Below are 57,671 nucleotides of genomic sequence, written 5' to 3'. Positions count from 1 at the left end.
AGATTGTCTTACGGAGCACTTCAGTTCCGTTTTCAATAATCCCCATATCTGTATACCAATTATCTCGTTCTCCATTAGGCAAAAAGCGGTCCTCGGCTGAATAGATACGGACACTAAAATCTTGATTAATTCTTCCCTTGGATACACTAATCGAATTTATAGGTACAGTTGACCCTGCACTGCTCATCATAAAGCCCTTAAAACCCATGGTTGTTCCTAAGATCGCCCCGATGACTAAAACAACAAATGAAATATGAGAAATAAGTGATCCCCAGTTTCCCAGTCGCCGTTTAATCGCTATAAAACTCCAACCATTGTCTCCTGAATTGATTGTAAGTTTAAATCCATTTCGCTTTAGTACATCTTGAACAGAAATCTTGAGAGGTTCGCTTTCTCCGGCTAATTTCGCTTTAATCTTGCTAAACACGTTTGAAACACTCACAGGCGGCTTAAGGGCGAAGGTTCGATTATAAATTCCCTGAAAACGTTGGATACTGCAAACTACTAAATTGATGCAAAGTAAACCCATTAATAAACGAAACCAAACAGTACTGTAAATTTGTGTAAACCCAAGAGTTTGCCAGATCTCACCTACTTCTTTGGCCTTCCCCGGGTCCAAGTTCGCTTGAGGAAAAACAGTTCCCACTCCTGAAACAAGAGCTACTAAACCTAATAATATCAGCCCTAATTTCATTGAGCTGAACACGCGCCATATATACTCTACAATGCCCTCGCGTTGTTCTTTCACTAAATCGCCCCTTCTCTAGCCATGTCATTTTCATTATTATGGAAAATCAAGCAAATGCTTCATACGTTTTTTATTATACCCCAAAAAATGATGGATATGAAGTTATCACCCCTCGCCATCGTTCCGCTTAATAACACCCTCTAAGAGCAAAGAATGTTTATAATTGATATTAGCTATAAAGGAAAATTCCAGCTTACTACTCATTGTGGACTGAAGAATACCAGAGAACATCTCAATGATTATTTCGGGTGGAATGTCTTTTCTGAACTCATTTTTGACTTGTCCTTCTGTAATGATAGTGGATAGAATCTCCTTGAACCATTCCCCATGAGGTGCCTTCTTCTCACCTTTATCGGGATTATGGTAAAATTTCATATATAAACTTATCAGTAACTGGTTTTCCTCATGAGTTTTTCCTACAGCTTGAAGCATTTGGGATAATTTTTGGGTTGCGTTTAAAGATGATGTCTTTATATCTTCACAAGTTTGTTTAGCATTCTCTATTCTTTCAGCAAGGCAGTATTTTAATATAGCTTCCTTAGATTCAAAGTAATTATAAAAAGTGCCCGTTCCAAGAGCTGCTCTCTCCATTATTTCCGCGACTGTGGTTTCGTTCAGCCCTTTGCTGAAAAATAATTTTAAAGCGATTCCTGCAATCGTCTTTTTGGTCTGAATTTTCTTTCTCTCGCGCCTGCTTAGTTCCTGCAACATTTTTATCCCCCCAGAGATTTAACCCGTTTATGAATGTTCACATACATACAGTATCCACTACAATATGATAAAAAGTGAATTGATTCACTTTATTATATTTGCAGATACAGACATTGTCAATTAAAAATGAATGCATTCATTTTTAATTGACAATGTCTGTATTAACGGGCCTTTCGCCTATTATATGGTTGAAACTTACTTGTAAATTGATCAAGCCCCGCAGACGAACTGCAGGGCTTGATCAATTTGCTTATACTTGTGGTTTTTTCTAAAACTTACGGGTCCGAATGAATTCTGCCAGCTCTTCCAACGCTTTACGCGTAGGAATCTTAGGCAGTTCCTGCAGATGTTTTTTAGCCTTCTCAATATATAAATCCACAAGCTGCATTGACTGATCAATCGCCCCGGTGGATTTAATAAGGTCTATAGTTTCCCCTACTTCATCATCCGTCTTATCCATTTTCTTGAGTAAAGACTTTAACCCGGAAGACTCCTGTGAAGAATTTAGGGCAAGAATCATAGGTAAAGTCATTATGCCCTGACGCAAATCCCCCCCAATTGGTTTCCCGAATTCTGAGGCCTTAGCAGTAATATCTAAAACATCATCGACAATCTGAAAGGCCATTCCAAGAGAGTGACCGTAAGCCCCCAAGGCCCATACTTGTCGTTTAGGGGCTCCCGAAACCAAAGCTCCCAATCTGCAACAGGCAGAGATCAATAAGGCGGTTTTACGTTTAATACGGTAATAGTATTGTTTTAGAGTTTGCTCTACGTCGAAGGAACATTTAATCTGCTGAATCTCTCCTTGGCACATTTCAACACTGATTTCCGCTAAAATGCGTGCCACCTCTGGATGATCAATCTTCGAGATGAGCATCAGTGATTTTGCCAATAGATAATCACCCGTTTCCACCGAAACGACATTGCCCCATTTCGCTTTGACCGTCGCCCGCCCTCTTCTGGTCATTGACGCATCTACGACATCATCATGAACAAGGGAAGACATATGAATAAGTTCTAAAGCCATCGCAACTGGCATTATTTTTTCCAACGGATAGCCATAAAATTTGCCGGCTAAGAGCGTAAATGCAGGGCGTAATCGCTTACCGCCGGCAGCCAATAAATGGACAGCAGAATCTTGGAGAATCGGATAACCCGTCTCCACAAATTTAGTCAGTTCTTTTTCAACCCGTTGTAAATCTGAATTTATCTGATTGAAGAGCCAGAGTTGTTTCAAAACCGATTCACCTGCTCGCACCCTTTTCTTCATAAGATACCATATCTAATGGCAGTTCCGCCAGTGGGTCCTTCGGGATTTCATCCTCGTAGGTCAGAAGTTCTTCCTCTGATTCAGGATTCTCCGCCCCGCTTTGGGATGCGGCTGTATCCTTTTCGGAAGCACGTGGCGCAGTGGTTTGTTCAAAAGCTTTATTAATAATATTGCTGGGTGTATTTATTGTACTTTGGAATTCTTTAGTTAATTCATTAGTTGCTTTACGAATTTCAAAAACAAGTTTACCAATCGATCGAGCGATAACCGGCAGGTCTTCAGGTCCAAACAGAATTAGTACAACAACCAAAATCAAGAGGATCTCACTTAAACCCATGTTTTGCCCCCCTTACTTTAATGCTAGCTCTTTTTCTCTGCTGCGAGCAACAAGATACCCTAGCCAGATGCTCATTTCATAGAGGAGATACATTGGCCCAGCCATGAGGAGTTGGGTCAGTAAATCTGGAGTTGGCGAAACAACAACCGCCAAAATGACAATCGTGAGGATCGCCCAACGTCTTTTGGCAGCTAACATCTGAGGTGTTAATACACCTAATCTAATTAAAACTAACAAGACAATGGGAAGTTGAAAAACTAACCCAAAGGTTAAAAACATCGTCATAAGAAAACCAATGTAGGAGGTCTTGGTCAGCAATGGGGTATACGAAGTTACGGCATCCCCACCTACAAAAAGCAAGAACTTAAGCCCAATCGGCAATACTACGAAAAAACACAACCCAACTCCGCTGAGAAATAGGAGTACTGAGCTGGGAAAAATAAGATATAAGTATTTCCGTTCATTTTGCTTTAAAGCCGGCAGGACGAAACTCCAAATTTGCCAGAATACCAAAGGTAGAGCCAGAACTACCCCAATGAGCATGGAAACTTTGACTTTGACTAACATTGGCTCCAAGGGCGTTGTCGTTATGAACGTAATTTCTTGTAGTTTGATTATCGGATCTGCAAGATAGGCAAAGGCACGATCACTGAAAAACCAGCCGATAACAGTACCTAATAATATTGCATAGGCAGATATAATCAGCACTTTACGTAAGGCTTTCAGATGTTCCAATAAAGGCAAATTCGCCTCACTAAGCTGTCGCTTGCGCCTGCGCATCCTCCTACACTTCCTTCCTGTACACCTTTAGGGATTCGTAGTGCGTATTACGTTGCACAGCTTGGAAACCGGCATCTTCAATACACCGAATAATTTCCTGTAACGGGACACGCGTCTGCACGCCGGCTGCTCGAACCACATTTTCCTCTAACATAGTGCTGCCAAAATCGTTAGCCCCGAAACTCAAGGCAATCTGAGCCATCTTAGCGCCTTGAGTCACCCATGACGCTTGGATATTGGGTACATTATCCAGCATCAAACGTGCTACTGCCAGTGTCCTAAGATATTCTACCCCTGTACTGCTCTCTCCACCCAATAAAGTGTTTGAAGGAGCAAAACTCCAAGGGATAAACGCAGTAAACCCACCCGTTTGGTCCTGGGCTTCCCGAACACGTACCATATGTAAAATTCGTTCTTCAAAGGTTTCGACGTGTCCAAACATCATCGTCGCAGTGGTTTTCATCCCAAGCTTGTGTGCCGTGGTCATGACGTCCATCCATTTTTGCCAACCAATCTTATTAGGGCTAATCAGATGTCGTACACGATCATCCAGGATTTCTGCTCCTCCCCCGGGAATGGAATCCAGCCCTGCGTTTCGAAGGCGAATAATAACTTCCTCAATTGGCAATTCAGATTTATTCGCAAGGTCCCATATTTCAGGAGGGCTAAATGAGTGAATGTGAATGGGATAATGGGCTTTAATATCACGCAACAGGTTTTCGAAGTACTCTAAATTCAAATCAGGATGCAGTCCTCCTTGAATTAAGAGCTGAGTTCCCCCGACTGCAATAGTTTCTTCAATTTTAGCATGTAATTCATCCTGTGACAAAATATATCCTTTAGGATCTCCCTGTTTACAATAAAAAGCACAAAATTTACATTGACAGGAACAAATATTTGTATAGTTAATGTTTCGATCAATAACAAATGTCACCACTTTTTGGGGATGCATCTGACCTCGGAGGAAATTTGCTCCTTGTCCCAAAGAAAGAAGATCGGCATTTTGCAACAATGCAATTCCATCTGCTACGGACAACCGTTCACCAGCCAAACGTTTTTCAATAATTTTCAAGGGTTCCGTTTGCATGCGCTTCTCCTCCTTCCCAGCTTAGCCGGTCTTGCAGACCCGATAGAGAGTATCCCGCTCCACGGCATCTCGCCCTGCCTTTTGAATGAGTTGGATCAAGGCACCCTTACTCAGACTGTGATCCGACCTTTCTCCGGTCATAGAAGTACTTCGGTCTTCAGTAACGGTACCGTCTAAATCATCTACTCCAAAAGTTAATGAAACTTGTGCCAATTTGGGACCTAACATCATCCAAAAAGCTTTAATATGATCAAAATTATCCAGCAGAATCCTCGAAATCGTTAGCATCTTCAGATCTTCATACCCTGTTGTATTTCCGACACCCATAGTTCCTTCCAATTTCGCAGTTTTCGAATAAAAAGGAATTGGGCTAAAGCTTAAAAATTCTTTGGTCTGGTCTTGAAGTGTTCGCAGTTCTAATAAACTCTTAATTAATTCCTCTTGGTTTTTTTTACCGTAGACCATCATTGCGTTAGAGCGGTTTTCATTTTCTTCAAACGAAGCACAGATATCCCTATAATCAATAGGACGATTGACAATGAAATAGGTTTGGTTGCCATTTTTACGTTCGCGTATGAGATTGGCCATATATCCAAGTGTCAAAATCTCTTGACTGTTGATCAGGCGTAAGCCTTCATCAAAGTTCAATCGTTGACCCTCTTCAACTTTGAGGATCAGCTCCCAAAGTTCGCTTTGCGCGTACAACGAGGGCATAACCTACCCCTCCTTTATTTCAGCTCAATAAGATTATATCCAAAACGGAGAAAACAAAAAGCAAGATGCTTAAGTAACCGTTAAGGTTGAAAAAAGCAACTCCGATTTTTGAGAAATCGTCTGCCGAGACAAGACGATGTTGACGAAAAAGCAATACGACAGCCATGGCGACCCCCGCATAATAGAGCCAGCTCAACGACATTACCACTCCGACAGCGATAAAAAGCAGCGGTGCGATGGTATGCAGAAATGCTGAAATCTCTAACCCTCTCTGTAATCCAAAAACCGCCGGAATAGAGTGCAGTCCTTCCTTGCGGTCAAACTCCACATCTTGACAGGCATAAACCACATCAAAACCTGCCACCCAGGTCATGACTCCCAACCCTAAGAGAACAGGCGCCAGAGCCCAATGACCGGTTATCCCGATCCAAGCTCCTGCTGGAGCTAAGCCCAGTGAAATTCCTAATACTAAATGGCAGGCCCAAGTAAACCGTTTAGTATAAGAATATAAAACCAGAAAAAAGACAGCGATCGGCATCAAGTACAGTGCCAGTAAATTAAGTTGATACGCAGAAATACCCAGAAGCAGAAATGACAATACAACATATAGGTAAACCTCATCTACTCTAAGCTGGCCCGCGGGCAGTGCTCTCTGGGCCGTCCGAGGATTACGCGCATCAATATGCCGATCAACCAACCGATTCAAAGACATTGCGGCTGTTCGAGCCCCTACCATAGCCAGCGTTATCCACAAAAGCTTCATAGCAGAAGGAATACCTTCCGCTGCCAAAAAGGCCCCTAAGTAAGCAAAGGGCAGCGCAAAAATTGTATGTTCAAATTTAATCATTTCGAAGAAAACTTTTAGTTTATGCATACTCCACCCCGTTCGTTACGATCCTATCTCAAGAGGTCTATAATCTCCACTCAATTGCATGGCCAAATATCGATGAACTTCACGGAGAGGATAGAGTTCAAGTTGTGATTCCGCCGAAATATCCTCTAAGATATCATTCGCCCGCTGTAGAATTGACTGGACAACGGTAACCTCCATGCTTTCCTTCCAAGCTCCCCATGCTAATCCTATTTCCCACCCAAAAGCCTCCAGCTTTTCTTGCAAAGGAAGTGAGACCCCCGCGAGTTCAGCACTGAGTCGAGCAGCCGTCCCAGTTAAGGAGGCACTCTCCAATTCAATAATTTGAAGCAACTCATCCCCGCTTAGCTTCTTATCTCGAGAAAGCCATCGGGAAATACCACCTTGACTCATTGTTCCCATCACTTGAGCCAGGGGTTCTAAGAAGAGCAATAGCTTCTCACGACAAAGTTCCAGAAAAAACTTTCCATATAACAAGTCTCCAACCAGCACTGGAAATTGTCTCAGTTCTTCAGCAAGATCATCATCATCCTTCATAAGCCTATGAACCTTATTAGCCATAAATATAAATTGAATAATGCCAGCCAACGCTTCTGATTTACGGTTATTATCTGCACACGACCCACTGACAGCTAATACTATAGCGGGATTAACCGTTTGATCCATCTCATTCATTTCTAGGTGTACTAATTCCTCAAAACCAGCTGGCTTAAAATTAATTTCTTCGCGCAAATGCGCCTGAACTGTGTTCAGTTCCCCACGGAAGCTGAAATCTACCGGAACCATCTTATCGCTCCTTGCCTTCCCACTCAGACATTAACCTATTATGTATTCGATATATTTATTCAATCTCCTGCCCTATTTATGCAATATACTCTGATAATATGACATTATTATCGAAAGAATATGTATTTTTTCCTAAAATATAAATAGACCCTGCAACTTTATATTGGTAAGTTACAAGGTCTATCTAGTACCCGTAATAAAGAATAACCTGTCTTCTTCATCCGTACTCAACTTAGTCCGGAGTAAAATAAATATCCCTCCTAAATATTTACCGCTTCCTTTGGATCCTCAACAATACCACGCTTCATTTCTGTTGCTGTCATATGCCCTGCTTCGAAATGGTCGGTTAGATAGTTACAGGCATCCCAGGGATTGACACTGTCCCCGCACGTGAAGACGTCTACCGCCGCGTATCCGAGTTCTGGCCACGTATGGATGGCTAAGTGTGATTCTGAAATAACTACCACACCACTCACCCCTTGAGGACTAAACTTGTGAAATACAACCTCACGAACCTCGGCACCAGCTTCCAAAGCTGCGTTGACCATTAGTGCTTCGACCTTCTCACGATCATTTAAAATGTCGAAGCTACATCCATAAATTTCAGCCAACACATGACGTCCAAGAGAATTTGCCAATTGTGATCTTTGCCCCCTTTTCTACTAAAAAACAGGAAAGATCTGGGCCCGATCTTCATTTTCCTCAGATCATCTCCAAATTTCCATCACGTTAAATTTTAGCATAAAGTACAGTCTTGTCAATAAAATTTTATTTTATATTAAATCATTCTACTCAGGCTCACGTCAATACGTGTCGTTAAAATTCTTTACAATTAAAACCAGACTTAACCATACATATTATATGACAAAAACCTTAACGAAATCCCTTTATGAAGCTAACCAAACTTTAGGATAACCAGCTTAACCAAATTAAATCTATTTATCCTATCATCTCTATTGACTTGCACGTACCAGTTATTCTAAACTTAAAATGACGAGTTATAAAGAGAGGTGAAATTATTTGAGCCTAACCTTAACAGCTGCTGAAGCAGCTAAAATTCTAAAGGTTTCCAAGTATACTCTTTATGAGCTTGTAAAACGGGGAGAGCTACCAGCTCACCACATAGGTCGGCAGCTTCGAATTGACCCTGCCGTCTTAGACCATTACCTAAGAGGAACCTATGGCGCCGGCAATACTTCGCCTGCTGCTATATCTGCATTCCCTCCTGTGTCGCCAACGATTCGCTTCATAGGAAGCCATGATCCGGTCGTTGAACTCCTGTTTGAGTTTCTTAAACATGCTCCCTTCCCTGTAGAATCCTCGCTTTCTTTTAAGGGAAGCATGGATGGACTCATGGCACTTTATCGGCAGGAGGCTGATATCTCTGGGATACATCTCTGGGACGATGTCTCAAAAGATTATAATATTTCCTTCGTCAAACATGTTATCCCCGGTGAATCTGTTTGTATTGTTAATCTGGTTCAACGTGAACAAGGTTTTATTGTAGCGCCCGGTAATCCTTTGAATCTCCAAACTTGGGATGATATCACTGTCGAAGGTCTAAACTTTATTAATCGCCAGAAAGGATCAGGAACCCGCCTTCGTCTTGATGCCTACCTGGGAGCGGCAAAGATTTCTCCCGGCCGAATACTGGGCTATGAAAATGAAGAAAACACACATTCTGGCGTCGCCTGCCACGTTGCCAACGAACAAGCTGATGTCGGAGTCGGAGTGAAAGCTGCCGCCCAACGCCTAGGTCTTGATTTTATCCCTTTATTTCAAGAACGCTATGATCTGGTTTGTTTAGGAATAACCACCAAAACTCCTGTCTGGAAACAACTCATCAGCACTCTGAAATCTCCTGGATTTATCCAAGCTGTTAATCAACAAAATGGGTATGATACTTCTTTGACAGGGAAAATCCTTTTGAATACCTAATTTGCATTTAGCATAGCACTCGAATACGGTTCTCTTCCCTCCTTGGGGGTAAAGGTAACGCCATTGCACGTTCACACAAGTTCTATTCACATGCTCGTTGGATGCTGATGAAGCTTACGCCAACCTCTAAGCCGCGCGAGATATGAACCTCGGCGTAATATACTGCTTCAGCGTCAGCACTCGCTTTACCGTGAACTCCACTTGTGTTCTCTTTGCAATTTCCCCTTATCTTCAGGTCGTTAGGTATTTTTTAGTGGGTTTGCAAGTTGTGGAAGTTGTTTGGAGTGGTCCTAACTTGCATTTCTTGCATGCCTACATAGAATGGGCGCAACAATGTGAAAATCAACTTAAATTAGAGGAGGAAAATATTTAATGAGAAAGAACTTACTTACCCGTTTAAACTTTTTCGCCTTATTTATGATTGTCATCATGGTGACCCTCGCCGGATGCGGAACAACTGCGACACCAAGTCAAACAACACCCCCACCTCAAGCTGAAACTCCAAAACCTGAAAGACCTGATATTATCTTAGCGACTACTACCAGTACACAAGACAGCGGTTTACTTGATGTGCTTGTTCCCGATTTTGAGGAGAAAACCGGCTACAAAATTAAAACGATTGCTGTTGGCACAGGTGCTGCTTTAGCCATGGGGGAAAAAGGAGATGCTGACGTCTTGTTAGTCCATGCTCCCGCCTCAGAAAAAAAATTAGTAGATAATAAAACGGCTATAAACTATCAACTTGTAATGCATAACGATTTTATCATCGTTGGACCGGCAGCGGACCCTGCTAAAGTAAAAGAAACTAAAACTATCTCAGATGCCTTTAAGCGGATTGTTGATAGTTCCTCAATCTTTGTTACCCGTGGGGACGATTCCGGAACCGATAAAATGGAAAAAGGCTTATGGACAAAGCTTAACATCAAACCAGCGGCCGATAAGTACCAATCGACTGGTCAAGGAATGGGACAAACTCTCACAATCACCTCGGAAAAAGCGGGGTATACTCTAACCGATCGGGCAACCTATTTGGCTACCAAGAAAAATCTGCAGCTTGATATTGTTCTAGAGGGCGATGCTTCTCTCTTAAATATTTATCATGTCATGCAAGTTAACCCCGAAAAATTCCCTAAAGTAAATGCAGATGGCGCTAAAGCCTTTGTCGACTATATGATTAATGCTGAAACCCAAGCAACCATTGGCTCCTTTGGTAAAGATACATATGGTCAAGCCCTCTTCTTCGCAGATGCAGGTAAATAAATAGAATCGAGAGGGTACCTCGTAGTTATTCACTTGAATCCCGCCATTAGTGTAAGCATGAAGTTTGAAGCTCGAAGCAGTGGTTTGCAGTCTTAGTCCAGACTCGAACTTCACACATCGAGCTTCGAACTTTAATTTATTCTTACTCGAAAGGGAAATGCAACGTATGGAAAAGATCTGGCAAGGAATTTTAGCAGCCCTGCACCTCCTCCTAACCGGGGATCCTGAGGTGATTGGCATCACGCTCCTCACCCTAAAAATATCAGGTACCGGAACTTTTATCAGCCTGCTTATCGGCATTCCATTTGGCACGCTCCTGGCTCTTAAAACCTTTCCGGGCCGTCGGTTTGTCTTAAGTGTCGTGAATACTGGGATGGGCCTACCCCCAGTGGTCGTAGGACTTTGGGTTTCAATATTCCTCTGGCGCTCAGGACCCTTTGGCTTTTTAAACATTATGTATACCCCAACGGCCATAATTATTGCCCAGGCAATCATCGCCTCTCCCATTGTCGCTGCCTTAACCTGTGCCGCTCTTCAACAAACCAACCCCAAACTCAGGCTGCAAATTCAAGCACTAGGTGCCACTCGTCTGCAGTATATATGGCTGCTTTTAAAAGAAGTCCGCTATTCTCTGCTTGCAGCCATTATCGCCGGGTTTGGGGCTGTTGTCTCCGAGATTGGAGCCTCGATGGCAGTAGGGGGCAATATTCAAGGACAGACCCGTGTTTTAACGACTGCAACCGTCTTGGAAGTCTCTAAAGGCAACTTCGACATTGCTATTGCCTTAAGTATTATCTTGTGCTTGCTGGCTTACGGAGCTACCTTAGGTTTAACCTTACTTCAACAAAAACAGCAAGGAGGGCCTTAGTGTGCTTGAAGCTAAGGAGATAAGCTGGATACAGGACCATAAAACTATTTTGCAACCCCTACATTTTCATTTGTTGCCTGGAGAATGCGTTGGGCTAATCGGTCCCAATGGTTCTGGCAAAAGCAGCTTGTTGAAAATTCTCGCCTTTTTGGAATCTCCAACTTCCGGACAACTCTATTTCCAGGGGCAAGCAGTACCAAAGTCGGTTCCACTTAGGATTAGGCGTAGAATTGCGATAGTCTTTCAAGAATCTCTCTTATTAAACACAGGCGTTTTTAACAATGTTGCCATGGGACTCAAAATTCGAGGTTTCTCCAAAGAAAGGATTCGAGAAAAGGTGGACTATTGGTTGGAACAGTTTGGAGTGATCCATCTTTCTAAACAATCTGCCCGCTCCCTATCCGGTGGAGAGGCCCAACGTGTTAGTCTGGCACGAGCTTTTGCTATAGAGCCTGATATTTTATTTCTGGATGAACCATTTTCAGCCCTGGATGCACCCACCAAAGAAGGACTGCGCATCGATCTGGCCAAGGTTTTCAAGTCTACTCAAACTTCAACTGTCTTAGTTAGCCATGATTTCAAGGACATCGCCCATTTAGCAAATAGAGCCTTGATTCTCCTCAAAGGACAAGTGATGGCTGAAGGCTCTCCTGATAAACTATTAAGGAATAGCCATAAAGAAGAAGTTGACCGTTTCCTGGCGTATTTCTCAACTTAAGCGAACTGATTCCTGTAAACTCCATCATGTACATTAAACATTATTCAATTATAAAGAAAGGATAGGCTGTAACAAATTTTCTCCAGCTTGTTACTACCTATCCTTTATAAAATTTCACTGAATCCATCAGAAAATGCCCTTAATCTTACAGCTCGGATTTTTTCACTTAACAGTTTATTCTCCAATTCCCCTTTGAACTTTAATCAACTCGCTGAGAATGCTGACAGCTATTTCTTCCGGAGTTTCCGCACCAATTTTTAGACCGATAGGAGAATACAACTTTTGTAAGGCTTCTTTGGCTACTCCCTCCTCTTCTAAGTCAGCGAGTAATGATTTAACCCTTTTTCGACTGCCAATCATACCGATATAAGCGGCAGGGTGGTTAATTACTTTCTTCAGACACACCTTGTCATAACGATGCCCTCTGGTAATAATCACGACAAATGTTTGAGGATTTATGTCAATAGTCTCTAAGGCTCTTTCAAAGTCAGCGCATAAAACTTTATCAGCCGTGCTAAATCGTTGGACATTGGCAAAGGAGGGCCGATCATCGACGACAGTCACTTCATACCCTATGATTTTAGCCATTGTTGCAAGCGGGACAGCAATATGTCCTGCGCCTAAAATCAACAATTGTACAACCGTTGTCGGTGGCTCAACCAGTAAGCGATAAGCTGCTTTTAGGGTTGAGCTTTCACACGGATTGAACTCAAAATCTAAACAGATTAAGAATGGCTGACATTTTTTGTTGCCTATCTTGCCTTTCTCAAACTTAATATTATTGAGTTCCTTTTTACCTAGATCGCCCGCAACGTCTCCGTTAGTCTTAATGACGAGCTTATTTCCCAGCCATGACTCTTCCTCCGCTTCGATCACAGTTACAAGTACAGGATTATTATGACTCTCTACAGCTGCAAGATAATCTTTATTGAGATCCACCTTTTCCACGGGGGTATGCGTACCTACATACTCCATGAATAGTTCCATAATACCCCCGCAGACCATCCCCTCCTCCTGGGCCATATCTGCAGTCATATTCAAACTATATGTTTTAGAGTCGTATGTAGCTAGAACATTGAGAGCCTCCCGTTTCGCCTCAGCCTCACCACATCCGCCGCCGATGGTACCAACTGTCATACCATCCGCAAAAACTAACATTTTCGCCCCGGGCTTGCGAGGTGTAGAGCCCAGCACACTGGTTACGGTAATTAGGACAGCATCTAAGTTTCGTTCAAATACTTTTTTCAGTCCAAGATACACTTGTTTATCCATAAGTCTCTCCCTCTGGAACATCTTCACTTCAAAGGCATCTTCATTATATCAGTTTAGCATAGTTGTTGGGAATAGTATAAGAATCTTTACCAATTTCAGAGAATAGAACCGGCTTATTACTTGACCTCCTGCTGAGAATGCGATACCATTTAGTTAAGAACAGATCATTTAGGCCATGGTCCCGCCTTACTCTTTGGCCTTTTCAGCTCACTGAAAAATGTATCATACAAACTCACCTTTAATGATGTATTGGAGGCTATTCCCTTGGAAAAAATAAAAGTACGCGATTCTGTTGGTGCCATTCTTATTCATGACATGACGCAAATTATTCCAGGTGTTATTAGAGGCCCTCGGTTTCGCAAGGGACATGTCATTCGCGAAGAGGATATCCCTGTTCTCTTAAGTATGGGCAAAGAACATATTTACGTCTGGGATCAAAAGCCCGGTCTTATACATGAGAATGAAGCCGCGGAACGACTCGCCCACGCAGTGTCCGGTTCCGGATTAATCCTTGACGAGCCTAAAGAAGGGAAAATCACCTTAATGGCTGCCCATGATGGACTTCTTTACTCTTCTGTGGACGGTATTTTAGCATTGAATACCTTAGATGGGGTTATTCTCTCCACACTTCACAATCATTACCCTCTTAAAAAAGGTGACAAAGTCGCGGGAACCCGTGTTGTTCCACTAATGATAGATGAGAAGGTAGTTCTCGAAGCGGAGGAAATTGCCCAAACATTTACAACTCCTATTTTGGAAGTTAAGCCGCTAAAGCCTGCTAAGGTCGGCATTACGATAACCGGCAGTGAAGTTTTTCACGGGCGAATTCAAGATAAATTCGGTCCTGTACTGCGCTCAAAAGTCGAAAATTGGGGTTCAACCGTCTTAGCGCAAACCTATGCCAGTGATGATGTATCCCTGATACAAGGCAGCATTCGCGATCAACTTGCTAAGGGAGCAGAAATGATCCTAGTCAGCGGCGGTATGTCTGTCGATCCCGATGATGTCACCCCGACAGCCATTAAAGAGATGGGAGCGGAACTGATCACTTATGGTGCGCCTGTTTTACCTGGTGCTATGTTTCTGCTTGCCTATATGGGAGATGTCCCCATTATGGGATTACCTGGATGCGTCATGTATTCTAAGACAACGGCCTTTGATTTAGTCGCTCCAAGATTACTCACGGGAGAGAGATTGACACGCCATGACATTGTCAAACTTGGAAGTGGCGGTCTTTGTCTCGACTGCCCGGTCTGCACATATCCGCGTTGTTCCTTTGGAAAATAATCAGTAAGCATGTCGACAAGCTGAAGTATTTAAGAGCATATAAATAATGTTAACGAAAACTAAGGCTACCGCTAAGCTGCAGGCGCGGAGATAGCCTTAGTTGCATTTATGCGCTATCCAAGGGTAGCTGAACATCCATCTCTGTAGCCAAGACTCGAACAGGGATGTTCGAGGTTAGTATACCGCCATAGATGATAAGATGTCGTGATGGCGAGAAGGAACTTTCCAGAAAATATGCTGAAAAATTATACTTTCTGACCATCGGATAGGAGGGCGCACAATACAAAAAAGCTCGTTGAGGAATTCCCCAACGAGCTTTTTTATATTTCATTTCATTTAATCAGACACTCCCAATTACAGAGCGTTTTTATAGATTTGAATCACTTGTTCAAGTGTCGCAGTACGAGGATTGGTGAATTGACAAGCGTCTAATTTGGCATTGCCAGCCATTAGTTTAAAGTCTTCTTCTTTGACATTCAGTTCTTTCAACCCGGAAGGAATTCCAACATCAGCAGACAATGTAGCAATTGCAGTTAAGCATTTTTCTGCTGCATCCCTGACAGAAAGTCCATCAACATTTTCTCCCATTGCCTCAGCGATCTCTGCAAAACGATCGAGATTTCCGATCATATTAAAGCGTGAGACGTGGGGAAGAAGAATTGCATTACATACCCCATGAGGTAAATTATAGAATCCACCTAGTTGATGGGCCATTGCATGAACATAACCTAAACTAGCATTATTGAAGGCCATACCAGCTAATAATTGGGCATAAGCCATTTTGTCGCGAGCCTCAAAATCATCACCATTTGCCACAGCACGACGCAGATATCTGGGGATTAGTTTAAATGCCATTAAGGCGGCAGAATCGGTCAGTGGTGTGGCGGCTGTAGATACATATGCCTCAACCGCATGAGTGAGCGCATCCATTCCGGTAGCAGCTGTCAAACTAGGAGGTTGTTTCATCATTAACAAGGGATCATTAATCGAGACATTAGGGGTTACATGCCAATCAACGATAGCCATTTTAATATGTCGTGCGGCATCCGTGATAATACAGAATCTCGTCATTTCAGCGGCAGTACCGGCAGTGGTATTAATCGCAATCATTGGAGCCATAGGCAAGGGAGATTTATCTACGCCTTCATAGTCATTAATCTTCCCGCCATTACCTGCAACAAGGCCAATCCCCTTGGCACAGTCATGGGAAGATCCTCCGCCAACTGAGACGATCAGGTCACACCCTTCTTTAGTATAGATGTCAAACCCATCATGTACGTTTTTATCCGTCGGATTTGGTTCAGCACCACCATAAATTACAACTTTGACGCCTTCTTTTTCAATTATGTCAGCAATTTCCTGAGCCATACCTATTTTTTCGAGATAGGCATCGGTCACCAGCAGAACTTTTTTTCCACCCAGTAATTTTGCTTGCTTTCCTGTTTCTTGTGCTGCTCCAGCACCCATAAGGTTAACTGTAGGCATGAAATACCCATAAACTTGATGAACAATTGACATATTCGTTTGCCTCCTTCTTCTTGGCGTTTGTTACGCTTGTCTTTAGAGTATTGCAAGACCCATGCCAATAATCTGAATATTTAATTTTGACAGGACCTGACCATTGATTCTTAAGAGTATTTAAGAGTATTATTAAAAATAGTCCTAATTTTATCCTAAATTAAAACTATTTACTGTTCTAATTTAACTCACTTTGCTCGGAACACAGTTAAATTTTGGAACACTTTTGCTTTCACCCTACAGATTAAACAAATCAATGTTTAAACTAAGAATGGATTAAATTGTTCGAACAATTTAATCCATTCTGTATAGATCTCGATTTATTATAAGGTTTAGACAACTCAATCGGTTCTTTAAACCCTCCTTGGTGATTAAATTAACACAACCATAATTTTGTTCAAGTCGAAAAACTTTATTTAAGGGCATCCCTAGTATATGGCATAAAATTACTCTATTTACCCCTGCATGCCCAACAATTAAAATTGTCCTTTCATTCGATTGGGTAAGTCTCTCAAAGGCTGGTATCACTCTTTTATGGCAGTCAGCAAAGCTTTCTCCGTTGGGTAGGCTGTAATTCACGATATCCTCACCACGTTCTTTGAATTCTTCAGGATACCTAGCTTTAATTTCGGCAAAGGATTTTCCCTCCCAATCGCCCATATGCAATTCCCGCAACTCCGCACAAGTAGTAGGAATGATAGGGTGGACAGAGGCAATGATCTCCGCAGTTTGTTGGGCTCTTAATAAATCACTGCAATATATGTTATCTATAGGTACTCGGCTAAATATTTTCTTCAATAGGACGGCTTGTTCACGGCCAAGGGTACTTAAGGGCAGATCAGACTGTCCAATATAGCGTTTCTCCTTTTCTAGTCCGATATCCCCGTGTCTGACTAAATAAATAAGCTTTCTAACCATGCTTTTTTATGCTCATTTTAGTTTACCGTTCTGATTCGACTCCCGCTGAACCTTAATCAGCTCACTAAGAATGCTTACGGCTAATTCTTCCGGAGTTTCCGCCCCAATTTTTAGACCGATTGGTGAATACAGCCTTTGTAAGGCTTCACCGGAAATCCCTTCTTCCTCTAATTCTGCAAGCAAGGCTTTAACTCTCTTCCGGCTGCCGATCATGCCAATATAGGAAGCTGACTGATTAATTACTTTGCACAGACACATTTTGTCATAACGATGCCCACGAGTAATAATGACGACAAAAGTTTGCGGATTGATCGTTATTTCATCTAAGGCACCTTCAAAATCATCGCATATGATTCTATCAGCTGTAGGAAAACGATTTGAATTGGCAAAGGATCGACGATCATCAACCACTGTAACCTCATAGCCAACGATTTTGGCCATGGTGGCGAGGGGAAGTGCAATATGGCCTGCTCCTAAAATTAGCAATTGGACAACCGTAGTCGGGGTCTCCACCAAAAAACGGAATGTTGCTTTGTTTACGGTGGTATCACAGGGCTCAAACTCAGAATCTAAACTAACTAAGAGAGGCTGACACCGTTTACCCCCTAATTTGATGCTCTCCAGTCCCACTCTCGTGAGTTCTTCTAAACCCAGATCACCTGTTACCTTCCGGTTATCCTTAACGAACATTTTCTTTCCTGCTAATCGCCCTTCAGTTGCCTCAATCACCGTTACAAGAACAGGATTTGCAGCCTCATCGACAGCTGACAGATAATCCTTCATGAGAGTGACCTGTTCCACCGGGCTATGAGAACCTAAATATTCAATGAACAATCCCATAATCCCCCCACAAACCATTCCCTCCTCCTGGGCAATGTCTGCGGTCATATTCAAATAATGAACTTTTGGAGCGTGAGATGCTAAAACATTAAGAGCCTCCCGCCGCCCCTCTGCTTCTCCACATCCTCCGCCGATGGTTCCCACAGTCGTTCCGTCAGCAAACACTAACATTTTAGCGCCAGGCTTACGGGGAGTTGACCCCAGCACACTTATAATTGTAATCAGAGCCACATCCAAATTTTTGTCACTCGCTTTTTTAAGTCCTTGGTATATTTCCTTTTCCATTAGCCTTGTCCCCCCAGATCAACCTTCCTTATTTCATGTAAAGGTATCTTAATAATTTGTTCTATTCTTGTCTGGATTCTTTCGGCGTTAATCAAGCGTTGCCTAATTTTCTCCGTTACCTCTTGATCGTTCTTATACTGCTCTATGGGGCCGGAGAATCTAGCCTGGAGAGAAATAATCCGGTCATCTATGACAAGCTTATCAGCCAAATAGACGATTTCTTTTTCTGTTATGGATGAATCACCTGGGTTCAGACAAATATCCGTATGTTCTGCAACGATTTCTGCTACCTTTGGATAATTGACGAGCATTTTGGCTCCAACTTGGGCATGGTGAGGTTCACCTTTGGCCAAGTCATGTAGCAGGGCAGCTGCCCTGATTAATTCGAGGTCCAGATTACTTCCGGACCTGATTAAATGGCTTCCCATGGCACTGCTTAACTCAGCTACCTGCTTGCAATGATTAAAGACCTTTACTGGCGTGTCAGCATTTTTCAAGATTGAATAACACTCTTCTTCTGTGGGGACCCGGGTATCGGTATAGCCACAGTACTTCAGCATCTGCCTGTAGTCCTCCGGTGTATCCATATCGAGCAAAATACCCGGATCCTCAACCTCAACATTGATGGCATCATGTTCATACTGTTCCAATAAAGCTCTCATTCCCCCCGGTTTATCCCAAGATATTGCCTTTTTCACATAGCGGCTGGAAATTAAGGGGGGATGTCCCCTCATTCCCCGATAAGTTGGATAGATAATGCCGAACTCCGTTGTGAAAAACGTGCTCTGAAGCTTTTCCAAAGTCTCCCTGTTCACGATGGGATTATCGACGGGTAATAGGAAAAATCCTTTGACCGTTGGCAACAAACTTTTAACGCCCGCAATTATTGAGGAAAACATTCCTTCCGAAAAATTGGGGTTAACAATGGTCTGTACTCCTAATCTATCTAAGACTGGATACAATTCATTGGCCCGATGCCCAACCACCACTCGGATATCCTTAATCCTGCTCTTTAGAAAACTATTGACAGCTTTCTCTAAGACCGTGTCTCCCCCCAAGGATAAAAGTGGTTTAAAGCGTTTCATTCGAAAAGAGTATCCTGCGGCAACTATGATCGCTGCTAAGAAATCCTCACCTGGTTTGTTCTCTGGTTCAGCCAGCAATTTAGGCACTCCCTCTCTTGTCTTGAATCTGTCGTTTAGCTGTACTTTTTCTAGCTGTCACTTTAGCGCTTGAGAATAGATAAATGAGCACCCTCAAACTTCCGCTCTGTCTGGCACCCCTTAGTACAGGGATTTTATCTAAAGCCAGTTGAACGTTTCTTTTCGCTTCTAATGAAACAGGTCCCTTTAGCTGAATATCGAGTTGTAAGCAGTTTGCTTTTTCTAGCAGACTCTCTGTTAGGGACACCTCAAAATCAAGAACGTTATCAAGGGCAAACAAAACCTCATCAAAGTCTGCCATGGTTAAGAAATCGGCTGAAGTCAGATAAACCTTTTCTCTGGACTTTATTCGTTCCAGTCGCTTTAGTACCGTGTGGCAGGTACAAGGGCCTATCAGAAACCTAGAAATATCACCCGTACGATAACGAATTAAAGGCATAGCTGACCTGGTTAAAGTGCTAAAGACTATCTCACCCAGTTGCCCATCCACAACCGGCAGCCCTGAACTGGGATCGATGATTTCGATAAAGAGGTCTGCTTCCCTGAGGTGGTAACCACAGAAGCCCTCACATTCCAGCCCGCCTCCCAACCCCATCTCAGTCATGCCATAGTGATTAAACACCTTACACCCCCATGCCCTTTCGAGTTCTTGCACAATAGCCCAAGGTACATGGTCTGTACTTAATAAAACATTTCTCAAACTCAAAGAGGGAGTGTTGCCCTGGGAATCTTTATACCTCGCTAAACTCAATACTTGAGTAGGTATCCCTACTAATACGTTGATATTGTCCCGTTTAATTTGTGCCAGGATGGACTCTGGATTCGTAACCAGACCATGGGCAAATCCTGTTGCTCCTGCTCTTTTTAAACCTATACGCAATAAATCCCCGACACTTCCCGGTGTATCTCCAGGTAACATTATCAAAACCCTGTCCTCGGGCTTTACCAAGGTTAACATGCCATGTTGAAAAAAATCGATGGTCAATTCTTGATCCGCCTCAGTAAAGAACAGACGTTTGGGTTTACCCGTGGTACCGGCACTTTGCAAAGTGACGATCCTGTCGATGTCATTTTGAGGAACACACAAGAAGTTGAGAGGATTATCCTTTAAATCTTCGGCTGAAGTAAAGGGCAGTTTTAACATATCTTGTAAACTTGACAGCTTACAATCTATTCCTGAGTACAAACGTTGATAAAATCGACTTTTACTGGTTACCAAGTCAAGTGTTTCTTGAAGTTTACCCAACTGATAGCCCTCAATCAACTTTCGGGTTAAGACACCTGAACTTTCTCCGGTAATCTTGTGCTTTATCCAACCCTCCAGGGAGGTGGTTTTGATGCCCAAACCTATCTCTCCCTTCTATAAATTGAGTGCCCAAACTTATCCGTGAGGTTATAGGCGCAAAAAGGAATTAACTTGCCTTCAGGGCTTACCACATGTATGCAGCAATTCTTTAATCTGTCAATATCCAGATTCCACACGTCTTGAAAGGCCATACCGCTGATGGAAAAAGCATAGGTTTTTAGCTGTTGGATTAGATTATCCCATGAGTTATTAACAGGAGACTCAATTGTTAACTTTTCTGCTCCTGACCACTGCCTGGCCACAAAGGTTCGTGTTTTTCTGGCTAATTCATCCGCTCGCTCCGGTCCGGCACAGCACGAATTATTGATAATTGCTTTCAAGCTGCCATCCTGTTGTCTCGTGAAGTTGCCGCTAAAAGAGCAGCGTCCATTGTGGGGTTTCAGGTTGGCTGCCTTGATGAGTCCCTCCGTCTGTTCCTCGATGGCTTGAATAACTTCGGGGAGTGTGATCCGGTCTTGATCCAGGGGTTCTTTAGGAATCCTTCCGAAATAACTGACAGGCTGAAAGTGCACCCCTCGGACTGCAGGAAGATTTTCCAAGGCAAACTTGATGATTCCTCCGATATTATAAGTGTTTATCCCCGGTATCAGGGTAGGTACTAACACAACCCCAATCCCATATTGAGCACAGTTCTCTATGGCCTTGGCTTTAACCCCAAAGAGCCTGCGACCCCTGATTGCCTCATAAATGGAATCCTCTGTACCGTCAAATTGCAAAAACACGGAACTAAGTCCAGCTTCCTTCAAGCGGCCCACAAAGCCAGGATCTTCCGCCAGTCGCAAGCCATTGGTGTTAAGCTGGATGAAGTTAAAACCCAATGTCTTTCCCATTTCCAGTATTGCCGGTAAGTCGTTTCTGAGGGTTGGCTCACCGCCGGATAACTGGATATTGACAGGACCGCTGGCGGCAAGGACGTTTTTGTACCACTCTTCTATGACGGCCAAGGAAGGTTCGTCGAGCTCAGTTCCTGCATTAGCAAAACAAAATCGGCAGTTTAAATTACAACGCTGGGTAACTTCTATTAAAGCTGTACAAGTGGTCTTGTAATGATCTTCACATAAACCGCAATCAAAAGGACAGCCTTTTTCAACCCGGGTAAAACACTCCTTTGGAGGGGTTGGAATCGTTGGTCTGACCCATAAATCCCATTGAGGGTTCCCCTGCCAAAGCAGAGTTCGATACTCCCCGTGTTCAGGGCATTGTTTCACCATATAAACCTTTTCACCCTGAGCCACTCTTTGCGCTGGAATCCTCTGCAAACATTCCGGACACAAACTCTCGGTACCTGAACTCTTGGCTGTAGTAATCAAACATTTATCCATTATGTCCATATGCTATCCCTCTCTAACTGCAGTGATCATCCTTTTGGGCAATTAGTTGAAAATATCCCATCTTCGCCTGCTTTAACGCAACCTGAACCAGGCTAGGCTCAACCGAATCTGCGCCAGAGCATGAACATGAAGAGGTCTTAAGCCAAAACTGGGTCATAGAGCCATGGGCCATGATTAGATCAACCGTCAGTTGGGTCAATAGGTTAGTATGATCCGTCCAATCAACGATCTTAAACCCCTGTTCGACAAGCTTATTAACGAATTGCTCCCTGGGTAACGCTCTTCGGATACAAGAGTCAATTTTGAGCTCCCGAAGCCCTTGGAGACCCTCAGGATTGCGTGCATATACATCATTTACGAGCAACCATCCCCTCGGTTTAAGCACCCTGAAAATTTCGTTTAAGACTTGATCCAGGTCCTCCATCACAGACAAGGCACATTCAGCCAACACCCCATCCATGTGTTTCACCGGAAAGGGCAGGTCTTCCCCCAGCCCTCGTATCAGGTTTAAGTCCGGATTCCTCTTCTTTCCACTCTCTAGCAATACCTCTGAAGAATCCAACCCAATAGCTTGGAGCTGATACTGAGAAACTAAACGTTCTACCGTTGCACCGCTGCCGCATCCTACATCCAGAACCCGTGCTCCCGGGAGCAAGTCACATTTTCCGATTCCCAGGTCGGTTAAAGCAAACCCGCCCGGTCTCAAAGTAACCCCTGTGGTCTGACTCAGCAGGTCACTCTCATACAATTTAAACGCATCATTTTTCATAGTCTTTAACCCTCGTCCATCGACTCAGGGTCTTCGGTATAGACCGCTAAAATTTCATATACCTTACTAAAGGTGGTTGAAACAATATTGCCGCATTGTACAGGATACTCGTTGCCCTCATCCAGAGAGTGATCTAAAATTCCTGAGCATTCGATACTGCCATGGGTTTCTTCAAACCACTCCAGTAAGACATTAATCATAGGGTTTATTTTGGCGTGGCTGAACTCGCTGGGACTCCCCTTCCCTGCGTTCAATCCTACTAAACATGCCCCCCCGGTAAGTGCACCACAGGTTTTCCCCGACCTGCCTATACCACCACATAATCCTTGCATTGCTTTAATCAAGTCGGGGTTTTCCGTTCCTTGTTCATCTAAACCGAGAATTAGCATAATCTGACTGCAACAGAATCCCTGAGTAGCCAATTGAAACAGGCGAAAGGCATCGACCGCCATTCTGCTCCCTCCCTCTACTTATCCTCAAGGCTTTGTTCTACTTCAAACATTTTGCCTAAAGCCAGCTCTTCAGTGATCAACACCAAGCCGCAATTAAGGCATTTCAGTTCTTCAACTCTAAGATCATTTCCTAGATAGGTTATTTTTACCGTACCATGCTTTAGTTCACCACCACATTTTCCGCACTTCCATACAGGTTTGGGCGGCAGATTTGCTGTCTTATTCATGGCTTCACTTCCTCAACAATTTCCATCCGGTGGCTATATGCGTTCAAGACTACAAAACCATCCTCTTGAGGTTGGTATTCAACCCAATATGTCACTCTAGCCGGGCGAAAATAGGCTAAATAGTTGCCGTTATCCGGATTGATAAATTTGCTTCCCGTGCCTTCTGCATGTTCTATTACCTGCTGAACATCTTCGATAAAAATTAGTCTTTCTTCCATAAGCTTACTTATTTCTTCATTGCATATTATTTTTATAGTCCTATAACCCCTTTCCTTTTCCTGCGGCGTTTGCCAGAACTTATGCAGTAACGTTCTTTTGAGTCTTGCCCGATGCTCATGCCGTTGAGAAAATCCCGAATCAGGTCTGGTGGCAGCATTTTGCAGATCATCAGCAAAAATGAGATCTAATAAATGTAGTGTACGCTTACCATGAGCAGCAAATCTGTCTCTACACATGGCACAGTAGGCTACATAGTCCACAGTACTTTCTTTTATCCTATTTTCAACGATCTGCTGCGCAAGTCTCGGATTGGCGAAGGCCGTTAGGCCGCCAAAGCCGCAACACTTGGTTAGTTCTTTACTATAAGGTAATTCTTCAATTTCACAACCTAGCCTGAGTAAGATATGGCGAACTGCTTCATGTATTCCTTGTTCGTATCTGGTAGTACAGGGGTCCTGTACAGCTACTTTACCGTAATTTGCACCATCCCCTTGAATGGGTAAATCCATATCTTTTATTAGTTCCCAAAGAGAGACAACTCCGGGTAATTTTTCTCGAAACATACTGTGACAGGTAGAACAGGCTACGATCAGCTGCGGTTTACCCAAGTTCTCCCATTCCACAACCATCTCCTCGAAACTGGTTTGAAACTGTCCCTGATCACCGCCCCAATGCGCAGGAGCACCGCAGCAGCGCAACATCAGTCCTACTCCTCCGACAAGCTGTTCTGTTAAATAGGCATATACTTTTTCCACATGTTCCGGAGATGAGCCGCTCAATTGACAGCCTGGAAAGAAAACATATTTGCTGGAATCGAACCCTGGTTGATGTCTAGTCAAAGCAAATTGTTCACTGTTACTAAAAGCCATATCCCGCAGGGCAAAATCATGGGCAGACGGTGGCATTTTCCCTCTCCTAACCATACTTTCCCGGGATGCAAGACAAACCTGTCCCATGTCTAGATCATTCGGACATACTTCAGCGCACAACCCACACTGGGTGCAGGAATTAATCATCTTGTTGGCGTGGCGTGTGCCCATGACGATAGATTCGTTATTGTATATTTCCCGCAAATATTTTTTGGGATAACCACCATAGGACTCCAAATATTTGCAGGCTTTTACACATTCAAGGCATTGACAATTTAAGCACCTACCGGCTTCCCGGACAGCTTCTTCGCCAGTGTAACCCCCGGATTCATGACTCATGGGTACAGCAGGCAGGGATGGAATTTTGTTCACGTTGACGAATAGTTTCGATTCGAAGGCCCCTTCGCCATGGCGGGAGGCAGTTAGAGAGGCTCCTTGCAGGTACCTGTCGATAGATACTGCACCTCTCCGGCCATCAGCAACAGCATTGATTGGGGAATTATTGCCAAACCGTCCACCAGCAAATACACCTGCTATTGGCGTAGTACAGCTTATGGGGTCAACTGTGCTATTCTCACCCAACAATTCCAAGGCGTCTTCAGATTGTGCAGCAAAGCCAATATATAAAGCATCAAACCGTTCTTTTAGTTGAGACAAATCCTGTCGGGTTATTCCTGCATTACGCTCAATTGTCACATTTGGACGATTCAAAACTGAAAGTTCGTTCGTAATTACCTGAGCTGGAAGTTGTTGCTCTGGATGTTTCCACAAGTTCCCGCCCAAGCGATCTGATTTTTCAAACAGCGTAACAATGTACCCTTTTCGTGCTAGGTCATAGGCTGTAGTCAGGCCTCTTAACCCACTGCCAACCACCGCAACGGTCTGGCTTTTAGGGGGAACAGCTCCTACATTGGCAATTTTGGGAGCATAATTTTCCAGACAGAATCTTTCTAAGTTAGAAATAGCTACGGTTGCTCCAACATCTTTACGTTTACACACATCCTCACAGGGATGGTCACAAATCCTGCTAATAATTCCCGGAAAGGGCTGTTTCTGCTGTAGTATTGATGCGGCGCTTTTCCAGTCTTGATTTTGAATGGCCAGCATCAGCTTACGAACATCTACATGGATTGGACACCCAGCTGTACAAGCGGGAGGATTTTCTTGGCTGCACTTACTTTCTAGCCTTCTCAGTTCAACCTGATCCATAGCAGCACCAACTTCTTTATAAATATTTGCTCTGTGGGTAACCACAGGGAACCTAAACTTGAGTGAACAAATTTAGATCCCCTCTGTAAAACAAACTATTACTGAGCCTTTAATCCGGCAAGTACTTTTTCAGGCAGGGCTGGTAACTTGGTAATCCTTACCCCGCAGGCATTTGTAATTGCATTAATGATGGAAGCATGAGGAGAGGTCAGCGGTGCTTCACCGGCACCAGAAGCTCCGAAGGGACCATGTTCTCTTGGAGTCATAACATAATCGACAACAAGTTTGTCAGGTGCGTCTTTAATGAAGGGCAGACCGCAGCTAACCAGATCGATATGCTTTTTAAGATCTTCGAAATCTTCGCTGAGAGCCAAGCCAATACCTTGTACCATTCCGCCAAACATTTGCCCGTCAACGACTAACTTATTAGCAAGGGTGCCCACATCAAATATTCCGTTCATGCCAAGAACCTTGGTTTTACCTGTCTTGACATCGACTTCCACTTCAGAGAGGAACGCTGCATACATATAAGTGGTGAAGGGGACTCCTTGTCCTGTTTCGAGGTCACAACCATTATACCCTGCTGGAGTGCTATATTTGCCTACAAAGTGGGTTGGTAACCCTGCTGCAACCTGTTCTCCATAGGTCCGGTAAGTTCCATCGGGTTTTTGAATTGCTTTTAACAGTTCTTCGCAAGCAATTTTGATGGCGTTGCCCGTCATTACTTGGGAACGGCTGCCACCGGCAGGTCCGCTGGCGGGAACTTTAGAGGTGTCATTCATGACCAATTTGATTTGTTCGGGTTTAATTCCCAAGGGAAGCAAAGCCTCATGGGAAGTAGCCAGTGTCCCCATGTCCGCACCTTGTCCGTGATCTTCCCAACCGTTGAAAATTGTGACACCGGTTTCCGTATAATCAGCCCAAGCCTCTGAACCGTCGGGGTTATCCAGACCGGCACCGTAGACGCCGAGAGAGATGCCGGCACCGCGTTTCTTGTCGGCAGTGGATTCAGCTTCGGCCTTTTTCTTAGCTGCATCATAGAGAGGCTTAAGTTTATCCATTATCTCCACCATACTGTGTACGTCAGGCTCACTGCCGGTAGGAGTAGTATCACCGGGTCTGTAAACGTTTTTGTAACGCAGCTCAAAGGGATCCATTCCTAGTTTTTCCGCCAGTTCATCCATCAATACCTCGGTTGCGAACAGGCTTTGCGGAGATCCGTAACCCCTGAAGGCCGAACCCCAAGCATGATTTGTGCAGACAGTGCGGCCATTGCTGCGAATATTGGGAATCATATAACCGGCACCAATGAATTGACTGCCCCGCAGGGTAACCAGATCGCCAAACTCGGAATACGGACCATGATCACAGCTCCAATCGGCTTCCATGGCAACCAGTTTACCTTCTTTAGTAGCCCCGTATTTAAGATTGATAAAGAACGGTGAACGTTTCCCTGTGTAAGTAATTTGTTGATAGTAGTCAAACTCCAGGAATACAGGCTTACCTGTAGCCAACGCAGCTACCCCTAGTAAGGCTTCTATGGTTGGGCTGAACTTATAACCAAAGGTACCGCCGGCAGGATTTTGTACGATAACCAATTTGTCTAGTTCCAGTCCGAGCCCCGGGGCAATCATAGCCTGGTGGAGATGAATGCCGATACTTTTGGAATGAATCACTACGCGGTCCTCTTCATCAATAAAGGCAAAACCAACGTCAGGCTCGATGGGCAGGTGGGGCTGGCGTCCTACATAAAAGTCGTCTTGAACAACTATATCTGCTTTTTCCATCAGAGGAGCTGTTTCCTCGCCTTTAATCACCTTGGTTTCCCAATAAACGTTAGGAGTTCCGGGATGAATCTCGATAGCGTCGTCTGCCATGGCTGCCGGGGCACTCATGTAGGCGGGGAGAATTTCCAACTCTACCTTAACTTTGTCAACTGCAGCTTGAGCATGCTCAGCGGTATCGGCCGCTACAATGGCGATGGCGTCACCAAATTGGAACACTTTTTCGTCGCAAAGGATCGGCCTGTCCCAACCATCCCCTTTGTTATTCGGGAAGGTGATTAAGCCGGTAATCCGGTTTTTGCCTTTGACATCTTTATGGGTGATAACTTTATATACACCAGGCATTTTTTCAGCTTCAGAGGTATCGATAGATATAATATTGGCATGAGAAACCTTGGCCTGAACCAGTTTTAACTGCAAAGTACCACAAGGCATTTTAACCCCTAAATCTGCGCCAAAGTCACAAGTACCGGTAACCTTGGCCAAAGCGGATGGACGAATGTAATTGCTTCCCCAGATGGAGCCACTGGACGGCAGTTTTTCCCATAGGTCTTCGGTCTTCATCTCGCCGCGAATCAACTTGGCTGCAGTCATAACCGCATCAACCAGGGGTTTGTAGCCTGTGCAACGGCAGGCATTTCTGTGTTTTTGGAACCAGTCGCGGACGTCTTCTCTTGTAGGATTGCTATTATCATCTAAGAGCTGTTTAGCAGAAACAATAAATCCGGGACTGCAGAAACCGCATTGAGCAGCTCCATGGACCATCCAGGCCAGTTGTACGGGATGTAAGTTCTTCTTAGTACCTACGCCTTCGATCGTAGTAATCTGAGCATCATCGGCAACCCGTTTGATTTTCGTCACACAGGACCGGATCACTTTTCCATCCACAATGACAGAGCAGGCACCACATTGAGCTTTTCCACATCCAATTTTAGTTCCGGTCATGTGCAGTTGTCCTCGCAACACATTTGCCAGGGTAACTTCCCCATCGACTATCAATGTCTGAGGGACACCGTTAATAATGACATGTTTTTTAATCAATCTTTTTCTCTCCTTTTCTGAATCACATTTACTCTCTGTTCATGTTACTTCATTAAGTCTATCGAGTTATTGTCTTGTCGAATTTCCAAACCTCCATTTCTTTTTCTCTTGTCATTAGCGATACTTGTTCAATTTGGTTTAGTTTGATATTATTTGTTCTACTTGGATATACTTATTATTTATGCAATATTCATGCCAATATTTCGACAATTCCACATTTGGCGATCCAGATGTATATCCCCACATAAAACAGCACTACTAATTAGAATAATTTGTCGAAAAATAACAGCTAAATTATGCTCTATAATTGACATTGAGAAGAGCCTTCGCGCTTGACATATCATCGTACAAATTGAAAAGCACCTCCCCATCAGTAGGAAGGTGCTTTTCAATTAAATTATTGACACTGTTAAAGACAAAAGCAATTGATTAGGCGTAAAATACCCCGGTCTCTCGGACATCATACCCACCCAGTGCCAGAACATCCTCTTGGAAGGCTTTACTTTGGATAACAGAAATCATCGCCTTCATGCGGGGTTCTTCAAGATATTCACGCGGAATTGCCAGATCATATCGTTCTTCTCCAATGACAACATAGTCTAGGCCCAAGGCTTCCGCCGCACTTTGAATACCCAATCCAACATCGGCTGCCCCCGAGGCAACCGCTATAGCAACCGCTAAATGCGTAAATTCTTCTCGTTCATACCCTAAAATCTGCTCTTTGTTAAGCCCTTGTTGCTGGAGCAAGAAATCAAAAAGCACTCGGGTCCCGGAACCGCCCTGACGATTAATAAATCGAACACCCGGCTTAGTAAAATCCGCCAATGCCTTAATATTCAGGGGGTTACCTTTGGGTACGATAAGAACTTGAGTCCTATAGACCAGGTTCATCAAAGCAATATCTCTTTCCGGTAAAAACCGTTTTAAATAGGCGTGATTGTATTCCCCCGTCTCGGGATCGAGCAAGTGAATTCCTGCAAAATGAGCTTCCTCTTTGCGCAAGGACAGAATTCCTGCTAGGCTCCCTACATGTGCTGAAGCGATGCCCCCATACCCGCCTCTGGCCTTCATATGACTGCTTAAAACATCCAGGGTAAGGTCATGGGAGCCAATACACACGAGAGTTTCCTCCAACTCCGAAACAGGGCGCAAAAGTTCTATCGGCACTGTTTCTCCCTCGTGAAACCCTTCCTGTAAGCGAGGAACCCGAAGCATCCCATCCGCCCTTACCAAGCTCATGGTGACACCCGCCCCTCTGCTCAAAGGAGCGGCAACCCAACGCTCTCCGACTTTTCCCACCTTAACCCGCACGAACTCTTCGCTGCCGAGCGAGGAAAAGACTTTTTTACTGATCACAGCATCTAAGGAAGTCTGAGTATCTTTACCCAAACCTTGATAATGCTTCACCCAAGGTTCCAAAAATAAATGCGCGGTCAAGTAAGCCGACACCGGATAGCCCGGGATCCCAATAGCAGGCTTATCTTGAACTTCTCCTAAGACAACAGGTTTGCCTGGTTTAATGGCAACACCATGCAGATAAAGGGTTCCATGCTTGCCAACTAAATGAGACGTATAATCGTCCCTCCCCTGGGATGATCCGGCAATGATGACTAGAATATCCTGAGAAGCTGCCATTTGCAAGATAGCAGCTTCCAGTTGCTCTTGTTTATCCGGTGTAATCGGCCATATCGTCGCAGATCCACCCCATTCTTCCACTAAGGAAGCAAGCACTGTCGAATTACTGTCTACAATATCTCCCACCTGCAAATCAGCTTCCACGGGCCGGATTTCATCCCCTGTCGGCAAGATTCCTACCCGTGGTTTGCATCGGACTTCAACCTCTATAACCCCAGCAGCCAGTAATGCCCCCTGGTCTTGAGGCCGAATGCGGTGATGAATAGGCAGCAGCACTTCCCCTTCAACAATATCCTCCCCTACTGGACGAACATGATTCCAAGGAACGATAGGGGCTTGGAGCAGAATTCCCTTTTCACCCAATTCCAAGACATCTTCGAGCATGACGACTGCATCCATTCCTTCAGGAAGCGGATCACCAGTATCAACTTGAATTGCTTGAACTCCCAGTTCTAACCAACGAGGCTCACGCTCCGAGATTCCATGGGTATCCTTAGCCCTAACAGCATATCCGTCCATCGCTGAAGCCGCAAAATGAGGCGAACTTTTTTTGGCTCTGACGATCGCCCCCGTGATTCTATGCAGTGCTAAACGAACATCTATCGATTCATTTTGGGGAAGACAACGCCCGGCAAGCTTGTCCATCATTAACTTTAGGCCTTCTTGCCAAGCCGTATTTTTAAGATATATTTGTCGTTCCAAGTTTCTTTACCTCCTCTTCAAGACAGTTATATTTTAACGCAAGAGCCGGAAAAAGACCTCTTTCCCTGCTTCAATACCTTCTGTATCTAAAGGAATGTGCACTATAGCATCAGCTAGTACCATAGTTCTTATTAAGCCGGATTTTCCTCGAACCGGCTCAACCTGCCATCCTTCACCCTTCGGTATGAGCCGAACTCGTACAAACTCCTCACGCCCGCTTCCTGAATATAAGTTTTGGGATAAGGCCCCCTTGGGCAGAGGATCAACTTGGGGGTTTAACAATGAACCATCCAACAACGGACGTACAAGTGTGTCAAAAACGACCATCGCCGAGGCAGGATGTCCCGGGAGTCCGAAAATTAATTTACCATCAACCACCCCACCGATCGTTGGCTTACCTGGCTTAAGTGCTAAACCATGAAAAAGCAGTCCCGGCTCTCCTAATTCGCCGATAAGTTGGGCGGATAAATCCCGTAACCCTACTGAACTCCCGCCGGAGAGCAAAACAACATCATTTTCCTTCAACATCTGGGCAAGTACTTTACGGAGCTCTTCCAAATCATCTTTCACTATTCCGTAATAGCGGGCGTCCGCACCACTTGCTAAGGCTTGCCCCAGCAAGGTATAGCCGTTAATATCTCTTGACTGACCAGGCAAAGGTTCTTGTTCAGGAGGAATGATTTCATCCCCAGTCGAAAGAATCCCGACGTTAAAACGGGGTAATACCGGAATGTAAGCCAGTCCAAGAGACGCCAGGAGTCCCATTTCCTGGGCCCTGATTCGTGTAAATTCAGAAAGAATAATTTCCCCTTCGACCAAATCTTCCCCAATGTCAATAAGATTTTCTCCAGGTGCAACGGCCTTCGTGACACCATAAAGAGTTTCACCAAAGTGTTCAAGCCGTTCAACCATCACAACTGCATCCGCTCCCTCAGGAAGCATTCCGCCTGTGGGCATTAGTAGTCCTGTCCCCTGTTCCAGCGTTTTTGAGGGAGCTTCACCCATTCGTATTTCGCCACGACACTCTATTAAGGCTGGCATACTTTCACTGGCACCGAATGTATCTGCCGCTCGGACAGCCATCCCATCCATGGTAGATTTACGAAAATGAGGTAAGGCACAGGTCGCTGGAATATCCTGCGTCAGAATACGTCCCAGTGATTCAGCCAAAGGTATCTTTTCAACCCGCTGGTAAAATGAGAGAACATAGGGTTTTAATGAGTCGATTGCCTCAGCCAAGGTTTGGACCCTAAATAATTCACTGCTGCTTCCCATGCTCTATTACACCTTCCACGATCATATTTTGTCATTTTGAATAAGGCAGATTTATTTCAAAGTACTAAACCCAAACGGAAATTATGTATTATTGATTTCAAAGCGTTCAAATTCCATAGTTAGTAAATCCACCTGCAACCATGCCCTGCGCAGGGCAGGCATACGTCCTGCCAATAATTTCACACCCTCTGCTACACTTAGGCTTGCTAAGACAGCGGGGGTGAAGGCAGGGTTGCCCCAGGTACTCTCTACTCCCCGTTCCCCATGACCAAATAAGCGCAAGACGCTAAAATCCCCTGGTAAACTAACTCCTATTTGGCCAAACCACCCAGCAATGCTCGCAAAAACCAGTGGTAACTTGAGACGGTGACAGACCCGTTCCAACTCGACTCGAGTGGCTGGGGAGTCAAGGGCATCAAAAACCAAGTCGACTTCTCGAAACATTTCCGGTCCCTTTTCTTCCTTAAACCACTCTTTAATACTTTCCACTTTCACCTCAGAATTTACACTTCGCAATCTGTCCCGGGCAGCTTCCACCTTCCACTGCCCGATATTAAGTTCAGTCGCCATAATCTGGCGATTAAGATTACTAACCTCTAAGCGGTCCCCATCAATCAGCACTAATCGACCAACTCCGATTCGAGCGAGCTCTTCGGCTATATAACCGCCAAGCCCTCCACAGCCCACGATTGCAACGCATGACTTAGCCAGTTTCTGCTGATCCTCATCAGTCAAAGTTTTCTTGTTTCGAAGGTAACGGCCTTCTATCGTCATTTAGCCCCCTCCCACAGGCGGAAAGAGTGCAATAGTATCTCCATCATTCAGGACGTGCTGTTCCTTAACGTCCCGCCCATTAACCAAGCAAATGGCGACTTCTTCCGGCAGAATATTCAACAGTTGGAGGACATCAAGAACCTGACTGTCTTCTGAAAGATTTTTCTCTTCAACTTTAAAACGGCCATCTCGAAACGTCGCAAATAGTTTAACCGTCACACGCATTTCACTACCCCCTCTCTGTTATATACCCTGGAAAGCCGATAGTTATTTGCACATCTTGCAGATGATAATTATTTGTTCTATTATACCATGATTCAAGGGGAGACCCCTAAAAAAAGGCCCCCCCTCAATATTTGTTCAGCGCTTACCGTCTAATCTAAATTCTAAAACAGTTTGAGTTTCGGATTATAACCTATGATTATAAGAGTCCTATATTCCCAGCATATTTAGACGCTCTGGGGTTGGCACACCTGCTTTATCCCATCCGCGTTCAGCATAGTACTGTACCAGAAGCTCAGGCAAGTTATGCATTTGTCCTTTTGAAGGACCGGAAGAAATTGGATCGTTTAATAGTCGTTTAGGCAAGGTGTCATCAACGGCAGAGTATCCAACTTTCAGGTTGTGTAAACGCTCAACATTCCAAATTCGTTCTCCGCAAGCCAGAAGCTCCTCATCGGTATAATTAAAACCAGTCACAGCATTTACGAGTGCTGTATAATCAGTTAAGCCCAGTGCGAAGGAAGAGAACAAACAGAGTCCTACAGCATCAATAACGGCTGTGAGATCTTGGAAAATCTTAGTCCAGGTTGCTTTTCCTTCGAGGGAATTACGATCAAGTTTTTCCGGAAGCCCCAAAATTTCCGGAGAAATCATGTACCCGCGAACGTGACATCCTCCACGGTTGCTTGTTGCATAGGATAAGGCTTGCCCTTGTATGCCACGTGGGTCGTAGGCCGGCAGTTCTTGCTTCTTAACGCTCATTGAAAGTTCCGGGGCGCCATAGCTTTCTGCTAGATTATAAGAACCCATCGCCATTTTGGCTCCCAATCCTTCAACATAAGCAATTTTTCGTACCCATTCAACCATGCCTTTAGCATTGCCAAACTCTAATGTTGTACCATCGAGTTCTTCCGGTTTAATGTAGCCGCGCTGAACGAGTTCCATTCCTGCTGCAATGGTTCCACCGACAGAAATAGTATCTAAACCTAGTTTGTTGCATAAATCATTGGCCTCATGAATTGCATCAAAGTCATGGATACCACAGTCCGAACCAAAGACCCAAGCAGTTTCATACTCTGGGCCTGCCCCTTCTTTGCCATCCCATTTACTATAGCGGCCACAGGCAATGGGGCAACGATAGCAAGGATGCTTCTTAAGCAAATATTTCTCAGTCAAGGTTTCTCCGCTGATTAAATCTGCCTCAGGATCATAGGAACCTTGGAAGTTATTGACCGGATATACTCCTGTTTCATTGATAATATTGACAAGCACAGCCGATCCGTAAGTTGGGAGCCCTTGTCCTGTTACACCATTTTCCCGAATTTTCCTCAAAGAATTAGCAACGACTTCTTTCATTTGGTCAGGATTCGCATTCTCTACTTTTCCTGTTCCACGGACTACAATCCCTTTGAGGTTTTTAGATCCCATAACAGCGCCTACCCCAGTACGCCCTGCAGCCCGATAGAGGTCATTTACAATCGCTGCCATTAAAGAAAGATTTTCTCCAGCTGGTCCGATGGCTAGAACTTTCGCTTTGTCATCACCAAATTCTTGTTTTAAAGCATCAGTTGTCTCATAGACATCCTTACCCCAAACCTTGCCTGCGTCCTTGATTTCCACTTCTCCATCTTTAATGGAAATATAGACAGGATGATCTGACTTGCCTTCCAAGACAAGCATATCATAACCAGCAAATTTGAGTTCTGCACCCCAATATCCCCCAGAATTCGAAGATGCGATAACCCCATTCAGAGGAGACTTGGTCACAACCATATACCTTGATGGTGTTGGGGCGTTTGTACCAGTCAGCACTCCGGCAGCAATGAACAACTTGTTCCCAGGAGAAAGCGCATCTACATCCGAAGCTACCTCATCCGCAAACATTTTGCCGGCAAGCCCCCGCCCGCCTAAATATTTCTTTGCAAGTTCCATGTTTAAAGGCTCAGTACTAGTTTTTCCTTCTGCGAGATTAATTCTTAATATTTTCCCAGTATACCCACCCATGAATCTTCCCCCTTATTTCTATAAAATATCTTTACTAAAACTTTTCTTAAGAGAATAAATCTTTCTCTCATATAGAGATATAGCAATATTCATGCCATTTTTAACAATCAAAAAAATAGATTTAAATTTACTAATAAATCTAACTCTATCAAAATAAAACAAATTAAAACAAATTAAAACAAACAAGTTTATTTTAATCGAAGTGTCCTCTAAGGATATTTAGAAGGACATTATTGGCATATCGCCCTAAAAGTGTTCCATATTCGAGCATTTTACTTTAAAAAACCGCTCCAATATAGAACACTGATGAAATATTTATATTTTTCGGACTAGTTGTTTCAATTGAATAGATATGGTATTGTGACAATTGTAAAGACAAATTAAACCATGTCAGAGAGGAAAGGGAAAGCGATATATGGATAACTATTGGAAACGTTTTATAAATGGCGAGAGCGTTGAATCCGAAGTATCCCCTACCATCTATCGTTCCTGGCAAAGAAGCATTGAGTATCAAGTAGACCATACTCTAATTTCTCATCAGGATATTCTTTCTACTCCGCGCTTAAGTGAACGTCGCGAGGCACAAGACACCCTGATCAGAGCGAGCGAACCCGTTTTGCCTTACATTTTCAGCTTGCTAGGAAATACTAATTATACCGTGTTGTTGGGCGATAACGATGGCTACATCATCGAGGCCGTAGGAGATGCGCCCTTTATGAGTAAAGCCCAAAAAGTAAATCTAAGTCCCGGCGCCAGTTGGCGTGAGGAAATCCGAGGGACTAATGCCATTGGAACTGCCCTCCGGGATAATGCCCCCATGTCCGTCTTTGGTTGGGAGCACTTTGTGCACGATAATCACTTCTTAGCTTGTTGGGCTGCCCCAATTCAGAGCAGCCAGGGTACCCCGCTTGGGGTTTTAGATATTAGCGGTGAAGCTAATCCAGACCGTCAAAAGATTTTAAATATTGCCATGATGGGTGCGAGTATGATCGAAAAAAACTTGCGACTTTTCGAGCTGGAAAACCAATTGAAATTCTACCAAGAAGGTTCAAAGTTAGCTTCCTCACTATTGCAACAAGGATTTCTGGCTATTGATCACAATGGTGTCATTACTAACATCAACTCCTACGGTGCCGGACTGCTTGGCCGCAGACAAGAAGATATCATTGGGCGACTCGCTGGCGAAGTTTTTAGTACGCCAAAAGGATGGATGTTGAACGGACATTCCCTGAATCTCCATTTAAAGGATAGCTCAGGGAAAGAAATTACCTCCCACTTAAATCAGGTAGTCAATGAAGCCGGTCAATCACTGGGCGCAGTAGGTACGCTGCAAATCTCCAAGAAAGCCCCTCTGTCCAATATTACGTGGATAGGAACCAGCCAACTTTCCCAGCGGACTTTGGCACGAGCTTCCAAGATTGCCTCAACCCACTCTTCTGTGCTCATTCACGGAGAAAGCGGAACTGGCAAAGAGATTATTTCTCATACAATCCATCAACTCAGCTCACGCAGCGAAGGACCTTTTGTCGCCTTAAACTGCGCCTCACTCCCAGCCTCACTCATCGAAAGTGAGCTATTTGGCTATGTTGAGGGTGCCTTCACCGGAGCGCGCAGAGGAGGAAAACCCGGTAAATTTGAATTAGCAAACAAAGGAACTATTTTCCTTGATGAAATTGGAGACATGCCCTTAAATGTTCAAGTTGCACTTCTTAGAGTACTCCAAGAAAAGGAAGTTTCTCGAATAGGGGACACAAAGGCGATTAAAATAGATGTAAGAGTTATTGCAGCAACCCACAAGGACCTTACTGCCCTGGTCGCTGCGGAAAAATTCCGTCTGGATTTATACTATCGCCTGAAGGTCGTCACTTTAGAATTACCTCCATTACGCGAACGTTCCGAAGACATTTTAGAGTTTGTTCCGTATTTTATCGATAAAACATGTAAATCCCTTGATCGTCCCCCACTAGGAGTTCAAGAGGAAGTATATACTCATCTATTGTCCCATGACTGGCCCGGTAATGTCCGAGAATTGGAAAACTGTGTTGAGGGCATGGTAGGTTTAGCAGAAGGCCCTCTTCTAACGATAGCTGATTTACCAGACGAAATCCTGCAGAACCTAGTTAAGTCTGAATCGTCAGCCTCTACGGAACCCTTGCTTAATCAACATGCTAAGCAAGCAATCCTCTATGCACTAACCCAAACCAAGGGGAAAATCGCGCCAGCCTCTAAGCTTCTTGGGATTGGACGAAATACTCTCTACAGAAAAATAAAAGAGCTTGATATTAAGTTTTAAATCAAATCCTGTATCTTCAGTAACTAAAAGAATCCTAAAAACAATAATCCCTGGAAGCCTAGTTTTTGCGGGCTCCAGGGATTATTGTTATATGCAGAGGGGGCAGAGGGAATTTCTTGCTTTTAAGCTCTGCCGACAGCTTTGAGCAAGCCTTGAATCAAGGCTTGCGGCCGCGGTGGACAGCCTGGTATAAAGACATCTACCGGTATGATATTATTGACTCCCCCGGAGCTGGCATAGCTTTTACCGCAAATCCCCCCACTGCATGCACATGTTCCCACAGCTAACACAAGTTTAGGTGCAGGGGTCGCCGCAAAGGTCTTACGCACTGCGATTTCTAAGTTTCTGGTTACCGGCCCGGTTACCATTAACACATCGGCATGACGGGGAGATGCCACAAAATCAAAGCCCAAACGTTGTATATCGTAAACAGGCCCTGTCAGAGTCGTCATTTCCCAATCACAGGCATTACAAGACCCTGAATCAAGATGCCGTATGTGAACTGAATGTTTAAAAGCCTGAGCTTGAGGAGCTCTATCAGCACTTTCTACGAATTCATATTGCTCACCTTGAACAATTGAGCGGGTACAAACCTCAACACAGTACCCACAAAAAATACATTTCTTGGGGTCTACTGTCCAAAAAGCTTCCTTCTTTCCGCTTTGCAATTTTATGGCCTTTGTTGGACATATGTCTGCACACTGACCACATTGAACGCAACTTAGCACCTGCCATTCCGGCAACCCTTGAAAACCAATCCCCGGAACACTTGGAGTTTGCGGATAGTCCGTTGTAATTGTACCTGTCTTTAAGCTCTTGCGAAAAAGTCTGAGCATCATAGCCCTCCTATTAAAACATACTCATAGCATCATCTATCCAGACAAGAGTAACATAGCTCAAAACTCTTGTTAATTACCGGAAAATCAGGAATGATATTTCCCGGTACCGTTGAAGGAATCACCGGCCAATTAACATAGGACGCTGAGCGCACCATATAGCGATATATTGTTTGATCCTTACCTATCATGATAAAGTGTACATTTTCTCCCCTAGCGGACTCTGTCATACCTATAGCATAATTGTAGGGAATCATCTCTCCTAAGGTTTGAATTAATTTACCATTGGGCACCGATGCTAAAATCTGTCTAATGATGTTGATGGATTCATAGGTTTCATCAATCCGCACTTTGACCCTGGCTAAAACATCCCCTTGCTCATAAACCGGCACTTTGAATGAAACACGGTTGTAAGCGGCATAAGGATGGTCCCGCCGCACATCCCGATCAACGCCTGAAGCTCTTGCTGCTGGTCCGACAGCATGCAAGTCCCTGGCAATCTGATTCAATAATACACCGGTAGTCTGGACTCTATCCATATAGGAATTAGTATCTAACAGAATTTCAACTAACTCTCTAAACTCAAGTTCAAGTTTATCTAAGGTAGCTAAAATGAGGTCACTGTCCAGAACTGAAATATCTCTTCTAACCCCACCGGGGGTATTAATTCCTCTCAAGAACCTGCTTCCAAAAACTGTTTCGTTGAGTCTCATGATATCTTCTTTCAGACGTGCTCCATGCATCGTTCCGAAGGCGAAACCAACCCCTGCACAAATATTCCCAACATCCCCCACATGATTATATAAGCGTTCTAATTCCAAAACAACCGTCCTTATATACTGGACCCTTGTGGAAACTTCAGTTCCAGAGAGTTTTTCTATGGCCTGACAATAAGATGTGGCATGAGAAAAAGAACAAGCCCCACAGATTCGTTCCACGATTGGAAATGCATCTAAAGGAGTTTTTCCTTCAGTTAATTTCTCCATTCCTCTATGAGTGAAAAATAACCTGGCCTCCAAATTAATGACAGTATCTCCCACTGCACTAAATAGAAAATGCCCTGGTTCAATAATTCCCGCATGAATAGGCCCGACGGGAACTTGCATTACTCCTTCACCTTCAACCCTATCGTAGGATTGCCGGCCCTCCGTCCTTGGGACCTCAGAATCTAAACTGAAATCCTTACGCAAGGGATACAATCCCTCCGGCCAATCTTCATGGACAGCCAAGCACCTTTTGTCCGGGTGCCCAATAGAATCCAAGCCAAAAAGATCCTGAATCTCGCGTTCGTACCAATGAGCTGCCGGAACTACCTCCGTTATCGAAGGAAAAGACAGCTCGGTTTCAGCTATGGACACACTCACAATCATCAGAAAATTTTCAAGATCATTGGCAAAAGTATAAAACAGACGAAAATCCCCGGTATTTCCCCGCTCATCTGCAGCCGTAAGTTGAATTAAAGGGAAGCCCCAATCCCGTAATTTAACAGCCAGGATAGGAATTTCGTTCTTATCAATTTCCAGATGCAGCTCATTATAATGGACCTTAGCGATGATTACCCGTTCCCCAAAGCAACTAGAAATCATAGCAATGACCCTGTCTTGCCTTATCATCACTGGTTCCCCCCTATAAACACGGTCGTTACCTGTTGCAGAATGTCTTCGATAAATCCTGGGATGTATACCCCGAAAACAACTACAGGCACTAGTGAAATCAGAATAAGGGCATTGCCGAATTTCCCATCCTCGCCCACCTTAACCCTGCTCGGCGGTGTCCCAAAAGCCATCTTGCTAATCGCATAAATAAATCCCGTAAAGATTAACGTAATTAAGATTAAGATTAAACTTGTAACCGCGTACCTCCCTTGAGCAAAACCTGAACTAAGAATTATAAATTCGCTGGTAAAAATACTAAATGGAGGCGCTCCAGCGATTGCTAAGCCCCCAATCATTAAGGCCGGACCTGTTACGGGCATTGTTTTAAGTAATCCTTTTATTCTAAGAATCCTTTTGGTGTGATAATGTTGACTAACATTACCCGCAATGAAAAAGAGTGATGATTTGGTCAAGGCATGATTAATCATGTGTAGGAAAGCACCATACAAGGCAAATTTACTTCCAAAGCCTACTGCAACAGCGATAATTCCCATATGCTCAATACTTGAGTAAGCGAGCAACCTCTTAATGTCATGCTGAATAAGAATAAAGGGTAAGGCAACGGAAATTGATACTACACCAAAGATTAAAATTAAATTCGATGAGAACTGCGGCCCCAGGGATTCGGAAACAACCAAGTGAAAGCGAACAATACTATAAAAGGCACAATTTAAAAGCACTCCTGAAAGCATTGCACTGATGGGAGAAGGAGCTTGGCTGTGAGCGTCAGGCAACCAAGTATGCATAGGCGCTAAACCAACCTTTGTCCCAAAGCCCACTAAGGCAAAAATGAAGGCTAGTTTAAGCAACATCGGATCCAGTCGTTCGGCGACCTGCCTCAGAGTCTGCCAATCCAAAGAACCGCTTTCGCCAGTCACTGAAACAGCAGCATAATGCAAAAGGAGGGTTCCGAACAAGGCAAAAATAATGCCTACTGTACAAATGATAATGTACTTCCAGGCAGCTTCCAAAGAATTCTTCTTGTTGTAAAAACCTACTAATAAAGCAGTAGCAAGCGTCGTCCCTTCGACAGCTACCCACATGATGCCCAGGTTTGCAGATACTAGCGCGAGAAACATGGTAAATACAAAGATATACATCCAAAAATAATACCATTTGACTCGAGTTTCTGAAAACTCCCCAATTCTAATATCATGAGCAAGATAACCTACAGAGTACAAAGCAACCATCAACCCAATAATGGCGACCAGACAAAGAATTAAAGCACTTAGTGCATCAATAACGATAAATTGACCCCAAACCACACTAGAGCCGGCAAAAACCTGTCGAGCAATGAGTAATGCTGTTAAGACGGTCATCCCAGAGCCCACTATACTGATAGCCCCTAATAGTCTTCGATTCGAAACCATCATGCTTAAGAGAGCTATACCCAAGGGTAGAGCAAGTAAAATCAGCGGCATACAATCAACCCCGTAAATTCCTTAAATTTTTTGTGTCAATCGTGTCAAAGCTCCTATTAATTTGGAACACTAGCACACCCATGATTAAAACACCTACTAAAATATCCATGAAGATTCCCAGCTCAACAACCAAAGGCATACCATGGGTTGTACCTATCCCAGCCAAAAAGATTCCATTTTCTATGACAACTAAGCCCACGATTTGCATAATTGGGAACTTTAGATTTATCATGAGAAACAACCCAATCAGCATCATGGAAATGGCAGCCGGCAACGCCTCGTGAATAAGACCTGATCCTTTTCCAATGACTTGCCCAGTCACTAAATACGATGTGAAAACGAGACAAAAGGCAAACAACAACATTAGTTTCAAGCTTAGAAAGGATTCTACCACCCTGTTGATTGCCACTTTATGGACAGCTTTATTTAGCACAAAGGGAATTATTCCCGCTTTCACCACTAAGGTTAATAACGCAGCGATATACATCTCATAATTTCCAGTCGCCCATCCCAAGGTAATACATAAAACCCCTAGTAAAACTCCTTGGATAATCACCGCCATAATCACATTATTAAACCGGCGGGCAATAATGATTAAAAAGACAGTTGCCAAAACAAGCTCTATTAAGAAATCAACGAGGCCCTGATAATTTTGCATTTCCACGTAAATTACCCCCTGAACACAAACTTAGAAACGAGTCCTATTAAGCCTATAAAAAAAGATCCCAGGAGTAAATCAGGTACCTTGAATAACCTGGTTTTAGCGAAAGAAGTTTCTACAATGGCCATGATTATGCCTATGACTGTTACTTTTAAAATAAACACCAGGCTGCCGAAAATCAAAGCTCCTATCCCAAAGGCGGAAGCTATTCCCCATGGAAAAAAGATATTAACCAGCAATGTAAAGATCAGCAATTGTTTAATAGATACCGCCACTGACAGCAACGCCAGATTCTTACCTGAGTATTCCAACATCATGCCTTCATGGATCATGGTTAACTCTAAATGAGTATCTGGATTATCGACGGGAATTCGCCCGGTTTCCGCAACAGCCACAATAAACAGAGCCACAAAGGACATTAGATGAGCGAGGGTTAAGACCCCCTCTCCGCCATTGATAACACTTTCTACAATTCCCGTCAGGTTTGTCGTCCCCGCAGCAACTGCCATAGTAAAGAGCGGCAACATGAACGCTGGCTCTGAGATCGCGGCAACGGCCATTTCCCTGCTGCTGCCCATTCCGCCAAAGGCGCTTCCGGCATCTAAACCTGCCAGAGCCAAGAAAAACCGAGCAAGAGCGAAGAGGTAAATGATAAGAATGAGATCTCCAGTGAAGTCTAAAAAGCTTTTAGTTGCTACTACCGGAACTATTGCGGCTGCCGTTAACATCGAAGCGAGATAAATATGAGGAGTTACTCTAAAAATCCATGAAGCATGTTCTGATACCACCGACTCTTTTTGCATATACTTATAAAGATCATAATAAGGTTGAAAAACTCTAGGCCCCTTACGCGTTTGAAAAAAAGCCTTGGTCTTCTTGATTATTCCTGTGAGTAAAGGTGCAAATAATACAATCAAGAGCATTTGGTAAGCACCGACAGCTGCTTCTCTAAGCACATAATCCCCTCCTATCTGGCAAAAATAAGCAATACAACCAAGGTAACAAAGATATACGATAAATAAAGCTGAATACTTCCGGATTGTAATACAGTAAATTTATTTGCTAATTTTAAGAAAAATCTAAATTGAGGTCTGTAAAGAGTATCTTCAAAAAAGGGTTTAATGCCCCCTTTATATTTGATACGACTGGTAAAATAGGGTTTAAGGACATATTCTTTTTCGATTTTTCTAGTTGGCCGAAATATTGCTCGAAACATGATTCGGATAGGTTTAGAAAAAGAGGTGGCAGTATACTCCATGTTAGAAGTTTGAGCTACCCCGCAATTCCAGGTTTCATCAATTCGAGTCTTTCTAAACTTGCCAAATCTAGTGAAAATCAGATAGACCAACAAGGCACATAACATCAGAACAGCCAGCATAATTACAGGGGATATGGAAGTGGCACCAAGAACTGTCCCCTGCTCGATAATCGAAGTAATGGCCAGCCAGTCATACCCGCCCATCTGAATCGTTACTACACTAAGGAGGCTAGCCGTAACAGGACTTAATAGGTCAATAACCAAAGAAGGCACAACCCCAAAGAGAAAGCATAATGAAGCTAATAGACCCATGCCAACCAGCATTGTTCGAGGTACTTCTTTAGCTTTTTCAGCCTTGGCACTGCGAGGTAAGGCAAGAAACATAATCCCAAAGGCTTTGACAAAACAGGCAGCGGCCAGAGCACCAGTTAAGGCTAAAGCAGCTGCCAGAATCGGCCCCATAATATTAATACCCGCTCCCAGATTCGCCGTACCCAACCCCAATAATGATTGGAAAGTCATCCACTCGCTGGCAAAACCATTGAAAGGAGGGATAGCGGAGATTGAAATCGACCCAATAAGAAAAAAGAATCCCGTCCATGGCATTCTTTTTAAAAGCCCACCCATTTCTTCTATGTCTCTTGTATGTGTCGCATAATGAACCGCTCCGGCTCCTAAAAAGAGTAACCCTTTGAAAACCGCATGATTGAACGTATGAAACAAGCCCGCCGTCAAACCGATCATCGCAAGATGATGGCTGCCATCGCTTACAAAAATAAGAGCGGAGCCGATACCCAATAAAATAATTCCGATATTCTCTACGCTATGGTAGGCCAACAAGCCTTTAATATCATGCTCCATTAAGGCATACATAACCCCCAGTAAGGCAGACACTGCCCCAATAATGAGGATTAATCCCCCCCACCAAAGAGGACCTGTACCTAAGACCCCAAAGGTGATTCTAATAAATCCATAAATCGCTGTTTTTAGCATTATTCCGGACATTAGGGCCGAAACATTGCTTGGAGCAGCAGGATGAGCCTTCGGTAACCAAATATGTAAAGGTACAATCCCTGCTTTAGTCCCAAATCCAAGAGTGACTAGAATAAAGATAACAGATTTCATCGTTGGGGAAAGACTTTGGGATACACCAGCGTATTGACTAAAAAGAAGATAACTGCCTGTCTCATTGTATAAAATTAAAAATGCAATAATTAGAAACGCTGTGCCAATATGTGTCATCACTATATAAATGAAACCAGCCCGGCGAACTCGATAATCCTGATGTTCAAATACTACCAAGAAATAAGACACCAGCGACATTATCTCCCAAAAAAGCAGAAACATAAATGTATTACTGCTTGACACTAGAGCTAACATCGAGAAGATAAAAAGGTTATAAAACAACCCTAAAAGTCCTACATTTTGTTTGCCTATATAAGCTCTGGCATAGCCATAAGAAAAGACAGACGCCGATAGACCGAGGACCGAGATAACAGTGATAAAAAACGCGGTTAAAGGATCAACCGTAAATTGAAGGGCAGTCCCAAAAATTGACCAAGGCAAAATTATTTCTAACGAGCGCTCAGACAATAAAAGTGTCGGACCTAAAATCAGACCAGACAGACTAGCCATACTGGCAAAGGAATAGCCCATAAAAATGCTTATGTGTGGTTTCTTTTGCAGGACATAAGAGAGTATGGCTCCTAATAACAGAGACCCTAACATAAATACAAATAATGATTCAGCAGATACTGGCATTTCTACCCCCCTTCCGAATTGTATAAATTAATATATTATCCCTAATATTAGAAGATAACGTGAATTTAATCATAAGCAACAACTTCATAAAGATCAATCAGCAAAAATGGCCTTCTAAACCTAAAATCATAATATTCCGTCGTTTTTAAGCGTATAACATCTAAATCCCCTATGTTATTAACATTTTTAAGACTAGCTTCCTAAGATATTTGCAAATCCTTTTCCTCAAGTCTTCTAACATTTACCGGAACGTCTCTTTGGTTAACGACTATGAAAAAGACGCACCCAAATAATGGATGCGTCTCTTAATATATGCATTTTAACCTACTTGTAAACCATAGTTTGCGCAAAGGGCAGCCAGTCCCCCTGAGAAACCACTGCCAATAGCATTAAACTTCCATTCTCCTTGGTGACGATAGAGCTCGCATACTACAAGTGCTGTTTCAACCGAGAAATCTTCGCCTAAATCATACCGCATGACTTCTTGTCCGTTAGTTTCGTTGATAACGCGCACAAAAGCATTCGATACTTGGCCAAAGTTCTGCGATCTTTGTGCGGCATCATGAATTGTAACAGTAAAGGCAATTTTTTCCACATGTGCAGGTACAGTGGCCAGATCAACATTAACTTGTTCATCATCCCCATCACCTGCTCCAGTAAGATTGTCCCCAGTATGTTGTACTGATCCGTTACCCCCAACGAGATTGTTGTAATATATGAAATCTTCAATACCGCCGGCTTTACCGTTTTTGTCAAGTAAGAACACCGAGGCATCCAAGTCAAAATCTGACCCGCCAGAATACTTGTTGGTATCCCAACCCAATCCGACAATGATCTTCGTTAGACCAGGGTTCCCCTTAGTTAAGTCAATCTTTTGTCCTTTTTGAAGACTAATGACTGCCATAAAAACACCTCTTATTATTCATTTAGGACATATCTTTATATCAAAGTTAAAGTCAGAAAACCAATTGACTAAAGCTTGATATCAAATCTTCAGAAGAAACTACAGCTATTACCTATCCGACCTCTGGCTTCTGACCTCCGCCTTATACGTCTAGTCCGAAATCTTTACACAACCCGGCTAAGCCGTTTTGGTAACCGCTGCCGATGGCATTAAACTTCCACTCTGCATTATTCCGATAAAGCTCGCCCACCACAACGGCTGTCTCAACTGAGAAGTCTTCCCCAAGATCGTAACGAATTAACTCTTCGCCCGATGCTTCGCTTAAAACTCGTACATAAGCGTTAGAAACTTGCCCAAAGTTTTGACTGCGTTCTTGAGCTTCATGAATTGTAATCGCAAAGGTGACCTTAGATACACTACTTGATACGAGTGCTAAGTCAACTTTGATTTGCTCATCATCCCCGTCACCAGCACCCGAACGATTGTCGCCGGTATGTGTCACTGAATTATCGGGACTCTTTGGGTTGTTAAAAAAGACAAAGTTCTTTTCATCTGTGACTTTTCCTTCGGGATTTAACAAAAATACAGAGGCATCTAAATCAAAATCTTTTCCGCCATCATACTTGTTGACATCCCAGCCCAGACCAATAATAATTTTTGTAAGACCCGGATTTGATTTAGTAAGATCCACTTTTTGTCCTTTTTGTAAACTAATCGCCATTTTATTATCCCCCTTAATATTTTTTCAAACTATTGATATCGACGAATAAGTTCACTTAGGGATGCATCAGTCGTACCTTCACCAATAGCGGCGAATTTCCACTCATTGCTGTGACGATAAACTTCTGCAACCACTAAGCTAGTTTTACCAGCATAACTTTCAGTTAAATTAAACCGACAAAATTCTTGCCCATTAACTGGATTGACCACTCTAATGAAGGCATTAGCAATGAGTCCAAAGTCTTGTTTACGTTTCACGCAATCATAAATATTAACGACAAAAACTATCTTTTCAACGCTGCTAGGGACACTGCTTAGTTCTACATTTATTTGTTCATCGTCTCCATCTCCAGCACCCGTAAGGTTATCTCCAGTATGTTTTACGCTTTTGTCACCACTTTGCAGATTACCAAAGTAAACCAAACGATCCTTTGAAGTAAGCTTACCTTGGGCATCGAGAAGAATCGCTGAGGCATCACAGTCAATTGCAGCGCTTCCGCCGCTGCCCCCTCCAAAAAGACCTCCAAGGAGTCCTCCCGATTTCGACTTCGATACTTCATCCCATCCTAAGCCTACCATGATTTTTGATAAGCCAGGATTTCCTTTTGTTAAATCAATTTTTTGCCCTTTTTGCAAATTAATTCCCACTATGAATCCCCCTTTTTTAAATACCAAGTGTTATATCATCTGTCTTCTCTACTTCTTTATTTTTTCCTTTATTTCTTAAAGCAAAATGTGAAAATAATGGAATACTTGTATCTTACCACAGGAAAGCTTTGGGGAAAAACCCAAAACATAATGTTTCACATAACTTTCACATATTTTGCACCCAGCAATTAATAATTCATTAATTACTAATCACCTTCATTATGACATAGTTATTTATCTCTCCACCCAATGTTTACCATTATATATTTTACAATTAATAAGAATTTTATACTACCAATTTCGGGGACAGGGTACCATCTACATAATCTAAAATCTCTTCTCCAGCTTTAATTCCACTTTTCTTAGTAAATCTTATCATTTCCAAGTCAGAATTTCTCTGTGAATAAAGAGAATACAATTCTCCATGTGCTGGTGCAACAGCAAAATTTGCAGCTTTTAGCATATCCAGATCCAGCAAAGAATCTCCCGCTGCTATAACCAGGTTAATCCCTTCTTTTGCTCTGATATATTGGACAGCCGCCTTCTTATTGACATTCATGGGAACTAAATAAAGCTTTCTCCCTTGAATAGATAACTCCCAGTTTTTATCCTTCGCCCATAGTTTAAAGGCTGCCAACTCGGTTATGGGAATTTTTTCACGTTCTATTAAACAGTAAAAAAACAAGTTATCCGCTAATTTACCGGAATCCGGATTTACCCATGAAGGATGTCTTATTTCATTAAACCTACTGATGAGATCCTCCGCTTCCAAACAATTATCTTTAGAAGCAGAAATTTTTCGCATCCAGTCTCGATCTTCAATCCCGTTATAAAAGATTGTCCCGCCATTACTAGTTACAGCGTATTGATATGAAATGTTATAATCAAGTAAGTTTATCCTCTGATATTGAAGTTTAGTTCGAGTTGTTACTGGCACGAAAAGAAATTCCTTAGAAATCCGCTGTAATTTAGTTAGGGCGCTTTCAGTCATATAAGAAATATATCGATCCTCGAACCATTCAACCGGATGGGTTTGTACCTCAACCTTTTCGTTGATAATTGATCGGTATGAATAAATCAAGGTTTGATCAAGATCGCTCGCAAACATCGTTTTATTCATCATGATATTTGTTTAACTATGCCGCAACAGGAGTAGGTTAGATAAGGATATTCTTCGACCGGAACTCCTTTATCCTTACAAAGCAACATAATATGTTTCAATTTGGTGTTCTCAATACTATCCACTAAAACTCTATCCGGCAATCGCCTTAAAAGAACTCTTGTTGTTTCTCCAATGCCAGGTTTAATAAAGTTGATATCTTTAATCCCATACTTCTCTTTGATAGTTGTTAATGATTTTAAGCCTTGCCAAGAGACCTCGACCTCAGCATTGTCATCGATAGTCTGGGATTTCACATCTTGAAGTTTTAGCTCTTTAAATTCCTTAGAAATTGTATCTACGAAAAGATTAGATACTTCTCCTTTTAGAAGTTCTTCATAAAATCTTGCCCCGTGGAATTCTTTATCTCCAATGAGATCAGTCCGAAATACAGTGCGACTAACCAGCCCCGAGACAGTTGAATTCAGACAAGCACTGGGAATTAAAAAGTCCTCTCTTGTTCCAAAAGTTTTCACACAGTGCCCTGGATCTGCAAGGACTGCTAAATCACTATCTAATTCGAACTGGTACTTAGCTTTAAAATCTACACACGCTTGCCTTAAAACCTCAGTTATTGCCCCTTTGCCTGTCCAACCATCAACAAACTGAATTTTTGCACCCTTGTGATTCTGAAGAATATATAGTATCGCATTCTCATCAATACCTCTGCCTCTAATAATTGAAATGCTGTAATGAGGCAGATCTAAGCCTTTTTTTTCTAAGAGGTAACGTTTAATAAGGATTCCAATGGGAGTTCCTGCACGTGCCAGAGAAGCAAGCACTATCTTTGGTCCGTTATTCTGTAAAATGCGTTCTGATACTATACCCACTGCCATGGCAACTTTAGTCGCACTCTCATGAAGTGTTTGATAGAAAAGATCGAGATAGTCCTTGGTTGGTTCATACTCTATCGGCAACATTTCTGAATAATGACCGCCAGACTGAATTTTTTGCTCACGAGTTTGAAGATCAGTCTCCGTCAATAACCCATTAAGATTTTTAAGTAAAAAAACCACATCTTTAGGGTTATAACATCCCATTGGCTCGGGTTCAGGAATGGGATGAGTGAAGAGCTTATCGTTCACCTAACAGTCACCTCTTTTCATTTTGTTATTATGCGAATGGCTACTTAACAGGTTAGTCTTGGACGGCTCTTGAAGAGCTAATAACTAAAACCAGTCGTGGTATACCTATCTTATGAAAGACATTCAACAAGGAATTTAATCCCTCAGGGCTAACTTCTCTTTCAAGAAACAAATACACCTCATCGTAATAGTTTAAGGGAATATTATAAATGTAATTAGTGATACTCTCATTGTCAGGACAGTTATAGGCAAAACCATTTTGAACCCCATACTGAGCTATAGGGAAGGGATAGATTGGACTCCTCGTAGTGGTATGATACCTTATTCCCTTTCCCATATAAGCTGAGATGAGCATGGGCAAATACATAAATTCGCCGGTTCCCAGGCAAAGAGTTTTTCCGCCTGCCCTATCGCGCTTAAGTGATTCAGCAATCTTCTTTGCTAAAGGCAGAATTTCCCGGTCCTCCCTGCTTGACAGTCCAAATCTCCCTGTCAACTTTAGATAAGGTGACAGACTGCTGTTTCCCTTAGAATCTACGGAAAAAACCGAAATCACATCCTGGATGTTGAGAAATTTTTGTTCGTTATTTAAAGGGAAACCTTCTGGAAAATATGTCTCTGGCACAAGGTTCCTTTGACCCATTTGCTCAGAAAAGGCTTGACCGCTAACCTCTATTTCCCCTTCTAAAAGGGAAATAGTATCAATTCTAATATCCAACTGTTGCTCCAGCTTTTTATAATTGTCCCTTTCTTCTCTCGTTCTCCAATCTAAGAGCGATAAGACAACATAATTCGTTTTGGGAAATTTCAAATGAATTGCCCCAATTATATTTAAAGCAGTGTTTCCCGTCGTAATCTCATCATCAACGAGAATGACAGTTTTTGGATTTCTAAGTATTTTAGGGTCTATAGGATAACACCTATGATTAACAGCATGGGAATGGTCTTCACTAAAATCGAGTTCAACGGGCAACAGCGGTATTTCCTCGCGTGTTGTATGAAGGTAATGTGCATTATCAAACACACTGAACACTGCATGCCCCAGTCCTGTTGCTGTTTCGGCGAAGCCAATGAATAATGTTTCCTGAGGCAAGGCAAAGGGTGATTTTGCGATTACGGCTTCATAAACCTTTCTTGTATCCTCATTCTTCTTCAGGGCTTGAATAATAGCTTGGGTATCAACATGATTGATGTTATGTATCTTACTCATGAATTGTACAGCAAGCGCAAACCCTGCAAGCAGAGGGACGAAAGGATCAACAGGCACATGTTTACCCAGAACGTTACTTACAAATAAAAACCCTCGTTTCTTATTCTGTCTAGCCGCTAATGAAAATAAAGTCTGAGGGTCAAAATCAAAGGGGTTGCTTTCCAGGACAACAGATACCCTTTGCCCTTCAAGGTTATACGTATATATCTTCGGTGAAGAGGCTGATGAAATTGTGTTGTTCATGAAACACTCCATAATTCTTTGCTCTTAACAAGATCTTTTGGGCCCATTTATAATGGGGTTTTACTTCGTTCATTTTATTAGTATAATGGCTTTTTGTCACGCCTTGCAAGCCATTACTGTTTTCAATGATACTTAATGCGTCTAAATATTCTTCGTACCCGACAATATACAAAGATTGTACGGGTATGATATGACTGGGATGAATAATGGTTTTCCCAATAATTCCATTTTCCTTGTCTAGAATTACTTCTCGGATTAGACCATCAACATATTTATTTAAAAGCTGGCTTCTAATTTTAGTTCTATTATTCCCCTGATTATCCTGGAACTGTTCAAAGGGACTCTTGCGAAGCTGAGGTTTAAGAAATCTTCCTCCATTTGAGAAGTACTCCCAAACGGGTCCCGAGATTGTGTAATCGCTTTCAACACGTCCAAAAATGTTAATTATATCTGCGATGCAATCACGAATCACTGTGATATCATAGATGGTTACATCTGGGCCTCGACGGATTCCATAATAGCCGGAAAAATCGGTTGCCCCTATTCTAACATTTAAAACTAAGTCATGATAGCTGTCTAAGAGCCGCTTGGTTTCTATCAATTCATGGATGCGTGATTCGCGATAAATAGCTTGAGTACTTTCAATAATCGGCATTCCGTAAAAAGGACCGACTGATTGTTGATTGAGGCTCTTAACCGTTTCAAAATATTCATGACTTTCCGACGTGAATTTCGGAAAGATAAAACCTGTAATAAGCTTTGAACTGTCACCCATCCTATCCATTAGTCTGAGAATCTGTTCTGCACTGCGAACCCTTATGAAAATGAGGGGAAGATCAATCGGTTCGATCTCCTGCTCGTTCAAGGCTTTATAAATCCCTTGTACTTGAGTTGAAATATTCCGCTCGGCACGAGGCACCTCTGCATCCCCGATGGAATCCTCTAGGCAAAACACGGTTGATGCAAGTCCCCTATTTTTTTTAGAGATTATATCTTTCGCTATTGTTTCTCTGGTTCCAGGCATATAAAGCGTCGCACCAAGTGCATGGGAAAGAATCCCTCGATGAGTATTATTATCGAAAACCTCTGGAGCTCTAAAGAAAGTGGCTTCTGCACCCTCTTTTGTCAGATAGTTAAAATGTCTCACTTAATCGTACTAGCCAAAGCTGTACTTCTCTCCTTTCAATTCTCGATTATAAACATATGGCTTAGCTACATCTTAAGTTTACTACTAAATCCTTCCTATTTGGTGAAGTTTCGGTGAAATTTGTGTTAAATTTTGGCTAAATTTAACTCTATTATTAAGGCAACATAAAAGAAACCCGGATTAAACTAAACGTTAAAGCGAGTTTCCTTTAGTTGCTTTAATAACACTGCCATATACCGTGCATTTCGAGACCGTTATTACATCCCGCTGTAAACCTGTTAAACTAGAATGTAAACACTTTCGATTCGACCGCTAAATCGATTAGGTGTGCGGCTGTAGATAATTTTGCGCCCTCGATAAATTCGTCCTCGCCGAAAAGCCTGTACCTTGCGCAAGGTGTACAAATATAAAATGCTACCTTCTTCTCGACTAAATAATCGATATAAGCTTTTGCATCATCTCCGGTGGGTGCCTTAACATTATCAGCTAATCCAAAAACTCCATAGACCACAGCATCATCAACTAAGAAAATATTAACTTCATGCCCCTTTTCTTTAGCGACCTTCGCAAGTTGAAATGCCCGGGTTGCACGAACCGGATCCTCAAGTCCGCGACTGAGGATAAACAAAAATTTCTCCAAAGTTGTTCCCTCCTCAAACTTAATCTGTAACCTATTATGTTTAATCTCTTAGCTGCCAGTCTGAGCATATGCCCAATAGCAGTTTCTTTTACTCTTTCTCCACAAATTGTAATTCTCCTGTTAAAAAGTAAAATACCGCGCAATTTTCTTTAGGATTACCCATAGTATCGAGCACCCTCAAGCCGAAGGACCTAGGGACTCAGTCTGATTTCTGACGACGACAGAGCCTAAATATACGCCTGACAGAACGAGCAGTCCTCCTGCTAAATGATACCAACTGATACTTTCACTTAGAAAAACCGCAGCCAAAATTGCCGTATAAATAGGAAGAAGGTTATAGAAATAACCAGCTTTAGTAGGACCTACCGCTTGAATACCCTTGTTCCAAAGAATATAAGTGATCGCTGTAGGAACTATACCCAAATATATAAGCGCTAAGAAAGCAGACCAACTTATGGTTACATGCGCACCCATAGACAGCTCATATATAGAGGCCGGATAAAGAAAAAGCAACCCCAAGTATATACTGTATGTGCTGGCCTGTAAGGCAGAAAGATGCTTCATCGCAATCTTGGATGCCAATGAATAAATAGCCCAACTTAGGGAAGCCAAAATTACCAGCAAGTCGCCTTGGTTAAAAACAATCCCGCTCAATCCACTCCAAGCACCCCGCGAAGTAACTAGCAAAACGCCGGCTATTGAGAAAAACAATCCAATCAGTTGACGTGCATTAAAACGCTCCTTTAAGAAAAAGGCAGCCAGCAATGCGGCAAGAACAGGATATAAGGAGTTAATAATTGAGCTATTTGTAGAACTGGTATAGCGCAGTCCGGCATAAAGCAAACTGTTAAACCCAAAGACTCCGGCAATCCCCATTATAAGCAATGGAATAAAGGCCTTTTGCCAAGAACCTTGTTCCGGGCTTTTTGACTTTGCCATTATTCCTGAAAGGATTAATACTCCTACTGTAAAGCGCGCCGTACTCATAGTTAAAGGTGGTATGGTATTTACTACTATTTTGCCAAGAACAAAATTGGTAGACCAAAGAAAAGGTACAAGCATCAGATATAAGTATGGAGATCTCCAATTAAAATTACGTATGGTCATTCACCCTTTAGCTTATTAATTTTATAGTAACGAAATCGTTTTTTTCAAGCAATCTGGATAATCCTATAATCTCTTCAAGCATACCACATCTTTCTTTGATATCCTCTCAAAAGATAAAATAATCTTTTGTTGTTGCTGCAAAAAAGATAGCCTTTCAGGTTAGCTTCCACCCCAAAAAGGCTATCTTTAGAAAATGTGTTATTAACCAGTTTCTATTACTAGCAGTTCTTTAAGACCCGTCTTTCGAATATTAATATTAATATTAATAATTGAAATATGGAATTGATGTATCCGTCTTATATCAAATTAAGTTTTTTAGCCTCTTCCCGGAGTTCAGCCCGAAAGTCAGGATGTGCAATGCCAATTAACTCTTGCGCACGCTCTCTCATAGTCTTCCCGCGCAGTTGGGCAACTCCGTATTCGGTTACGACGTAGTTAACTTCGTGACGGGGAACGGTAACCGTAGTACCGTGGTTTAATAATGGAGCAATTTTAGAAACTCTGCCCTTCTTAGTATTGGCTGTTGAACGGAGGCATATAAAGGCTTTCCCTCCAGACGAAAGTTGTGCTCCTCGGACGAAATCCAACTGACCGCCAGTACCACTATGTTGCCTCGGACCGATGCTTTCAGACGCCACCTGACCTGTAAGATCCACTTCAACCGCTTGATTTATGGCAATAAGTTTATTATTTTGACCTATTACATAGGAGTTATTAGTCCAAGATGTGCTGTGCATCTCTATGGACGGATTCTCGTGCATCCACTTATAGGTTTCAGCTGACCCCATAGCAAAACATGCACATATTTTATTGGGACACAAGGTTTTCTTTCTTCCGTTTAGAACGCCTAATTGCCATAGATATTTATAGGCATCTCCAAGCATCTCCGTATGGGCTCCTAAATCATGTTTATTTGCCAGGAGTCTTCCCAGTACATTAGGCATCCCGCCAATGCCCAACTGTATTGTAGACCCATCCTCAATCATGTCTAATAACAAATCTGCAATAGCCATCTCCTCTGGAGTGCCCTCTGTCACTGGAGGAATCGAAAAGAGTGGTCGATTGCTTTCTACGATACAATTAACCTGGGATATGTGAATAAAGTTATCACCAAATACATAGGGTTGATTCTCATTAACTTCCATGATGATAGTTGTATTTTCCATCTTTGCCACATCGTGAAAGTATAGGGGTGCAGTTGCAGTACAGAAATATCCATTCTTATCCATTGGGGCTGAAGCGGATATTACCTTGGCCTTACCTGGCTCAAGGTCTTGAATCCTGTACTTAAAAGAAGCAGCATTACCGCTTACATTATCCGGAATATAATTAGCATACCCTTTACTTACACCTTCTCTCAATTTCGCAGAATTAATGAACACAGAACTTGCCCTTAGGTGAGGGTAAATTTCGGGTGTTATCCAATCTGTCGATGACGTAGGCCCAAGCCCAAGGACCTCAACATCATCAAATTCTCCTGCTTCAGCCCGTTTACCAATTGCATTTAATATACCTATTGGTTCGCTGACGAATTGATTTGCCACAATCTTGTCTCCAGATTGAATCAGCTTTGCAGCTTCTTCCAGTGACTTTAACTTTCCTTTATATTGTTCTTTGAATTTCGAATACAAAAAAAACTCCCCCTTATGATACATGACAGTTAAATAAAAATAATTAGATGTTCTCCTGCTAAACCCCAATTTGTGATTTTATTATGCAATCTATAGTGACGATTAATTTTAAACACTATATATTGCATGTGAATCAAGCAACTAAGTAATACGAAATGTTTTAGGCTTTAACACCGGAAATGTTATCGATGCTTTTTCCTTTACTCTCAACAACAAAGAGATATGCAACCATCCCAGCCATTACTGATGGAATGGCAAAGTATACGAAAGTACCAGTAAATCCAAAACCCATCTGTTGTACCCAACCAGCACCGATAGGGCCAATAAATCCTCCAACGCGACCGAATGCCTGAGCCCAAGAAACACCGGTATTTCTAAATTCGGTTGGGTAAGCTTCCGCCATGATCGGCTGTGTACCACTTATCGCCCAATTTATGGCAAAACCCACTATCACACCGCAAACAACTACTTGCCATTGGTTTCCGGCAACTCCCAGCAAGAGAATTGCTACGGCTGTGAATATCCAACCAAAAATTACATTTTTTCGGCGTCCAACGATATCTGCTACAAAACCAGTAGCCGCCCCGCCAATCATTCCAAATATATTTTGTAAAATGGCGAAAGAATAACCCTTAACTAAACCATATCCTTTTTCAACAAGAAGGGTAGGCAGCCAGCCTGATATTCCATATATCACCATTGTGCCAAAGAAGTACAATACCCAAATAGTCATAGTCACTTTGCGATATTCTGGACCAAAGATAGCACTCACACCAACTTTTTTACGAGCAGGTGGTGCAATTAAACTACCCAAAGCCCGTTCAGTTGCTACACCTTTAACAGCTATCTCCATCTTTTTGATTATCCCTAAAGCTTCTTTTTCTCGCCCTTTGCCTAAAAGCCAGTGTGCTGATTCATTGAGTTTAAAAATCAATAATAAAGAATATAGGGCAGGAAGTGCTCCAATAAGATAGACAACTCTCCAACCAAAGGTAGGAACTACGTAAATGGCTACAATACCTGCAATCACCCAGCCAAAGACATAAAAGCTCATGACCGATCCTATAAAATAACCCCTATTTTTAGTCGGTGCATTCTCCGACATCATTGTTATGGCAATAGGTATACAAGCACCAAGACCAATACCGCTAAGTATCCTTAGTAGAGCAAATGTTTGGAAACTTTGCGCAAAATAAATAGGCAATGTTAACAAGGAGTAAAATGCCACAAAGAAAATAAGCGTCCTTTTCCTGCCAATGAAATCAGAGATCAGCCCTGACATCACTCCTCCAAAGATTAAACCTATAACGCTCCAGGAAGAAAGACTTCCTGTTTGGATTTTTGTCAGCGCCCATTCTTTGGCCATCTGGGGCATTGTATACGCAACAATCATATAATCAAACCCATCAAAAAGAAGCGCCAGACCAACTAAAAAATAAACAGTCCAAGTATATTTTGAAACGCCTAAATCATCAACAATCTCAGAAATTGTAAATTTCTTATCCATTCCTGTGTAACCTCCCCTTATAAATGCCATATAGAGTTGATGGTTTAAAACCATCCATAACGTTCCTTATAACTTTCTTTAATAATTCCGATGAATTAATTCACTCGTTGAATCTCAATTACTAAATAACGCTTTACCAGAGAGAGAAGAAGGTAGACAGATCGATGTACGTCCCTCCGCTCTAACTCCGACATTGTTCTTAGCGCTCACCCCTTTTCGCATTAATTTTTGTAACTCCTATCGACCCCGACAATCCCTTTTCCTGACCATCATGGCCATGGCCAGGCAATATTTAATAGTTGCAATATTCATTCCAATTCAATTAGAATTTATATTCAATATTTTCAGATAATTAAAGCCGGTATTTGGCCCTTTCTTCTCTTTACGTCCTGATTCTTATTGAGTTTGAGAACTCTCTATTAGTCATTTATGAGCGTCAATTTTGACTTTCTTAGTCTTCTAATTCTTCTGGTTAGACTGGATAAACTGATATCCAGCTGTACGGCTGCTTCTTCCCTGCTCCCACAGTGTGAAA

General features: G+C 42.8%; 50 protein-coding genes (1 of these 50 running past the window's edge). 6 read left to right on the top strand and 44 right to left on the bottom strand.

What is annotated here, in order from left to right; all coding sequences use genetic code 11:
• The 10 genes from LJE72_RS17350 to speD all read right to left on the bottom strand — a co-directional run.
• A protein-coding gene (locus LJE72_RS17350; protein WP_229249146.1) for a cytochrome c biogenesis protein ResB crosses the window boundary here: on the bottom strand, positions 1–748 show its 5' portion. Its footprint begins 557 nt before the window's first position; 748 of the gene's 1,305 nt are visible here — the first part of the coding sequence; its start codon is at positions 746–748; the stop codon falls past the left edge of the window.
• Between the two features lie 105 nt (positions 749–853).
• Positions 854–1,459, bottom strand: coding sequence for a TetR/AcrR family transcriptional regulator (locus tag LJE72_RS17345; protein ID WP_229249145.1), 606 nt, complete (start codon positions 1,457–1,459; stop codon positions 854–856).
• Between the two features lie 268 nt (positions 1,460–1,727).
• A complete protein-coding gene (locus LJE72_RS17340) occupies positions 1,728–2,696 on the bottom strand; it encodes a polyprenyl synthetase family protein (protein ID WP_229249144.1) in 969 nt (322 codons plus the stop codon).
• A gap of 7 nt (positions 2,697–2,703) precedes the next feature.
• Positions 2,704–3,066, bottom strand: a complete 363-nt coding sequence (locus LJE72_RS17335) for a Sec-independent protein translocase subunit TatA/TatB (protein ID WP_229249143.1) — start codon at positions 3,064–3,066, stop codon at positions 2,704–2,706.
• Positions 3,067–3,078: 12 nt separating this feature from the next.
• The gene (tatC, locus tag LJE72_RS17330) at positions 3,079–3,846 is read right to left on the bottom strand and encodes a twin-arginine translocase subunit TatC (protein WP_229249142.1); all 768 of its coding nucleotides are present in this window, start codon (positions 3,844–3,846) and stop codon (positions 3,079–3,081) included.
• 4 nt (positions 3,847–3,850) lie between these two features.
• On the bottom strand, positions 3,851–4,933 hold the full coding sequence (mqnC, locus tag LJE72_RS17325) for a cyclic dehypoxanthinyl futalosine synthase (protein ID WP_229249141.1): 1,083 nt from the start codon (positions 4,931–4,933) through the stop codon (positions 3,851–3,853).
• Between the two features lie 21 nt (positions 4,934–4,954).
• Positions 4,955–5,647: an FO synthase gene (locus LJE72_RS17320; RefSeq protein ID WP_229249139.1), complete on the bottom strand. Its 693-nt coding sequence runs from the start codon at positions 5,645–5,647 to the stop codon at positions 4,955–4,957.
• A gap of 19 nt (positions 5,648–5,666) precedes the next feature.
• The gene (locus LJE72_RS17315; protein ID WP_229249137.1) at positions 5,667–6,521 is read right to left on the bottom strand and encodes a UbiA-like polyprenyltransferase; all 855 of its coding nucleotides are present in this window, start codon (positions 6,519–6,521) and stop codon (positions 5,667–5,669) included.
• 15 nt (positions 6,522–6,536) lie between these two features.
• A complete protein-coding gene (locus LJE72_RS17310) occupies positions 6,537–7,304 on the bottom strand; it encodes a polyprenyl synthetase family protein (protein WP_229249135.1) in 768 nt (255 codons plus the stop codon).
• 260 nt (positions 7,305–7,564) lie between these two features.
• On the bottom strand, positions 7,565–7,942 hold the full coding sequence (speD, locus tag LJE72_RS17305; RefSeq protein ID WP_073029624.1) for an adenosylmethionine decarboxylase: 378 nt from the start codon (positions 7,940–7,942) through the stop codon (positions 7,565–7,567).
• 382 nt (positions 7,943–8,324) lie between these two features.
• Between speD and LJE72_RS17300 the strand changes: the two genes are divergently transcribed.
• From LJE72_RS17300 to LJE72_RS17285, 4 genes are all read left to right on the top strand, one after another.
• Positions 8,325–9,242, top strand: coding sequence for a helix-turn-helix transcriptional regulator (locus LJE72_RS17300; RefSeq protein WP_229249133.1), 918 nt, complete (start codon positions 8,325–8,327; stop codon positions 9,240–9,242).
• Between the two features lie 372 nt (positions 9,243–9,614).
• Positions 9,615–10,502 carry a substrate-binding domain-containing protein gene (locus LJE72_RS17295; RefSeq protein WP_229249131.1) on the top strand — a complete coding sequence of 296 codons (888 nt, stop codon included), beginning with the start codon at positions 9,615–9,617 and terminating at the stop codon, positions 10,500–10,502.
• Positions 10,503–10,668: 166 nt separating this feature from the next.
• Complete coding sequence (locus LJE72_RS17290) at positions 10,669–11,370, top strand: ABC transporter permease (RefSeq protein WP_229249129.1); 702 nt, start codon at positions 10,669–10,671, stop codon at positions 11,368–11,370.
• A 1-nt stretch (position 11,371) separates the two neighbouring features.
• A complete protein-coding gene (locus tag LJE72_RS17285) occupies positions 11,372–12,088 on the top strand; it encodes an energy-coupling factor ABC transporter ATP-binding protein (protein WP_229249127.1) in 717 nt (238 codons plus the stop codon).
• A gap of 174 nt (positions 12,089–12,262) precedes the next feature.
• Here the strand turns inward: LJE72_RS17285 and LJE72_RS17280 are convergent, their stop codons facing one another.
• Entirely contained in the window at positions 12,263–13,360 is a 1,098-nt protein-coding gene (locus LJE72_RS17280) for an XdhC family protein (protein ID WP_229249125.1), read from the bottom strand.
• Between the two features lie 264 nt (positions 13,361–13,624).
• Here LJE72_RS17280 and LJE72_RS17275 point away from each other — a divergent pair, with 264 nt between their 5' ends.
• A complete protein-coding gene (locus LJE72_RS17275; RefSeq protein WP_229249123.1) occupies positions 13,625–14,647 on the top strand; it encodes a molybdopterin-binding protein in 1,023 nt (340 codons plus the stop codon).
• A 354-nt stretch (positions 14,648–15,001) separates the two neighbouring features.
• Here LJE72_RS17275 and LJE72_RS17270 read toward each other — a convergent pair whose 3' ends face one another.
• From LJE72_RS17270 to LJE72_RS17195, 16 genes are all read right to left on the bottom strand, one after another.
• Positions 15,002–16,165: an iron-containing alcohol dehydrogenase gene (locus LJE72_RS17270; protein ID WP_248286433.1), complete on the bottom strand. Its 1,164-nt coding sequence runs from the start codon at positions 16,163–16,165 to the stop codon at positions 15,002–15,004.
• Positions 16,166–16,459: 294 nt separating this feature from the next.
• Positions 16,460–17,083 (bottom strand): alpha-ribazole phosphatase, encoded by a 624-nt coding sequence (gene cobC / locus LJE72_RS17265; protein WP_229249122.1) that lies wholly within the window; start codon positions 17,081–17,083, stop codon positions 16,460–16,462.
• Between the two features lie 12 nt (positions 17,084–17,095).
• The gene (locus LJE72_RS17260; protein ID WP_229249121.1) at positions 17,096–18,208 is read right to left on the bottom strand and encodes an XdhC family protein; all 1,113 of its coding nucleotides are present in this window, start codon (positions 18,206–18,208) and stop codon (positions 17,096–17,098) included.
• Positions 18,208–19,371: a DVU_1551 family NTP transferase gene (locus LJE72_RS17255; RefSeq protein WP_229249120.1), complete on the bottom strand. Its 1,164-nt coding sequence runs from the start codon at positions 19,369–19,371 to the stop codon at positions 18,208–18,210. Before LJE72_RS17255 ends, LJE72_RS17260 begins: the two co-directional genes overlap by 1 nt.
• A gap of 1 nt (position 19,372) precedes the next feature.
• Positions 19,373–20,716, bottom strand: a complete 1,344-nt coding sequence (locus LJE72_RS17250; protein WP_229249119.1) for a DVU_1553 family AMP-dependent CoA ligase — start codon at positions 20,714–20,716, stop codon at positions 19,373–19,375.
• A gap of 2 nt (positions 20,717–20,718) precedes the next feature.
• The gene (gene trsS, locus LJE72_RS17245) at positions 20,719–22,068 is read right to left on the bottom strand and encodes a radical SAM (seleno)protein TrsS (RefSeq protein ID WP_229249118.1); all 1,350 of its coding nucleotides are present in this window, start codon (positions 22,066–22,068) and stop codon (positions 20,719–20,721) included.
• A 13-nt stretch (positions 22,069–22,081) separates the two neighbouring features.
• Entirely contained in the window at positions 22,082–22,837 is a 756-nt protein-coding gene (gene trsM / locus LJE72_RS17240; protein ID WP_229249117.1) for a DVU_1556 family methyltransferase, read from the bottom strand.
• A gap of 5 nt (positions 22,838–22,842) precedes the next feature.
• Positions 22,843–23,289 (bottom strand): DVU_1555 family C-GCAxxG-C-C protein, encoded by a 447-nt coding sequence (locus LJE72_RS17235; RefSeq protein ID WP_229249116.1) that lies wholly within the window; start codon positions 23,287–23,289, stop codon positions 22,843–22,845.
• A gap of 14 nt (positions 23,290–23,303) precedes the next feature.
• Entirely contained in the window at positions 23,304–23,516 is a 213-nt protein-coding gene (locus LJE72_RS17230; protein WP_073029639.1) for a DVU_1557 family redox protein, read from the bottom strand.
• A complete protein-coding gene (locus tag LJE72_RS17225; RefSeq protein WP_312038942.1) occupies positions 23,513–25,858 on the bottom strand; it encodes a pyridine nucleotide-disulfide oxidoreductase/dicluster-binding protein in 2,346 nt (781 codons plus the stop codon). The genes LJE72_RS17230 and LJE72_RS17225 overlap by 4 nt, the downstream gene beginning before the upstream one ends.
• Positions 25,859–25,911: 53 nt before the next feature.
• Positions 25,912–28,638 (bottom strand): molybdopterin-dependent aldehyde oxidoreductase, encoded by a 2,727-nt coding sequence (locus LJE72_RS17220; RefSeq protein ID WP_229249113.1) that lies wholly within the window; start codon positions 28,636–28,638, stop codon positions 25,912–25,914.
• Between the two features lie 429 nt (positions 28,639–29,067).
• Positions 29,068–30,975: a molybdopterin biosynthesis protein gene (locus tag LJE72_RS17215; protein WP_229249111.1), complete on the bottom strand. Its 1,908-nt coding sequence runs from the start codon at positions 30,973–30,975 to the stop codon at positions 29,068–29,070.
• A 33-nt stretch (positions 30,976–31,008) separates the two neighbouring features.
• Positions 31,009–32,250: a molybdopterin molybdotransferase MoeA gene (locus LJE72_RS17210; protein ID WP_229249110.1), complete on the bottom strand. Its 1,242-nt coding sequence runs from the start codon at positions 32,248–32,250 to the stop codon at positions 31,009–31,011.
• 81 nt (positions 32,251–32,331) lie between these two features.
• Positions 32,332–33,024, bottom strand: coding sequence for a HesA/MoeB/ThiF family protein (locus LJE72_RS17205; protein WP_229249109.1), 693 nt, complete (start codon positions 33,022–33,024; stop codon positions 32,332–32,334).
• Positions 33,025–33,249: a MoaD/ThiS family protein gene (locus LJE72_RS17200; RefSeq protein WP_229249108.1), complete on the bottom strand. Its 225-nt coding sequence runs from the start codon at positions 33,247–33,249 to the stop codon at positions 33,025–33,027. It lies immediately after the preceding gene.
• A gap of 207 nt (positions 33,250–33,456) precedes the next feature.
• Positions 33,457–35,250, bottom strand: coding sequence for an aldehyde ferredoxin oxidoreductase family protein (locus LJE72_RS17195; protein WP_229249107.1), 1,794 nt, complete (start codon positions 35,248–35,250; stop codon positions 33,457–33,459).
• Between the two features lie 415 nt (positions 35,251–35,665).
• On the opposite strand from LJE72_RS17195, the gene LJE72_RS17190 reads away from it, so the two are divergent.
• Positions 35,666–37,543, top strand: a complete 1,878-nt coding sequence (locus LJE72_RS17190) for a sigma-54-dependent Fis family transcriptional regulator (protein WP_229249106.1) — start codon at positions 35,666–35,668, stop codon at positions 37,541–37,543.
• 122 nt (positions 37,544–37,665) lie between these two features.
• Here LJE72_RS17190 and nuoB read toward each other — a convergent pair whose 3' ends face one another.
• The 17 genes from nuoB to LJE72_RS17105 form a co-directional block, all read right to left on the bottom strand.
• A complete protein-coding gene (gene nuoB / locus LJE72_RS17185; protein WP_312038941.1) occupies positions 37,666–38,382 on the bottom strand; it encodes an NADH-quinone oxidoreductase subunit NuoB in 717 nt (238 codons plus the stop codon).
• 29 nt (positions 38,383–38,411) lie between these two features.
• On the bottom strand, positions 38,412–39,992 hold the full coding sequence (locus LJE72_RS17180) for a hydrogenase large subunit (protein WP_229249182.1): 1,581 nt from the start codon (positions 39,990–39,992) through the stop codon (positions 38,412–38,414).
• A complete protein-coding gene (locus LJE72_RS17175; protein ID WP_229249105.1) occupies positions 39,992–41,455 on the bottom strand; it encodes a hydrogenase 4 subunit F in 1,464 nt (487 codons plus the stop codon). The genes LJE72_RS17180 and LJE72_RS17175 overlap by 1 nt, the downstream gene beginning before the upstream one ends.
• Before the next feature lie 4 nt (positions 41,456–41,459).
• Complete coding sequence (locus tag LJE72_RS17170; RefSeq protein WP_229249181.1) at positions 41,460–42,113, bottom strand: hydrogenase; 654 nt, start codon at positions 42,111–42,113, stop codon at positions 41,460–41,462.
• 11 nt (positions 42,114–42,124) lie between these two features.
• Positions 42,125–43,072, bottom strand: a complete 948-nt coding sequence (locus tag LJE72_RS17165; RefSeq protein ID WP_229249103.1) for a respiratory chain complex I subunit 1 family protein — start codon at positions 43,070–43,072, stop codon at positions 42,125–42,127.
• Positions 43,073–43,083: 11 nt separating this feature from the next.
• Positions 43,084–45,135 (bottom strand): hydrogenase 4 subunit B, encoded by a 2,052-nt coding sequence (gene hyfB, locus LJE72_RS17160; RefSeq protein ID WP_229249101.1) that lies wholly within the window; start codon positions 45,133–45,135, stop codon positions 43,084–43,086.
• 319 nt (positions 45,136–45,454) lie between these two features.
• On the bottom strand, positions 45,455–46,039 hold the full coding sequence (locus LJE72_RS17155; protein ID WP_229249099.1) for a TerD family protein: 585 nt from the start codon (positions 46,037–46,039) through the stop codon (positions 45,455–45,457).
• Positions 46,040–46,181: 142 nt separating this feature from the next.
• The gene (locus tag LJE72_RS17150; RefSeq protein ID WP_229249097.1) at positions 46,182–46,760 is read right to left on the bottom strand and encodes a TerD family protein; all 579 of its coding nucleotides are present in this window, start codon (positions 46,758–46,760) and stop codon (positions 46,182–46,184) included.
• A 29-nt stretch (positions 46,761–46,789) separates the two neighbouring features.
• Positions 46,790–47,407, bottom strand: a complete 618-nt coding sequence (locus LJE72_RS17145) for a TerD family protein (protein WP_229249095.1) — start codon at positions 47,405–47,407, stop codon at positions 46,790–46,792.
• A 286-nt stretch (positions 47,408–47,693) separates the two neighbouring features.
• Positions 47,694–48,515, bottom strand: coding sequence for an HAD family hydrolase (locus LJE72_RS17140; RefSeq protein ID WP_229249094.1), 822 nt, complete (start codon positions 48,513–48,515; stop codon positions 47,694–47,696).
• Between the two features lie 11 nt (positions 48,516–48,526).
• On the bottom strand, positions 48,527–49,651 hold the full coding sequence (locus LJE72_RS17135; RefSeq protein WP_229249092.1) for a cysteine protease StiP family protein: 1,125 nt from the start codon (positions 49,649–49,651) through the stop codon (positions 48,527–48,529).
• A 52-nt stretch (positions 49,652–49,703) separates the two neighbouring features.
• Complete coding sequence (locus tag LJE72_RS17130; RefSeq protein WP_229249090.1) at positions 49,704–51,104, bottom strand: phosphoribosyltransferase family protein; 1,401 nt, start codon at positions 51,102–51,104, stop codon at positions 49,704–49,706.
• Positions 51,055–52,251, bottom strand: a complete 1,197-nt coding sequence (locus tag LJE72_RS17125; protein ID WP_229249088.1) for an HpcH/HpaI aldolase/citrate lyase family protein — start codon at positions 52,249–52,251, stop codon at positions 51,055–51,057. The genes LJE72_RS17130 and LJE72_RS17125 overlap by 50 nt, the downstream gene beginning before the upstream one ends.
• Before the next feature lie 283 nt (positions 52,252–52,534).
• Positions 52,535–52,891, bottom strand: coding sequence for a DsrE family protein (locus tag LJE72_RS17120; RefSeq protein WP_229249087.1), 357 nt, complete (start codon positions 52,889–52,891; stop codon positions 52,535–52,537).
• A 177-nt stretch (positions 52,892–53,068) separates the two neighbouring features.
• A complete protein-coding gene (locus LJE72_RS17115; RefSeq protein ID WP_282437918.1) occupies positions 53,069–53,998 on the bottom strand; it encodes a DMT family transporter in 930 nt (309 codons plus the stop codon).
• 296 nt (positions 53,999–54,294) lie between these two features.
• Positions 54,295–55,629, bottom strand: a complete 1,335-nt coding sequence (locus LJE72_RS17110) for an acetyl-CoA hydrolase/transferase family protein (protein WP_229249086.1) — start codon at positions 55,627–55,629, stop codon at positions 54,295–54,297.
• 160 nt (positions 55,630–55,789) lie between these two features.
• Positions 55,790–57,136 carry an MFS transporter gene (locus LJE72_RS17105; protein ID WP_229249085.1) on the bottom strand — a complete coding sequence of 449 codons (1,347 nt, stop codon included), beginning with the start codon at positions 57,134–57,136 and terminating at the stop codon, positions 55,790–55,792.
• Positions 57,137–57,671: the final 535 nt, after the last annotated feature.

It is taken from the genome of Desulfosporosinus shakirovi (genome assembly GCF_020595055.1).
In the GTDB taxonomy this organism is placed as follows: Bacteria; Bacillota; Desulfitobacteriia; order Desulfitobacteriales; family Desulfitobacteriaceae; genus Desulfosporosinus; species Desulfosporosinus shakirovi.
Note: the sequence above shows the minus strand (reverse complement) of the source record. Positions and strands in the feature narration are given on the sequence as shown.

Coding starts and splice junctions, on each gene's coding strand:
- LJE72_RS17290 (WP_229249129.1), top strand. CDS start 10,669: ATGGAAAAGATCTGGCAAGGAATTTTAGCAGCCCTGCACCTCCTCCTA.
- trsM (WP_229249117.1), bottom strand. CDS start 22,837: ATGAAAAATGATGCGTTTAAATTGTATGAGAGTGACCTGCTGAGTCAG.
- LJE72_RS17205 (WP_229249109.1), bottom strand. CDS start 33,024: ATGACGATAGAAGGCCGTTACCTTCGAAACAAGAAAACTTTGACTGAT.
- LJE72_RS17230 (WP_073029639.1), bottom strand. CDS start 23,516: ATGAATAAGACAGCAAATCTGCCGCCCAAACCTGTATGGAAGTGCGGA.
- LJE72_RS17195 (WP_229249107.1), bottom strand. CDS start 35,250: ATGGGTGGGTATACTGGGAAAATATTAAGAATTAATCTCGCAGAAGGA.
- LJE72_RS17320 (WP_229249139.1), bottom strand. CDS start 5,647: ATGCCCTCGTTGTACGCGCAAAGCGAACTTTGGGAGCTGATCCTCAAA.
- LJE72_RS17210 (WP_229249110.1), bottom strand. CDS start 32,250: ATGGGAAGCAGCAGTGAATTATTTAGGGTCCAAACCTTGGCTGAGGCA.
- LJE72_RS17140 (WP_229249094.1), bottom strand. CDS start 48,515: ATGTTTGCGAGCGATCTTGATCAAACCTTGATTTATTCATACCGATCA.
- hyfB (WP_229249101.1), bottom strand. CDS start 45,135: ATGCCAGTATCTGCTGAATCATTATTTGTATTTATGTTAGGGTCTCTG.
- LJE72_RS17190 (WP_229249106.1), top strand. CDS start 35,666: ATGGATAACTATTGGAAACGTTTTATAAATGGCGAGAGCGTTGAATCC.
- LJE72_RS17170 (WP_229249181.1), bottom strand. CDS start 42,113: ATGCAAAATTATCAGGGCCTCGTTGATTTCTTAATAGAGCTTGTTTTG.
- LJE72_RS17105 (WP_229249085.1), bottom strand. CDS start 57,136: ATGGATAAGAAATTTACAATTTCTGAGATTGTTGATGATTTAGGCGTT.
- LJE72_RS17200 (WP_229249108.1), bottom strand. CDS start 33,249: ATGCGTGTGACGGTTAAACTATTTGCGACGTTTCGAGATGGCCGTTTT.
- LJE72_RS17155 (WP_229249099.1), bottom strand. CDS start 46,039: ATGGCAGTCATTAGTCTTCAAAAAGGACAAAAGATTGACTTAACTAAG.
- LJE72_RS17115 (WP_282437918.1), bottom strand. CDS start 53,998: ATGACCATACGTAATTTTAATTGGAGATCTCCATACTTATATCTGATG.
- cobC (WP_229249122.1), bottom strand. CDS start 17,083: ATGGTTAGAAAGCTTATTTATTTAGTCAGACACGGGGATATCGGACTA.
- LJE72_RS17280 (WP_229249125.1), bottom strand. CDS start 13,360: ATGGATAAACAAGTGTATCTTGGACTGAAAAAAGTATTTGAACGAAAC.
- LJE72_RS17235 (WP_229249116.1), bottom strand. CDS start 23,289: ATGGCGGTCGATGCCTTTCGCCTGTTTCAATTGGCTACTCAGGGATTC.
- LJE72_RS17335 (WP_229249143.1), bottom strand. CDS start 3,066: ATGGGTTTAAGTGAGATCCTCTTGATTTTGGTTGTTGTACTAATTCTG.
- LJE72_RS17295 (WP_229249131.1), top strand. CDS start 9,615: ATGAGAAAGAACTTACTTACCCGTTTAAACTTTTTCGCCTTATTTATG.
- LJE72_RS17270 (WP_248286433.1), bottom strand. CDS start 16,165: ATGTCAATTGTTCATCAAGTTTATGGGTATTTCATGCCTACAGTTAAC.
- LJE72_RS17130 (WP_229249090.1), bottom strand. CDS start 51,104: ATGAACAACACAATTTCATCAGCCTCTTCACCGAAGATATATACGTAT.
- trsS (WP_229249118.1), bottom strand. CDS start 22,068: ATGGACATAATGGATAAATGTTTGATTACTACAGCCAAGAGTTCAGGT.
- tatC (WP_229249142.1), bottom strand. CDS start 3,846: ATGCGCAGGCGCAAGCGACAGCTTAGTGAGGCGAATTTGCCTTTATTG.
- LJE72_RS17150 (WP_229249097.1), bottom strand. CDS start 46,760: ATGGCGATTAGTTTACAAAAAGGACAAAAAGTGGATCTTACTAAATCA.
- LJE72_RS17315 (WP_229249137.1), bottom strand. CDS start 6,521: ATGCATAAACTAAAAGTTTTCTTCGAAATGATTAAATTTGAACATACA.
- LJE72_RS17260 (WP_229249121.1), bottom strand. CDS start 18,208: ATGGAAAAGGAAATATACCAAGGACTTAAAAAAGCGAGTGACAAAAAT.
- mqnC (WP_229249141.1), bottom strand. CDS start 4,933: ATGCAAACGGAACCCTTGAAAATTATTGAAAAACGTTTGGCTGGTGAA.
- LJE72_RS17175 (WP_229249105.1), bottom strand. CDS start 41,455: ATGCCGCTGATTTTACTTGCTCTACCCTTGGGTATAGCTCTCTTAAGC.
- LJE72_RS17180 (WP_229249182.1), bottom strand. CDS start 39,992: ATGATAAGGCAAGACAGGGTCATTGCTATGATTTCTAGTTGCTTTGGG.
- LJE72_RS17310 (WP_229249135.1), bottom strand. CDS start 7,304: ATGGTTCCGGTAGATTTCAGCTTCCGTGGGGAACTGAACACAGTTCAG.
- nuoB (WP_312038941.1), bottom strand. CDS start 38,382: ATGATGCTCAGACTTTTTCGCAAGAGCTTAAAGACAGGTACAATTACA.
- LJE72_RS17345 (WP_229249145.1), bottom strand. CDS start 1,459: ATGTTGCAGGAACTAAGCAGGCGCGAGAGAAAGAAAATTCAGACCAAA.